The 45,833-nt window shown below is 36.0% G+C and carries 37 protein-coding genes, 5 tRNA genes and 2 pseudogenes; 20 read left to right on the top strand and 24 right to left on the bottom strand.

Annotated features, from left to right (window positions below):
• Positions 1-72: 72 nt before the first annotated feature.
• Together ACFIMU_RS06250 and ACFIMU_RS06245 are read left to right on the top strand one after the other, a co-directional pair.
• Entirely contained in the window at positions 73-291 is a 219-nt protein-coding gene (locus ACFIMU_RS06250; protein WP_375680073.1) for a hypothetical protein, read from the top strand.
• 8 nt (positions 292-299) lie between these two features.
• Positions 300-1,344, top strand: a pseudogene (locus tag ACFIMU_RS06245) (tyrosine-type recombinase/integrase).
• 533 nt (positions 1,345-1,877) lie between these two features.
• On the opposite strand, the gene ACFIMU_RS06240 reads toward ACFIMU_RS06245, so the two are convergent.
• The 4 genes from ACFIMU_RS06240 to folE form a co-directional block, all read right to left on the bottom strand.
• A complete protein-coding gene (locus ACFIMU_RS06240) occupies positions 1,878-2,384 on the bottom strand; it encodes a hypothetical protein (protein WP_015856440.1) in 507 nt (168 codons plus the stop codon).
• A gap of 137 nt (positions 2,385-2,521) precedes the next feature.
• On the bottom strand, positions 2,522-3,694 hold the full coding sequence (locus tag ACFIMU_RS06235; RefSeq protein WP_375607121.1) for an alpha/beta hydrolase: 1,173 nt from the start codon (positions 3,692-3,694) through the stop codon (positions 2,522-2,524).
• 193 nt (positions 3,695-3,887) lie between these two features.
• Positions 3,888-3,972, bottom strand: a tRNA-Leu gene (locus ACFIMU_RS06230).
• 137 nt (positions 3,973-4,109) lie between these two features.
• Positions 4,110-4,721, bottom strand: a complete 612-nt coding sequence (gene folE / locus ACFIMU_RS06225; protein WP_375607120.1) for a GTP cyclohydrolase I FolE — start codon at positions 4,719-4,721, stop codon at positions 4,110-4,112.
• A gap of 125 nt (positions 4,722-4,846) precedes the next feature.
• On the opposite strand from folE, the gene ACFIMU_RS06220 reads away from it, so the two are divergent.
• The 3 genes from ACFIMU_RS06220 to thrS all read left to right on the top strand — a co-directional run bounded on the left by ACFIMU_RS06220 (position 4,847) and on the right by thrS (position 7,711).
• Positions 4,847-5,275: an iron-sulfur cluster assembly scaffold protein gene (locus tag ACFIMU_RS06220; protein ID WP_375607119.1), complete on the top strand. Its 429-nt coding sequence runs from the start codon at positions 4,847-4,849 to the stop codon at positions 5,273-5,275.
• Positions 5,276-5,626 carry a membrane protein insertion efficiency factor YidD gene (yidD, locus tag ACFIMU_RS06215; protein WP_375607118.1) on the top strand — a complete coding sequence of 117 codons (351 nt, stop codon included), beginning with the start codon at positions 5,276-5,278 and terminating at the stop codon, positions 5,624-5,626.
• Between the two features lie 108 nt (positions 5,627-5,734).
• Entirely contained in the window at positions 5,735-7,711 is a 1,977-nt protein-coding gene (gene thrS, locus ACFIMU_RS06210) for a threonine--tRNA ligase (RefSeq protein WP_375687154.1), read from the top strand.
• Positions 7,712-8,755: 1,044 nt separating this feature from the next.
• On the opposite strand, the gene ACFIMU_RS06205 is transcribed toward thrS, so the two are convergent.
• From ACFIMU_RS06205 to ACFIMU_RS06185, 5 genes are all read right to left on the bottom strand, one after another.
• Positions 8,756-9,259 carry a MerR family transcriptional regulator gene (locus ACFIMU_RS06205; protein ID WP_375607116.1) on the bottom strand — a complete coding sequence of 168 codons (504 nt, stop codon included), beginning with the start codon at positions 9,257-9,259 and terminating at the stop codon, positions 8,756-8,758.
• 196 nt (positions 9,260-9,455) lie between these two features.
• Positions 9,456-9,770 carry an integration host factor subunit alpha gene (locus tag ACFIMU_RS06200; RefSeq protein WP_273791377.1) on the bottom strand — a complete coding sequence of 105 codons (315 nt, stop codon included), beginning with the start codon at positions 9,768-9,770 and terminating at the stop codon, positions 9,456-9,458.
• 77 nt (positions 9,771-9,847) lie between these two features.
• Positions 9,848-10,822, bottom strand: a complete 975-nt coding sequence (locus ACFIMU_RS06195; RefSeq protein ID WP_375607115.1) for a beta-ketoacyl-ACP synthase III — start codon at positions 10,820-10,822, stop codon at positions 9,848-9,850.
• A 49-nt stretch (positions 10,823-10,871) separates the two neighbouring features.
• On the bottom strand, positions 10,872-11,942 hold the full coding sequence (plsX, locus tag ACFIMU_RS06190; protein WP_375607114.1) for a phosphate acyltransferase PlsX: 1,071 nt from the start codon (positions 11,940-11,942) through the stop codon (positions 10,872-10,874).
• Between the two features lie 149 nt (positions 11,943-12,091).
• Positions 12,092-12,649 (bottom strand): DUF177 domain-containing protein, encoded by a 558-nt coding sequence (locus ACFIMU_RS06185; RefSeq protein WP_375607113.1) that lies wholly within the window; start codon positions 12,647-12,649, stop codon positions 12,092-12,094.
• A 221-nt stretch (positions 12,650-12,870) separates the two neighbouring features.
• Between ACFIMU_RS06185 and ACFIMU_RS06180 the strand changes: the two genes are divergently transcribed.
• Entirely contained in the window at positions 12,871-13,350 is a 480-nt protein-coding gene (locus ACFIMU_RS06180) for an outer membrane protein assembly factor BamE (protein ID WP_375607172.1), read from the top strand.
• Positions 13,351-13,426: 76 nt separating this feature from the next.
• On the opposite strand, the gene nusB is transcribed toward ACFIMU_RS06180, so the two are convergent.
• From nusB to glyA, 6 genes are all read right to left on the bottom strand, one after another.
• A complete protein-coding gene (gene nusB, locus ACFIMU_RS06175) occupies positions 13,427-13,897 on the bottom strand; it encodes a transcription antitermination factor NusB (protein WP_375607112.1) in 471 nt (156 codons plus the stop codon).
• 2 nt (positions 13,898-13,899) lie between these two features.
• The gene (locus ACFIMU_RS06170; RefSeq protein WP_375607111.1) at positions 13,900-14,355 is read right to left on the bottom strand and encodes a 6,7-dimethyl-8-ribityllumazine synthase; all 456 of its coding nucleotides are present in this window, start codon (positions 14,353-14,355) and stop codon (positions 13,900-13,902) included.
• Positions 14,356-14,436: 81 nt separating this feature from the next.
• Positions 14,437-15,054: a riboflavin synthase gene (locus tag ACFIMU_RS06165; RefSeq protein WP_375696899.1), complete on the bottom strand. Its 618-nt coding sequence runs from the start codon at positions 15,052-15,054 to the stop codon at positions 14,437-14,439.
• Entirely contained in the window at positions 15,036-16,163 is a 1,128-nt protein-coding gene (ribD, locus tag ACFIMU_RS06160) for a bifunctional diaminohydroxyphosphoribosylaminopyrimidine deaminase/5-amino-6-(5-phosphoribosylamino)uracil reductase RibD (RefSeq protein WP_375615269.1), read from the bottom strand. Before ribD ends, ACFIMU_RS06165 begins: the two co-directional genes overlap by 19 nt.
• Positions 16,156-16,638 carry a transcriptional regulator NrdR gene (nrdR, locus tag ACFIMU_RS06155; RefSeq protein ID WP_375607108.1) on the bottom strand — a complete coding sequence of 161 codons (483 nt, stop codon included), beginning with the start codon at positions 16,636-16,638 and terminating at the stop codon, positions 16,156-16,158. The genes ribD and nrdR overlap by 8 nt, the downstream gene beginning before the upstream one ends.
• Before the next feature lie 13 nt (positions 16,639-16,651).
• Positions 16,652-17,965, bottom strand: coding sequence for a serine hydroxymethyltransferase (gene glyA, locus ACFIMU_RS06150; protein ID WP_375615268.1), 1,314 nt, complete (start codon positions 17,963-17,965; stop codon positions 16,652-16,654).
• A gap of 326 nt (positions 17,966-18,291) precedes the next feature.
• On the opposite strand from glyA, the gene argC reads away from it, so the two are divergent.
• Positions 18,292-19,224 carry an N-acetyl-gamma-glutamyl-phosphate reductase gene (gene argC / locus ACFIMU_RS06145; RefSeq protein ID WP_375608301.1) on the top strand — a complete coding sequence of 311 codons (933 nt, stop codon included), beginning with the start codon at positions 18,292-18,294 and terminating at the stop codon, positions 19,222-19,224.
• A 20-nt stretch (positions 19,225-19,244) separates the two neighbouring features.
• On the opposite strand, the gene ACFIMU_RS06140 is transcribed toward argC, so the two are convergent.
• The 4 genes from ACFIMU_RS06140 to hfq all read right to left on the bottom strand — a co-directional run bounded on the left by ACFIMU_RS06140 (position 19,245) and on the right by hfq (position 24,073).
• Positions 19,245-20,336: a COX15/CtaA family protein gene (locus tag ACFIMU_RS06140; protein ID WP_375607105.1), complete on the bottom strand. Its 1,092-nt coding sequence runs from the start codon at positions 20,334-20,336 to the stop codon at positions 19,245-19,247.
• Between the two features lie 131 nt (positions 20,337-20,467).
• The gene (locus ACFIMU_RS06135) at positions 20,468-22,291 is read right to left on the bottom strand and encodes a hypothetical protein (protein WP_375607104.1); all 1,824 of its coding nucleotides are present in this window, start codon (positions 22,289-22,291) and stop codon (positions 20,468-20,470) included.
• A 144-nt stretch (positions 22,292-22,435) separates the two neighbouring features.
• Positions 22,436-23,779: a GTPase HflX gene (gene hflX, locus ACFIMU_RS06130; protein ID WP_375608303.1), complete on the bottom strand. Its 1,344-nt coding sequence runs from the start codon at positions 23,777-23,779 to the stop codon at positions 22,436-22,438.
• 54 nt (positions 23,780-23,833) lie between these two features.
• Entirely contained in the window at positions 23,834-24,073 is a 240-nt protein-coding gene (gene hfq / locus ACFIMU_RS06125) for an RNA chaperone Hfq (protein ID WP_375677158.1), read from the bottom strand.
• A gap of 653 nt (positions 24,074-24,726) precedes the next feature.
• Here hfq and ACFIMU_RS06120 point away from each other — a divergent pair.
• The 8 genes from ACFIMU_RS06120 to mazG all read left to right on the top strand — a co-directional run bounded on the left by ACFIMU_RS06120 (position 24,727) and on the right by mazG (position 38,495).
• Positions 24,727-29,286, top strand: a complete 4,560-nt coding sequence (locus tag ACFIMU_RS06120) for a hypothetical protein (protein ID WP_375615266.1) — start codon at positions 24,727-24,729, stop codon at positions 29,284-29,286.
• Positions 29,287-30,351: 1,065 nt separating this feature from the next.
• A complete protein-coding gene (locus tag ACFIMU_RS06115; RefSeq protein ID WP_375696898.1) occupies positions 30,352-32,670 on the top strand; it encodes an NADP-dependent malic enzyme in 2,319 nt (772 codons plus the stop codon).
• Positions 32,671-32,858: 188 nt separating this feature from the next.
• A complete protein-coding gene (locus ACFIMU_RS06110) occupies positions 32,859-33,143 on the top strand; it encodes an acyl carrier protein (protein WP_005773457.1) in 285 nt (94 codons plus the stop codon).
• Positions 33,144-33,154: 11 nt separating this feature from the next.
• Entirely contained in the window at positions 33,155-34,330 is a 1,176-nt protein-coding gene (locus ACFIMU_RS06105; RefSeq protein WP_375609381.1) for a beta-ketoacyl-ACP synthase, read from the top strand.
• A 15-nt stretch (positions 34,331-34,345) separates the two neighbouring features.
• Positions 34,346-35,620 carry a beta-ketoacyl-ACP synthase gene (locus ACFIMU_RS06100; protein ID WP_375607099.1) on the top strand — a complete coding sequence of 425 codons (1,275 nt, stop codon included), beginning with the start codon at positions 34,346-34,348 and terminating at the stop codon, positions 35,618-35,620.
• 61 nt (positions 35,621-35,681) lie between these two features.
• The gene (locus tag ACFIMU_RS06095) at positions 35,682-36,710 is read left to right on the top strand and encodes a zinc-binding dehydrogenase (RefSeq protein ID WP_375607098.1); all 1,029 of its coding nucleotides are present in this window, start codon (positions 35,682-35,684) and stop codon (positions 36,708-36,710) included.
• Between the two features lie 6 nt (positions 36,711-36,716).
• Positions 36,717-37,646 (top strand): lipid A biosynthesis lauroyl acyltransferase, encoded by a 930-nt coding sequence (locus ACFIMU_RS06090; RefSeq protein WP_375607171.1) that lies wholly within the window; start codon positions 36,717-36,719, stop codon positions 37,644-37,646.
• A gap of 33 nt (positions 37,647-37,679) precedes the next feature.
• Entirely contained in the window at positions 37,680-38,495 is an 816-nt protein-coding gene (gene mazG, locus ACFIMU_RS06085; RefSeq protein ID WP_375607097.1) for a nucleoside triphosphate pyrophosphohydrolase, read from the top strand.
• A gap of 70 nt (positions 38,496-38,565) precedes the next feature.
• On the opposite strand, the gene ACFIMU_RS06080 is transcribed toward mazG, so the two are convergent.
• Complete coding sequence (locus ACFIMU_RS06080; RefSeq protein ID WP_375607096.1) at positions 38,566-38,931, bottom strand: iron-sulfur cluster assembly accessory protein; 366 nt, start codon at positions 38,929-38,931, stop codon at positions 38,566-38,568.
• Between the two features lie 605 nt (positions 38,932-39,536).
• On the opposite strand from ACFIMU_RS06080, the gene ACFIMU_RS06075 reads away from it, so the two are divergent.
• A tRNA-Pro gene (locus ACFIMU_RS06075) sits at positions 39,537-39,613 on the top strand.
• Positions 39,614-39,865: 252 nt separating this feature from the next.
• Here ACFIMU_RS06075 and ACFIMU_RS06070 read toward each other — a convergent pair.
• Positions 39,866-40,333 carry an Hsp20 family protein gene (locus tag ACFIMU_RS06070; protein ID WP_375607095.1) on the bottom strand — a complete coding sequence of 156 codons (468 nt, stop codon included), beginning with the start codon at positions 40,331-40,333 and terminating at the stop codon, positions 39,866-39,868.
• A 258-nt stretch (positions 40,334-40,591) separates the two neighbouring features.
• Here ACFIMU_RS06070 and ACFIMU_RS06065 point away from each other — a divergent pair, with 258 nt between their 5' ends.
• From ACFIMU_RS06065 to ACFIMU_RS06050, 4 genes and pseudogenes are all read left to right on the top strand, one after another.
• The gene (locus ACFIMU_RS06065) at positions 40,592-41,509 is read left to right on the top strand and encodes a serine aminopeptidase domain-containing protein (RefSeq protein WP_375696897.1); all 918 of its coding nucleotides are present in this window, start codon (positions 40,592-40,594) and stop codon (positions 41,507-41,509) included.
• A gap of 839 nt (positions 41,510-42,348) precedes the next feature.
• Positions 42,349-42,711 (top strand): cell cycle two-component system response regulator CpdR, encoded by a 363-nt coding sequence (cpdR, locus tag ACFIMU_RS06060; RefSeq protein ID WP_005773448.1) that lies wholly within the window; start codon positions 42,349-42,351, stop codon positions 42,709-42,711.
• A 97-nt stretch (positions 42,712-42,808) separates the two neighbouring features.
• Positions 42,809-42,883: transfer RNA gene (locus ACFIMU_RS06055), tRNA-Val, on the top strand.
• A 716-nt stretch (positions 42,884-43,599) separates the two neighbouring features.
• A pseudogene (locus tag ACFIMU_RS06050) lies at positions 43,600-43,692 on the top strand (DUF4102 domain-containing protein); the annotation flags it as partial.
• A 1,063-nt stretch (positions 43,693-44,755) separates the two neighbouring features.
• On the opposite strand, the gene ACFIMU_RS06045 reads toward ACFIMU_RS06050, so the two are convergent.
• From ACFIMU_RS06045 to ACFIMU_RS06035, 3 genes are all read right to left on the bottom strand, one after another.
• Positions 44,756-44,832: transfer RNA gene (locus ACFIMU_RS06045), tRNA-Arg, on the bottom strand.
• Positions 44,833-44,871: 39 nt separating this feature from the next.
• The gene (locus ACFIMU_RS06040) at positions 44,872-45,177 is read right to left on the bottom strand and encodes an ETC complex I subunit (RefSeq protein ID WP_375606624.1); all 306 of its coding nucleotides are present in this window, start codon (positions 45,175-45,177) and stop codon (positions 44,872-44,874) included.
• Between the two features lie 89 nt (positions 45,178-45,266).
• Positions 45,267-45,343 (bottom strand) — tRNA-Pro (locus ACFIMU_RS06035).
• Positions 45,344-45,833 lie beyond the last annotated feature (490 nt).

The following is a 45,833-nucleotide window of genomic DNA, read 5'->3' as shown; positions in this document are numbered from 1 at the left end:
CCTTCCTAACACTTTCAAGTAATGCGTGATTCACGAAATGGGTGAATTGCGTCTCAATGTAGGAGAAAAGATATGGCGCCTCGTAAAGCTATCATAACGCAAGCAGACATTGCACGAGCTTTAAGAGAAGCAAAAAAGCAAAAATGCGAACTCATAGAAATCAAACCTACCGGTGAACTGCTTATCTATCTGAAAGCAGATATCCCATTACCAAACTCAACAGCACACCCAGACACACTTTTAGATTTGTCAAAGAATGAATATTACGAAATCGCACTCTCTAAGATGTAAAATTGATCATGCCAAAACCACGCCCCCCTCATCTCGTTAAACAAATTACCCAACATGGCAAAATCGTATGGTATGTACGTATTGGTCATGGAAAACGTATTAGAATACGCGGAACTTATGGAACACAAGAGTTTGTTGACAACTACAAAAGCGCACTTGCCGAATTACAAGGCATAATCCCTCCAAAACCGAAAATCGGCAAACTGATTGAAGGGTCATTTGCATGGCTGCTTAAACAATACTTTAACAGCTCTAATTGGCATAGCTACACTAAAGCTACAAAAAAACAAAAAGAACTCATCCTTATGAAGGTATGTGATACCATAGGAAACATTCCATACAAAGCAATTGAAAAGAAACATATCATAGCCGGCGTTGAACGACGCAAAGAAACACCAGCAATGGCTAGAAACTTTCTGAAAGCCCTTAATGGGCTTTTTAATTGGGCGATTGACCAAGGTCTTTTAGAAAATAATCCAGCCTTAGGTGTTAAAAGACCAGCCCTTCATAACAAAGATGGGTTTGCTGTTTGGACAGAAGAAGATGTTGAGAAATATTATCAAAGATGGTCCCATGGTACCCATGAACGCGTTTGGATTGATGTCCTTTTGTATACGGGTTTGCGTCGTGGTGATGCGGTCCGCATTGGCTGGAAAGATGTAAAGAATAATATCATTCATCTCAAAACAGAGAAAAGTAAATTCCAAACAGATGTCTTTCTACCTATTTTACCGGAATTAGCCAAAACGCTTGAAACTGGTCCTATTGGAGAAGAAACATTCATTTGTGGTAAAGAAGGTAAAAAAACTAGTTAAAGAAAGTTTTGGCAACCTTTTTCGTGAGGCTTGTAACGTAGCGGGAATCAAAAAATCAGCACATGGCTTAAGAAAATTAGCAGCAACACGCGCAGCTAATTCTGGTGCAACAGTATCACAACTCAAAGCAATTTTTGGCTGGACAAATGATGCTATGGCATCTCTTTACACAAAGAGCGCAGACCGTAAAAAACTCTCTCTTGAAGCCATAAAAAAGCTTCAAAAAGATGAGGGATAGAGGCAAAAAAACTCAATAGAATCAAGATTCACCTATTCCCTTATATTAGACATAACTATTTTATTTTACTTGCTTTTTATTTGCCTCTTTTGGGCACCATATGTTTTTTAATTACGTGTAGCTTTTCATTTTCCGAGTGTTTTTAAATTCAAGAGAAGGTAGAGGTGAGCGTGAATTTACAAAATATGTTATTTTTATCAAACTTCTTTTTAATACTTTAAATTCAGCTAATTTCTACCAAGAAAAATATTAAAGTTTAAGTTTCTAATGAATATACTAACAACTTCATAACATTGGTAAAATTATCCGGCGGGCTATTATTAAAAGAATCAGAAAGTTTTTTGTAAAATTCTTTCCACAAACATTTTTTTCAATAAAGCCACCTAATTCATCAGCCTTAACTTTAGCAAAGACATAAGGCATGTGTTTCATTTATTAAAGCAAATTCTTTTCTTTAAAAAGGTTGTAGCCTTCTATCTAACAGCGTTTTTGCTGTAAAATTCAAATTATCTATCTGCTCAACTAAAGAACTTTTATTGTTTAGCTTTTGTGCTTTTTTCAAAGAGATGTGGACTTTCAAGAATAAGCTTTTCTCGTGCTTTTTGTAACTGTTTAATGACTTCATCAATCTTTGACGGAGAACAAAAAGATTCTTGGCTATTCAACAAATGCAGCCTCTCCTTTCCCTCATATAAACATTGCATCTGAGATTGAAGTATTCTAACTTCTTGAAAAAAAAGACGTCCTGTTTCCTTAAAACCATTATTAAGTGCAAAAAGTTGATCAGAAATAGATAGCAGAATTTGTTTTAAAAAACGCTCATTTTCTTGGCGTTTACGATATTCTAAAATAAGAGCATGGCTTATTTCATCTAACTGTTTTTTTGTAGAATCAATTTGACGCAATAAATTTGGTTTTTCCCCCATATCACCTTTTCTCACCTTCACAAGCATAGCATGAATGTCTAATAACTTAATTGCGGAATGAGATAAATAATCAACAACTGTAGGCGTATTAACATAGCGTTTCCGTGCAATCATCACAAACTCACCTAATGACTGTTTTTTACATTCATCCTGCTATTTATTTTTCATTTTACAAGACCATTCTAAAGAAAGTGCTAAAAAATATTACCTCCAATACATTATTCGATGGAGCCCTTTCTCTCTTTTCACGATCAACGTGGAATCCGTGGAGAGAGAAAACGTACAGGTGTATAAAGGATAAGATGTGTTGTTTTTTCCAACACACTACTACCATCAGCAAGAAGGGCTTGACTAGGTGACAATTCTGTACCTTGCATAATTGTGGAAGCCAAAGAACCTTCTCGAGAAAGAGCCATCAACGTTGGCGAAGATGCAAAGACATTGTGTGCTCCCCCATCCACATGAGAAAAATCAAGAACAGCTATTCCATTTTTACGCAACATTTCGATATCTGAGCCATCGCCCACACGATGATGTCCACCCGTAAGACGTCCTGAAACGGCAAGAGCTTTATCCGCTCTGGATACTAAAATAGCGGTTGGCTGCGGGAGTTTTTTTATATCATTAAGTTGGCGCTCAAATACATCAACATCAATATCTGGTGCAGCCATTAATAAACTTGTAATACGACGAATAGGCCTATATTTTCCCTGTAACGCTAACGTTCTAAATGCTTCCATTATAACAAAATTGCCCATAGAATGTGCAATAACCGAAATTTGATCAGCATTGGTTTCACTAATAAGTGTTAAAAGCTCTATCAATCCGTCACGGGCAAAATTAGCACTGTCACGATCATAAATATAAAGAGGAACTGATCCGGCCGAAGGCCAAGAATAATGCACAGCGACAACATTTAAAGAATAATCGTGTGTAAACTGTGCTGTACGAAATGTACCATCTGCAAAATTATTATTATACCCATGGATAAAAAGAAAAATTTCTCTTTTTCCTTTTGGCTTTTTTGCTAAAGCAGCATTTAATTGCTGTTTAAACTGTTCTTTATTATCGTATTTTTGCAATGCTACTGCTGCAAAATACTTATCATGCGTAGGTTTATAGGCATTTATTTCAACAACTCCCTTTACATGTTGCTGAGGAATTCCTACGTCAACGCGATTATAATGAACTTTATTTGATCGCTCTGCACCATAAGGTTGAGCGTAATTATTTTGCATCATACGACTTGTTGCAACATACACTGGAACGATGGCTTTTGGAGAAACTGGTTTCCCTTCAACTTCCCTTTCTACGGCAGTCATAGAAGGTGTTGCATGTACCCCATGCCAAAGTACAGCACGTGAATCACTACAGGCTGATAATAAAGAAATACAAATAAGAAGTGTTAAATATCTCAGAATCATTATACTTCTCACTGCAACTTAACCCCACCTTATAAAAATATAACATTTCAAATGCATAGATAAAGTAATAAAAAACGAAACATTATTGGCAACACACCAACAAATAACATACAAAAAAGATTTTTCTATAATGCCTATAAATCCCCTCTCTCTAACATAACTTCATCTCATTATGGAGAAACTCACTGCTAACTGGTGCGGTCGAGAAGACTCGAACTTCCACGGGTTGCCCCACAGCGACCTCAACGCTGCGCGTCTACCAATTCCGCCACGACCGCACGTGGAAAGAAAAAATCTTGGTTTTTAGCCTTTAACAAATCATAAAGAAAGGTACAAGCCAATTTTCTTTTTCTCATAATTTATTTTATCCGGATGTTTTATAACTTAATAGAGATTACGAGAAATATGGGCTTTACTATGACCTTTGAACCATCATCATAAAATGTTCTTGTGCCGCTTGATCTTTTTCATAATAACCATGAAAGTTTTTTGTAATTGTTGTAGAGCCCTGTTTTTGGATTCCTCTCATAGCCATACACATGTGCTCAGCCTCAATCAATACTGCTATACCATGAGGCTTCAGATACGTTTTTAACGCGTGAGCCACTTGCGCTGTCATAGCTTCTTGAGTTTGTAAACGACGAGAAAAAATATCTACAACACGTACAATTTTTGAAAGACCAACAATTTTTGTATTAGGAAGATATGCTATATGTGCTTTCCCAATAATTGGGATCATGTGATGCTCACAGTGTGAATAAAAAGATATATTCTTTACGATTACGGCTTCATTGTATCCTGAAACCTCTTCAAAAACTGTACCTAAGGTTTCTTTAACCGATTGACTATAACCATTAAAAAGCTCGCGATATGCCTTGGCTATACGTTTTGGAGTATCTAAAAGCCCTTCTCTATTTGGATTTTCCCCTATCCATAAGAGTAATGTACGAATCGCCTCTTCCACCTCTTCAATACTCGGACGCTTTTCTTCAGATAAATTTGTGTCCTCTTTAACAACATTACGCATTCAAAAACTCCAAGCTTATTCTATACAAAGCATTTGCTCCATACCTATCTCATTTTGTATAATCTCTATATAAGCGAATTAAAAGTTTAAACAATCACGACTCTCAAAATTTCAGGCAATAGCGCATGATTGATACTATCTATAATGATAAAATACTTAAATATGCTGCACATATAGGCAAAATTGGGCGTCTTAATAATCCTGATGCAACATCAAGAAAACATGCACACCTTTGTGGTTCGACAATCACTGTAGATTTAAAAGTGGAAAATGGTATTATTACCGATTTTGCTCACGAAATACATGCATGTGTGCTAGGGCAAGCTTCAGCTTCACTTTTAGCATCTCATATCATCGGACAAACAACTCAAGATCTTAAAATATTGCGTGAAGTTATCTACCAAATGCTAACGCAAAATGGTCCTTCTCCTCAAGCTCCATTTGAGGATTTTTCTTGCTTACAGCCCATTAAAGACTATAAAGTGCGCCATGCAGCAACACTACTACCCTTTGATGCAACGATAGACTGCATTCAAAAAATTGAAGAAAAATAAATGTTCAAATCACAATCTAGACAAAAAAAATTGACTCGGAATTACACAGGCACTTGGCAAAAGACACCCGGACGATTATTGGGTATTTTCTTAATACGTTTCTATCAAATAACACTTTCGAGTCTTATAGGCAATCAATGTCGCCATGCCCCGACTTGTTCAGAATATACATATGAAGCGATTGCACGCCATGGGCTTTGGGCTGGTGCATGGATGGGACTCTTTCGTATCATGCGTTGTGGGCCCTTTGGAACAGATGGCTTTGATCCAGTCCCTCCATCACTTGGAAATTCTTGCTGTTTTTATAAACCTTGGCGTTACTGGAAAATTTCTGACAAACACAATAAATAATCCTTTTCTTTTTTTGTATGTACTGATAGAAAGATTAGTCTATAAGTTTTTACTTAGTCACGAAACCATCCGCAATCGTTGGCGGAATTGGACTTAAAGGGTGTTTTTATGTCTTGCTCTATTTCTCTTTCTTTTCCTGACGGCTCAAAACATAATTACCCCCCCGAAATGACAGGCTTGGAATTAGCAGAATCTATTTCTAAATCACTTGCAAAAAAAGCAGTCGCCTATAGTCTTGATGGCATCACGCGAGACTTATCGGATCCATTGGGACAATCTGGTCAAGTAGAGATTATTACCCGAGAAGACTCACGCGCTCTTGAGCTCATAAGGCATGATTGCGCCCATGTCCTTGCTGAAGCAGTGCAAGAGCTCTTTCCTGAAACGCAAGTAACAATAGGTCCTGTCATTGAAAATGGATTCTATTATGATTTTGCACGCCAACAACCTTTCACATTAGATGATCTCACTGTCATTGAAAAGAAAATGCGTGAAATTATCCAACGCAATAAATCTTTTAGAAAAGAAATTTGGTCTCGTGAAAAAGCGAGAAGAGTTTTTTCTGAGAAAAAGGAATTTTATAAAGTTGAACTTATTGATAGCATTCCTGAAAATCAAGATTTAAAAGTTTATTATCAAGGAGAGTGGTTTGATCTTTGTCGCGGACCGCACATGCAATCTACAGGGCAAATTGGGAATGCTTTCAAATTAATGAAAGTTGCAGGCGCTTATTGGCGTGGCGATGCCAATAATCCAATGCTCACGAGAATTTATGGAACAGCATTTGCAAATGAAAATGACTTAAAAGCCTACCTCCATATGCTAGAAGAAGCTGAAAAACGTGATCATCGCCGTTTGGGACGTGAAATGGACTTATTTCACTTTCAAGAAGAAGGGCCAGGAATGATTTTTTGGCACAAAAAAGGCTGGAAAATGTTCCAAAATTTGATCAACTATATGCGTAGGCGCCTTGATGATCATCAATATGCTGAAGTTAATGCGCCACAAGTTCTCGATAGGTCACTTTGGGAAATATCTGGCCATTGGGGCTGGTATAAGGAGAACATGTTCAAAGCAATTCCAGCAGTAGAAAATTCAGATCATAGGAATGTTTATGCTCTTAAACCAATGAATTGCCCTGGTCATGTGCAAATTTTTAAACATGGTTTAAAATCTTATCGTGATTTGCCTATTAGACTTGCTGAATTTGGACTTGTTCATCGTTATGAGCCTTCAGGCTCTTTACATGGTCTTATGCGTGTGCGTGGTTTTACACAAGATGATGCGCATATTTTTTGTACTGATGAACAATTAGCCGATGAATGTCTCAGTATTAATGATCTTATTTTATCAACTTATGCTGATTTTGGTTTTAAAGAAATCAGTCTTAAGCTTTCAACACGTCCAGAAAAACGAGTTGGATCTGATGCATTATGGGATCACGCAGAAAGTATCATGGAATCTGTCCTTAAAACGATTGAAACAAAATTTGCAGGACAAATCAAAACAAGCATCCTTCCAGGTGAAGGAGCATTTTATGGTCCAAAATTTGAATATACATTAAAGGATGCTATCGGTCGTGAATGGCAATGTGGAACAACACAAATAGACTTTAATCTCCCTGAACGTTTTGGTGCATTCTATATTGATAAAGATTCAGAAAAACGTCAACCTGTTATGATCCACCGTGCTATTTTTGGATCAATGGAGCGTTTCCTTGGTATATTAATCGAAAACTTTGCTGGACATATGCCACTTTGGCTTGCTCCTGAACAAATTGTTGTTGCAACAATTACATCCGAAGCAAATGAATATGCCCAAAAAATAACAGCAAAACTTAAAGCTACTGGGCTTTCCGCAACAATAGATCTCCGCAATGAAAAAATTAACTATAAAATACGAGAACATTCTTTACAAAAAGTCCCCGTAATTTTGGTATGTGGCAAACGTGAAGCTGAAACAAATAGCGTAAATATGCGCCGCTTAGGAAGTACAAATCAAACCCTTTTATCTGTAGAAGATGTAATTAAACAACTCTCAAATGAGGCAACACCTCCAGATTTGCAACGCGTAATAAATGCGTAATATCACAGAAAATTGTAATACGTTAATTTTTTACTATAAATCTTCAGTTTTTGTACAAAATGAAATAATTTGATATTGTAGTGTGTTTTTGTTTCATGCACAATGACCTATCATCAGAAAGAATAACGTGCTCTTTCTCTACAAGGTAGATTGGTGAAAAAATTGAATGTAAGCTATGAGCTTGTTTAAATGAAAAAATCATAGCCAATTGAATATTAATAATAACATTAATCTTTTACCTTTATAATGAAAAGATTCTGCTATTATCATGGATAGATCATTACAATAATGATAGCAATATCAAGCAAGAAAACTGGAAACAAGATTATATTTATTAATAAAAAATATGTAAAATTACCTGAACAATGATATGTCTTATTCATAAGATAAGCCCTTATAAAAAAGACAAGATATTGATTTATAATCATAATATATCGTTATTCATATTAAATAAAGCTTTGAATATCATAGGATTCTCTTATTTTAAATATGTTTATGTTGAATCTATCAAAATCATTTGCTTGCACCAAACAAGCGGAATAAATGTGTGGATAAAAATTATTGAGAAAGGACTTTTAAAATGCCTACAATGAACCGCCTAAAGTGCTAAGGATCGTTGCAATCATTGAGGACAGACTATAACTATAATGATGATGCCGACTTGCTCCTTCATAAATGTAAAAATAGCGACATTCAGCAGAGTTTACCATTATATCATTCACGAGGAATCATGGCAAAATAAGCTTAAGAAACATCTCTTTAAAACAAGCACATGAACCGGTAAGCCAACGGCATTCTACATCCCGCAATCTACACTGATGAGATATTGCCTTAATTTTTATAAAGCTAAATCAAAGAAAAATGGCAAAACTCAGCGTTTATTCTTTTTCCTCTTCATATTTTACCAAATTAAAAACTCTTATAAAAAACTCGTTAAATATACACATACGATACATGACCTCTCGTTGAACGTATTAAACTCTGAGCACATCCATAAAACGTCTAAATATCTACGAAACACATATAAAATAAAAAATATTATTATTATCGTGCTCTATCAAGAACACGCTTACATTCAATGAGTTCAAACAAAATTTCTTGTAACAATGCTTTATCAGTTTTGTCTTTGTAAAGATTCACAGAACCGACAGATGTTTCTCCCTCATTCCTCATGAAGCTCAAAAGCCCAAAAGAAGATTTTTTAGGCTTATTGCTTGCATTTTCAGAAGTTTGTCCTGCATGTTTCTTCTCTATGACCACATTCATAGCATCAAGATCACCATTACCCAATGCAGTCACAAAAGCAACACCATTTTCTTTCAAAAGGCGTTGCACACCTTTTATCGTATAACCCTGATCATATAGTAACTGCTTAATACCATTGAGCAAATCAACATCGACCGGACGATAATAGCGCCTTCCTCCCCCACGTTTCATTGGTTTAATCTGCCTAAAACGTGTTTCCCAAAATCTTAAGACATGCTGCGGAAGCTCCAATAACTCCGCTACTTCGCTAATTGTGCGAAAAGCATCAGAGCTTTTATCCATTTTGTAACACCTTATTTAAAACAAAATAAATTACTTTACAATGACTCATTCTGTTTCAATTTCTCAACAAAATTAGTCAAAAATAAGACCATCATTGACACCTTACTCACCAGTCTTTTTCTAAAAAACAAAGACTTTTATTTTATACATTTCTTTAACAAATACCAAACATACCATGGCATTTATTTATGAGATATCATTTTTTCTGTTTTGCACGATGCGAATCTAAAATTCTCTGTTTAAGAACATTGGCAGCCTTAAACGTCACAACACGTCGCGGCGGAATAGGTGCTTCAACACCTGTTTTTGGATTGCGTCCAACACGTTCATTTTTACTGCGAACCTGAAAAGTTGCAAAAGAAGATAATTTAACCGCTTCACCTCTTACAAGTGAGTTGCAAATCTCATCCAAAACCAATTCGACTAAAGCTGCTGATTCAGTATGTGACAAGCCCACTCTTTTACAAACTACGCTCGCTAAATCTGCACGCGTTACTGTCTTACTTGTCATTATAACCACCTATTAAAATATTAAAAATTACAAAATGACTTATACGTTTTCTTAAAATATGGTCAAGTAGCCATAATTTACCAACGAATAAGAATTGCTCCCCATGTAAATCCACCTCCCATGGCTTCTAACATGATAAGATCTCCTTCTTTTATTTTTCCATCGCAAACAGCTGTTGTTAAAGCCAACGGAACTGATGCAGCAGACGTATTACCATGTTGATCAACGGTAATCACAACTTTATCTAGTGAAATTCCCAGCTTTTTAGCAGATGCTTCAATAATGCGCTTATTAGCCTGATGAGGTACAAACCAATCTAGTTGTGAAGAATCCATACCTGCAGCTGCAAAACAATCATCAACCACATCCGTTATCATACCAACAGCATATTTAAAGACTTCTCGTCCTTCCATACGCAAATAGCCTGTCGTTTGTGTTGTTGAAGGTCCACCATCAACATATAGCTTATCTATATAAGCACCATTAGAGCGCAATTTCGCAGACAATATACCACGCTCAAAAGCAATATCCCCCTCAGTTTCTTGTGCTTCCAAAATAACAGCACCAGCACCATCACCAAACAAAACACATGTCGTACGATCTTCCCAATCTAAAATTCGAGAAAATGTATCGGATCCAATAACTAAAATTCTTTTAGCTCCCCCACACCGTAAATAAGAATCTCCTGTTGTTAAAGCAAAAATAAAACCAGAGCAAACAGCTTGAATATCAAAAGCAAATCCATGACTCATTCCCAAAGCATGCTGAATTTCAACAGCAGAAGCAGGAAAAGTACGATTCGGGGTGGACGTTGCTAAAATAATACAATCGATGTCTTTTATTGTTAAACCAGCATTTGTAAGTGCTGCTTGCGCAGCCTCAACTCCTAAAGAAACAGTTGTTTCATTTTCACTGGCAATATAACGTTGGCGTATTCCTGTACGCTGAACAATCCATGAATCTGACGTTTCAACAAACTTTGCAATCTCATCATTTGATAAACTTCTTTTCGGCAAAGCACTTCCTACACCCCGTATAATTGACCGAATCATTCAGCTCTTACCTTTTCTTCAAATTTTTTATTTCTATTATAAGAGCTTATCATAAGGACTCTCCATTCATCACTGCTTCATCTTCTTGGTCAAAAAGTGTTTCTTTATTTTCATGAAATCGCCGTAAATCAGCCGTTATTTTTTGTAAAAGTCCGTTATTAACCATCTCATAACCAACGCGGATAGCAGAAGCAAAGCCATTAGCATTAGCACTGCCATGACTTTTTATAACAACACCATTCAAACCTAAAAGCACTCCTCCATTCACCCTATCAGGATCCATTTTATGTTTCAGTATACGAAAAGCACCCCGCGATAAAAAATAACCAAGAGATGTTAAAAAAGAACTGCGCATTGCAGAGTTTAAAATCTCTCCTATCTGTCGCGCGGTTCCTTCTGCGGTTTTTAAAGCAATATTACCAGAAAACCCCTCTGTTACAACAACATCGACTGTTCCTTTTCCAATGTCATTGCCCTCAACAAATCCTTTATATTCCAATCCTTCTAATTGCACTTCACGCAATATCATTCCTGCTTTTTTTATTTCATAAAGTCCTTTAACCTCTTCCACCCCCACATTTAAAAGCCCAACACTTGGTCTTTCAGTGTGATATAAAGCGCGAAACATACCTGCTCCCATAACCGCCAAATCAACCAACTGACTAGCAGAGGCACCAATTGTTGCTCCAATATCTAAAACAATACTCTCACTGCGCAGTGTTGGCCAGATACCCGCAATACCAGGACGTTCAGCCTCTGCAAGCATTTTCAAACAAAAATAAGACATGGCCATGAGTGCACCCGTATTACCAGCAGAAATGCAAGCATCAGCTTCACCATTTTTTACCGCTTCAATGGCGTACCACATTGATGATTTACCACGTCCGTTACGAAGTGCTTGGCTTGGCTTTTCATCCATGCGTGTATAACTTTCTGTCGGGCAAAAGCGCGATACAGAATCCAAACAGGGATATTTTTTTAAAACCGGACAAACAGTCTCCTCTACCCCATAAAATAGAAAATAAATATTTGATAAATATTTTTGTACAATTGCTGCTCCTGCAATAGCTGCTTCTGGACCGTAATCACCGCCCATGACATCCACAGAAATTCTAATCACGCTTGCATATCCCACATCTTTTCATTTACATCTTTAAATACATATTATGATTTTTGGCTCCTGAATACTCACACAGAATATCTTGCGAAAATCGCTCCGCAGAAAATACCGTTTAGCATACAATAGATATTTTTTATATTTTTTTACAATCACTTCCAATTTTTCAAAACAGAAAATGGAGAGAATTTTCGCTCTGCTTCTTCTAAATTTTCAACCATATTCATCTTTATCCCTTCTTTACGTGGATAATGATTAATAGACAACTCAAAAAACTCTTCCATGATTGCGCCAATATCAATTTTATCATCATAAAACACTTCAGGAGTATCAAGCCCCTCTACATCTAAAAACAATTCCCCTGTATCCTCTGATATTTTGGGCTTCATCAAATTTGAATCTTCAGGAACAAAAACAACCTCAATATTTTCACAAAGGATATTTTCTAATGGTTCTAATGTAACAACACATAACTGTAGTATACGCGCTTGCAACAGACCTTTTATACGCACTCCACGTTTTTTCCACGGGAAAATATGAAATTTTCCCTCACAAGATTTTACTTCAATTAAATCATGGTTCTGGGCTAAATGTGTACATTCTTTTTTGTTTGCACAAAAATGAACCCTTATACCTTTAGCAGGGAGAGAACGTACAGATATTGGATAAGCCAAAGCAAATGTCATTTGAGGAACATTTTGAACATTCATAGACAACTCCCAAACATAAAAACGCGTAAAGCACCATGTTTTTATTTATCTCAAGTATTTATGCATTTTTTTCTTTTCTAAAGAAATTCTATATGGCATAATTTGCTTTATAACAGGGAAACTCAGTGTAAGCTACGGTAGATTAAGTTAAAATTAGAAAAAACTTGAGGTTGCCTTCTTGTCCTACATCTCAGTATAAAAAGGAGATATCATTGTTTCAAATGCCTCACATAATAGCCTTAATCAAACGTAAATTATTGATTGGTCTATCAATAGCAAGCATAGGAATGCTTGCTGGGTGTAGTCTTCTTGATTCTTCAGGTTCGAGCCAAATTTATAGAGAAGGCTATGTTCTTGATAAAAATGCTCTAAGTTCTATCTCTATTGGCTCAAGTCAAGAGCAAGTTCTTTTAACTTTAGGGACCCCTTCATTAAAAACAAAATATGATAATGAAGTTTTTTATTACATCTCACAGACACGTTATCGTGGGATGCAGTTTATGAAAACAAAGATTATTGATCGCAAAGTTTTAGCTATTTACTTCAATAAAAATAATCAGGTTGCAAAAGTTGCAAATTACGGGTTACAAGACGGTCAAGTGTTTGACTTTATTACACAAACAACGCCAACTGTAACGAAAGAACATCCTTTCTTAATTCAAATTATAAAAGGCCCTGCGAATTTGCCACCCCATAACTAAATCATATAGTCTGCGTACCGTTTCAATATTATAGGTCTGATAATATCAGATCTATAATGGAGGGGGGTTGTAACTCTTAGAGTCGGACTTTTTTTGCCATACTGTCGAGAACTGCATTAACAAGTTTTGGCTCTTCACCTTCAAAAAACGCCTTTGCTATATCAACATATTCATTCATAACAACTGCAATAGGGACATCTTTACGGTTGATCAACTCCCATAAACCTGCTCGTAAAATTGCGCGTAAGATAGAATCAAGACGTGAAAGAGACCACTCTGCAGAAAGCTGTTGATGAAGCAGCGGATCAAGCTGCTTTTGATCTTTTACAACACCCGTTATAATAGCCAAAAACCATTGAAAATCAGCTTCAAGATATTGGTCTCCATCAATATCTTTTCCCAAACGATAAGCCTCATACTCAGCTGCAGTTTCCATCACCCCCGAACCCACGATATCCATTTGATAGAGTGCTTGAACTGCAGCAAGTCTTGCTGCTCCACGTTTATTGGCTGAACGCGGAAAATGTCTGCTTTTTATATCAGCCATATTTAACGATTATCTCCAAATCTCTTTTTTAGAGCGATCATACATAAAGCAGCTTCAGCCGCAAAACCACCTTTATTTTTGTCATCTAGTTTTGCACGCACCCATGCTTGTTCTTCGTTTTCAACAGTCAAAATACCATTTCCAATAGCCAAGTGTTGATGAACAGTTAAATCCATCAATGCACGACAAGAACCATTAGCAACAATTTCAAAGTGATATGTTTCACCCCGAATAACACAACCAAGAGCAACATAACCATCATACGATATCTTGTTTTGTTCAGAAAAAGCTATTGCACTTGGTATTTCTAATGCTCCAGGAACCGTTACAACATCATAACTTGCTTCAGCTTTTTGCAAAGTATTCACTGCACCTCTCAAAAGCGCATCAGAAATCCCCTCATAAAAACGTGCCTCAACAATCAATACGTGAGGCTTTTTACCTATCTCTTTCATCATAATGAAATTCCACAAAAAACGAATCAAAAAAATCAAAGTTATAAAGCATAAAATTCTGAAAACGATCAATAGAGTGTTGGCTTATTCATCTTCTCTTTTTAAAGTAAAAAGTTTTGCAGCATAACGAGCAAATTGATCAATTTCCAAATTTACCCGATCTCCAATTTTAGCTTGTCCCCACGTTGTCATTTCGAGTGTATGGCGAATAATAAGAACATCAAAAACACAATCCTCAACACCATTAACAGTCAAAGATGTCCCATTAAGTGCAATAGATCCCTTATTAACAATAAAAGGCATAAATTGTCTTGAAACTTTTAAATAAAAGCGAATTGCATCCCCTTCCTTTTTTTGATCAATGATTTCAGCCAAACCATCAATATGACCAGAAACCAAATGTCCCCCCATTTCATCACCCAATCGAAGCGAACGTTCCAAATTAACAAAAGTTCCTTTTATCCATTGTGCAAGATTCGTTAAACGTAATGTTTCTTCCCACGCTTCAACAACAAACCAATTGGAATCTTCTTGCTTTAATCCTCGCTCTACAATTGTCAGACAAATTCCCGAACAAGCAATTGATGCGCCAATTGCTAAACTTTCTATAGCATAGCGTGTGGAAATCTTTAAACGCATCCCCTGCTTTAAAGGTTGAACATCTTCAACACAACCAATATCCGTTATAATTCCTGTGAACATAATGTCTTACGTCTCCACTTATAAAAACGGTCATTTCCAAACATTCTTGTCTCAATTTTATGAAATTGCGAGAGATAATTTCCAAAATGAGGGGCTTCAATACGATTTTTGCCTAAAACAATGGGGGTATGAAAACATATCAAATGATCAACACAACCAGCATTCAAAAATTTTTCCCCTGTCTTGACGCCCCCTTCCAATAAAACACTATTAATCCCATGTTTATAAAGCATCTGTAAAAGAGCAAAGGGTTCTACACAACCATTGTTCATCTCTACCGAATAAACAGACACACCATATTGCTCCAATGCATTTTTTTTGCTTTTCTTTGAAAGATCCCCATCACAAATAACCCATGTAGGGATTTTTATAGCTGTTTGGACAACTTTTGCATAAAGAGGGATAGATAAATCTGCATCCAAAATAATACGAATTGGTGAGCGCATCTCCATCCCTGGCAAGCGGCAATTGAGTTGTGGATCATCTGCGAGTATAGTTCCAATACCAACGAGGATAGCATTATTTTGAGCACGTAAAATATGCGTATGGGCATGAGAAAGTGTTCCACTAATTTTTACGCTGCCTTTCTCTTTTTTTCCAACACCATTATCTGCAGAAATTGCCATTTTAAAAGTGACCGCACAGCGTTGTATCTTTCTTATGCACCAATGCGTCCATAAGGATTCAAAAGCCTCTTCAGCTAAAATACCCTCAACCACTTCAATACCAGCCGCTCGCAAAAGAGCAATACCATGACCATCAACACGCTTGTCACAATCAGTCAGCGCAACAACAACTCGAGAAACACCTGAACCAATAAGTGCATTCACACACGGCGAAGTTTTTCCATAATGCGCACAAGGTTCTAATGTAACATAAGCAGTAGCTCCTTGAGCCAAAGAACCTGCCATGTGTAAAGCTTGCACTTCCGCATGAGGACGCCCATGAATAGCTGTTACGCCATAGCCAACAATAAAAGCCCCTCCACCATTATCGTTTCGCACAATTAATGTACCAACCGAAGGATTCTCACCTGTAAGACCGACATGACGTTCTGCTAAACGAATAGCTGCAGCCATAAACCGTTCATCTTGCACTTTTTTATTCATCAAAACGAGATTCTGTATCCGCGATACCCTTTGATAATTCATCTATAACATCGTGAAAATCGCTTGCATTACGGAAATCTCGATACACAGAAGCAAAACGAATATAAGCAATATCATCAATTCTTTTCAATGCTTCCATCACAAGATGCCCAATTTTTTCTGAAGAAATCTCTGGTTCTCCCAAACTTTCAAGCTGGCGTACAATGCCAGAAATTGCTCGTTCAATATGATCAGGATCAATATTGCGCTTACGTACAGCCACATCAACTGATCGCATTAACTTATCACGATCGAAAGGTTCACATCGTCCACTTTTTTTAGCGACTAAAAGCTCACGCAACTGAACACGTTCAAAAGTTGTAAAGCGACCAGCACAAACAGAACAAACACGGCGGCGTCGAATCACTGCCCCCTCTTCTGCAGGACGCGAGTCTCTAACCTGTGTATCCTCATATTGACAATAAGGACAGCGCATCTCTTTTATATCCTTAACAAGCGCTGAGATAAGAGTAAAGAGGAAATTGATTCGTTATATCTTCCACCTTTTTCTTAACAGCCATTTCAACAGCATGATTATCTTCATCACTTTTTGCGTTCCGAAGACCATCAAGAACTTCTGAAATCAAATGACCAACTTGAATAAATTCTTTTTCTAAAAAACCACGCGTTGTAGCAGCAGGTGAGCCCAAACGAATTCCCGATGTTATAGATGGCGTTTCAGGGTCAAAAGGAATACCATTTTTATTGCAGGTAATATGAGCGCGTCCTAAAGCCAATTCAGCACGTTTACCTGTTAGATTTTTGGAACGTAAATCAACCAACAATAAATGATTATCTGTACCGCCAGAAACAATATTAAAACCATTATTCTGTAATGTTTTTGCTAAAGTTTTCGCATGTGTGACCACCTTGGCACTATAATTCTTGAAAGAAGGATGCAAAGCCTCCCCAAATGCAACAGCCTTTGCCGCAATCACATGCATTAAAGGCCCCCCTTGAAGACCAGGAAAAATAGCAGAATTAATTTTTTTGGATAAAGCCTCATCATTTGTCAATATCAAACCACCTCGGGGACCTCGAAGCGATTTATGTGTTGTTGTCGTTACAATATGCGCATGTGGAACAGGTGAAGGATGTACGCCACCAGCAACAAGACCAGCAATATGAGACATATCAACGAGTAAATGAGCACCGATTTCATCTGCAATTTCACGGAATCTTTCCCAGTTCCAGAATCGAGAATAAGATGAGCCCCCTGCTATAATAAGTTTTGGCTTATGTTCTTTTGCAAGTCGCTCAACCTCATCCATATCAATAATCTGATCTTCTTGACGTACACCATAGGAAACAACATTAAACCATTTTCCTGACATATTAACAGGTGAACCATGCGTAAGGTGACCACCAGCATTTAAATCCAACCCCATAAATGTGTCACCAGGCTGAAGTAAAGCTAAAAAGACAGCTTGATTCATTTGGCTACCAGAATTAGGCTGTACATTTGCAAACGCAGCACCAAAAAGCTGTTTTGCCCTTTCAATGGCTAAATCTTCAACGACATCAACAAATTGACATCCACCATAATAGCGCTTTCTTGGATAACCTTCTGCATATTTATTGGTTAAAACAGACCCCTGTGCTTCAAGAACCGCTCTTGAAACAATATTCTCAGAAGCAATCAACTCAATTTCATGTTGTTGACGCTCAAATTCTTCCATAATTGCATCAAAGATTGCATCATCAACAGTTTGTAAATTATCATTAAAAAAGCGCTCTTGTGCGTCATTTTTTTGCTGAGTCATAAAATACGTTCCTAACATTAAAAAATAAAGTCATTAAACGATAACACAGCAAACCATGCAAACCAAACATTTTAAACTACTTACACTCAAAAATAATGATACAAATAATTATCCTGTTCCTTGTCATAGAGACAGCAAAAAACGTCTCTCATAAAAATGGTGAAAAATGAGGTTAAATTTCTTCTTTTACGCTCTTATTTGTTTACACCTTTTACAAAAAAATATTTATAATCTAAATAAATTCAATAATTTAATAATTATTATTTAAGTTGGTAATGATTTAAAATAATTTATAATATGAAAAGCTGAATATAGTAGAGAAAAGAATGGCAACCAAAGTTTTTATTGATGGTGAACATGGCACAACCGGACTACAAATACAAAAACGCTTAGAAAGGCGTACAGATTTAAAACTACTCTCTCTTTCTCATAAAGATCGCCATAATGTTCATCTACGACAAGACTATCTTAATCAAGCCGATATTGCTATTTTGTGTCTTCCAGATGATGCTGCACGCGAAACCGTTCATTGGCTTAAAAAAAATAAAAACATTAGGATTATTGATAGCTCGACAGCACACCGTGTTACACCAGACTGGGTTTACGGTTTTCCTGAAATGACAGCAGGACAAAGAAAGCGCATTCAAGCAGCACATTATGTAACCAATCCCGGATGCTATCCTACTGGTGCCATTAGTTTGATTCGCCCACTCCGTGAAGCAGGACTGCTAGACGCCGATTATCCCATCTCGATTAATGCAATCTCCGGCTATACCGGTGGTGGAAAACAGTTGATTTTACAAATGGAAAATCAATCTCAACAGAATATTAAGGAAAATTATTTTATTTATGGTCTTAATCTTGCACACAAACATGTGCCAGAAATTAAAATCTATGGACAAATCAATCAAACCCCAGTTTTTATACCAAGTGTTGGTCGTTTTCCCCAAGGAATGATTGTGAATCTTCCTCTGCATCGCCATTTATTCACAAAATCAGCAAACTGTTCTGATTTGCGCGAAATTCTCGCAAACCATTACGATGGACAAAATACCATTTTAGTTGCATCACAAGAAGAAACTGTTTCACTTGAAAGACTTAATCCAGAGTGTTTAGCCAATAAAGATGGTATGAAACTGTTCGTATTTGGCAATGATCGCGAAGGCATTTTTAATCTCAGCGCCATATTCGATAATTTAGGAAAAGGCGCATCAGCTGCAGCTATCCAGAACCTCGATTTAATGCTTTCAAGCGACTAAACCTCCCTACCCACAAACTTTTATTCAACAACGCGATATGCCCCTTTCGTTGCTCGCCAGTGCGCAACCGCAAAACATAACACAGCTAGTGCCATACTTTGATGAATGAGCCCTAAACTTATCGGAACCTCATGTAACAGTGTTAAGATACCCAAGACTGCTTGGATAATAATCATAACACAGATAAGAAATGCACGACGAGAATGGGTTGAATGTGGAGCATTTTTTTGTACATAGAAAGCATGAACAACTGAGACAATAAATAAAAAATAAGCAAAAAACCGATGAATAAATTGAACCATTAAGGAATTTTCGAATAAATTGAGCCAAACAGGACGATGCTGCAACAATCCATCAGGAATAATCTGCCCATCCATAAGCGGCCATGTATTATAGACTTTTCCTGCATGAAGCCCTGCAACCAAAGCTCCGAAATAAATCTCTATCAAAACGAGAATAACAAGCCAAGACGCAAAATATTGCACCTTTTGATTTGCTGGCTTTTCTGAGTATTCTGCAAGTCCTCGAGATAAATAAGTAACAAAAACAATAACAAAACATGCCGTTATAAGATGAAATGCCAAACGATATTGGCTCACACTTGTTAAATTACTCTGCCCAATCCCTGAAGCGACCATCCACCAACCAATAAAACCCTGAAAGGCGATAAGAATAGGTACGACAATAAGCGGAAGTAAGATATTTTTTTCAATACGTTTAGTTGCCCAAAACCAAATGAGCCCTAATAAAGCAACAAGACCAACAAGACGCCCAAGAACACGATGCGCCCATTCCCACCAAAAAATGACCTTAAAAGCACTTAAGGTCATATCACGATTAAGAAGCTTATATTGTGCTATTTGTTGATATTTTAAAAATTCCTCTTGCCATTGATCCTCACCAATCGGTGGAATAACACCGTGTATTGGCTTCCATTCCGTTATAGATAATCCTGATCCCGTCAAACGAGTAGCACCACCCACTAAGACAATTGCCAAACAAAGCAGTAAAATAGAGTAAAGCCACACCTGTATATGTTTTCTATTTTCCTTTTGCACAGGTGTTAAAAAGTTATCGTTTAATCTCTTTACTGCCATCTCTGATTGCCCCACGCTTCTCTCCAACTAAAATGCATTTTAAAATTAACATTAAATCTTTAATTTTAGTATGTACTATAACTTCAGCAAAAAACAAGCGTACCACTATAGCATATGATACATATTTCTTTTCTCTTTTGCGAAGTTTATGATGCAACAACACGATAAACAGTCTTTGGAAAGCTGCTTACCATCCACATCATCCAATCTTGTTCATTAAGAACAGTATTACAAATATAATAGTCTGTTAGCTCTGCAAATTGTTCAAAACCATATTTTGGTTTGCTTGCCATCTCTAAAATGATAAAATCATATTCTTTTTTAAATTCTTGTAATATATGAGAAATATTATTTGAAAAATCTTGTGCAGAAACAGCACTTGTTAATCCCTGAGGAAGAATATCAACGCCCGTATCGTAATCGCGGTAAATAACATCATGCATCTGAGCATGGCCGGTTAAAACATCACTCAGTCCGCGATGTGGGCCAATGACTTTCTCTATTTGTTGACCAGAGATATCGACCAATAAAATTGTTTTGTTCTCTTTTGTGAGATGAAGTGAAAGCTTTGCCGCTGTCCGTGCAGCCTCTGGTCCAATAATTGAAATAACTGTTGAAGCATGCCATTTCAAAACATCAGATAATCCCTCTATCGTAATAAAAGCTTCAAGATTTTTTATTTCTTGAGAGACTAAAAGACTCTCATTCTTCTTGAGAGCATTTTCTTTTAATCTCACATCCTCTTCTGAAAGTTGGTCTTTTTTGCTTTTAAAGAACGGATAAAATAACATTATTCCTAGCAAAAGAGTAAGGAAGCTGGCCAATGCACCCACAAAAACATTTTTTCCATAAAGAGCCATAAAAGAAATGGGGGCTAATGTTGTTGGCATTACCACATTGATCTTTGTATTTTGTAAGAGAAGAGGGTTATCACTCAATCCCCAATATGAACCAATAACTTTTTCTCTTTGAGCAGATTTGCTCATCACTTTATTTTGTGCATCGACCGCTGCTTTTATTTTATTTTCAAACTCGTTAAATATTTCATTCAAAGATTGGGATTGATCTTTTACAAAAAAACTCACCCTTTTTTGGAGCTGTTTTTCCAACTCCGTTGCAATAATTATATCTGAATGAACTTGATAAACGATCTGTAAAATTTTATTGTTTAATTGATGAGAAACCGCTTCTAACTCCGCAGTCATTGCCTTAATTTGAGGATGTGTCCACCCCAATTGCGCCGCCATATGTGCTCTTTGCGTTTCCAAGAGATCACGTTTAGATTCCAGAGAAACAATTGCTGAATTATCTGCAATAAACGATAAAGACAGTAAAGACTGTCCATTTTCACGTATCATGTTAATCGTTGAATTCAAACTTGTTAAATGAATACGCTTTAAAGTTGCTTGCATTAATTGCATCGAAAGATCATGAAGCTCTGTTTGTTTGACACCATGCTGAATAAAAGAATCAACAGAGGACCGAAATTCCTGCACGATATTAATAATCGCAGTGTTATCATATTGTTTGTCTTCAGATTTATCATTTAACAAGAATTGTTTTTGTTTTATGATTGCTTGTGAAAATACGGAAAACCAAGTTTCCAACCCACGTTGTGCTGCTTCCTGTGTCTCAGCTTCAAAAGTAAGGTTGATAAGTTCACCATGACGCGATAAACGGATATTTTCCTGATTTTTTTTCTTATAAGAAACCCTTAAAGAAAAAGGAGAATCATTTGAAATTATAGGCTGTAAAAACAAAAAGGCGATAACATTGTCTTGCTTTTTAATTGGTAATGGCTTTCCAACAGAATCAGATAATGAAAATATTAAAGTTGCTTGGTAACCACGGGGCTGGACAAAATAATACAACCAAATCAAAGATACACATAGCATTTGTAATAGCAAAACAATCAAAATGCTTCGCCATACGGTACGTACGAATAGTCTTTTATTACATGTAAGACTCATCTTTATTTTAACCAGCAAAATACTTCTTCATATTGTTTTATTAAGAGAAAGTAGTAACTATCCTCTTAACTTGCTGTCATATTATTTTGAGATAATAAAAATATAAAATTTAAGCAAAAATGTTCAACAATAGCTTTAAAGAACTTAATTCATATTTTTTTTGAGGCTCTCTAGTTGTTTTTTTGCTTCAGAAGTAACAACCGCTCTAATGGTAATAGACCCATCATCATGCCCTTCTTGCACTATTTCCGCAGAGTTTTCATAAAACCAATCAATAAGCGACATTTCATGAGGTTGTAAAAGATATTCAATGCTTTGCACGTCTCCAAAAATTCGCTTTTCAATGGCTCTTAATAATTGATCGAGTCCATCCCCCTTAAGTGCTGATACCATGAGAGCAGGATTTAATCGCGTCTTTGCGCTTGTTTGTAAAACATTCAATGCTTGCTCATCTAACATATCAATCTTATTCCAAACTTCTATGATGTGCTCCATATCATCAATATCGATATCAAGACTTGAAAGCACTTCTAAAACATCTTGGGCATGTGCTCGATGATCAAGATCTGACATATCTCTTACATGAAGAATGAGATCCGCTTCAACCACTTCTTCAAGGGTTGCTCTAAAAGCTGCAATCAAATTCGTTGGCAAGTTAGAAATAAACCCTACAGTATCAGACAAAAGAACAGTTTTTCCATGGGGAAGAACAACTTTGCGCAAAGTCGGATCAAGCGTTGCAAATAACATATTCTTTGCTAAAACATCTGCACCGCTTAAACGGTTAAAGAGAGTTGACTTTCCTGTATTCGTATATCCTACCATTGCTACAACAGGATAAGATGTTTTTTTCCTTTTTGCTCTATGAAGTGCACGTGTTTTAATAACCGTTTGCAATTCGCGGCGAATACGAATAATTTTTTCTTGTAAAAGACGCCTATCTGCTTCAATTTGCGTCTCACCAGGTCCCCCTAGGAAGCCACGCCCCCCCCGTTGCCTTTCCAAGTGCGTCCAACTCCGCACAAGCCTCCCTTTTTGATAGGACAAACGCGCTAACTCTACTTGCAAAACTCCTTCTTTTGTTCGTGCACGATCCCCAAAAATTTCAAGAATCAAAGCTGTTCTATCGATAACTTTGCAATTCCATAATTTTTCTAAATTACGCTGCTGTACTGGCGTTAAAAAGTGATCTACAATCGCAAGCTCAATAGAATATTCATCTATATAACAGGTTAACGCATCTACTTTACCTTTTCCAAAGAGTGTCGCAGAGCGAAGCGTTGCAATATTAATCGTTTCATAATTAACAACTTCTAACCTTATAGCACGCGCTAACCCCAATGATTCTTTAACACGAGAAGATATAGAACACTCTCTCAAAGAGCTTTCACTTCTATTTTCTTGAAAAATCGGTATCAAAACAAGTGCACGCACCTGTTCTGTATTCTGCGAAAACACCCCTCCTAATCTCTCATTTTCATTTATCATAGCAATCTAAGTACTTTTAAAATGGGATAAGAGGTCTATCTTAAAATGACGTGCTTACTCAGGACTTTCACTCTCAAACATCTGTACAGGCTGTCCAGGCATAATCGTAGAAATAGCATGCTTATAAACCAATTGCGCGTGTCCATCTCGGCGCAAAAGAACACAAAAATTATCAAATGAAGTTACAATACCCGTGAGTTTAACGCCATTGACAAGAAAAATTGTAAGGGAAATTTTTTGCTTACGCACCGTATTTAAAAACACATCTTGCAGGTGTTGTGATCGCTCTGCCATTATTCTTACACCTTTATCTAGATTGCATAAAATATTCGTGCATGCATATCGACTGAAAAATATCCAATTGTCAACGTAGAAGCTTCAAAATTCAGAAACAAACAACTGAAATCAGAGAAAAAACAGCTCTTTAAGGCAATAATAAAGTACAACTTACGAAAATCTATATTAAATTAGAAATTTTTCCACGTTTACTTTTTTATGAGCTTACAATTCAAAGGCATACTTTATACATCCTAAGCTATTACAGACTATATGTGATGATGAATCTGCTTCGTTTAGAATCAATAAAAGCAAGCGGACAACAACATTTATTAACGATTATCGATATTAAAGAGAGGCATTCGCACCTTACTGTATATATAACCGCTATTAAATTATCCTTATTTCAAAGATTGCCGGCTTATAAAGCTTTTTATAAACACAAGTTGTAAACAGTGTTTTTGTTTTAGTTAGATTTAAATAATAAATTGTTTTTACTATATTTTATAATATTTTAAAACAGGATACAAGAAACTGCGTTAACTTTATCTTGATAAGTTTTTAAAATTTTTCCCTAAGCATATTCCTTTCTAAATAATTAACAGCTAGTATATAGAAATTATGTGGAAGAGGACGTATCCCTTTTCCGGCTGTAAGAGTACGAGGCGAGTATGGCACGCAGAACAAAATTGCAAACATTTGAAGTTGAAGTTGAAGAAGCCCTCACAAAAGCTATGAACTTTGATTTCGATAACACAGGATTTGAAACGATATCATCCAATAATTCTGAAAATGTTGTTAATGTCGATGATCTGATTCAAAAAATTGCAATGGCAGAAGAAGAATTTTTTGCTGAAAACGGTACATCAACTTTTGTTTCTAATATTCATGATGAAGCTGTTATTGATAAATCCGTTGTTGAACAGCTTTTTGCTCCAAAACCTTCACCTGATATTTCAGGTGGAACTGTTCATAATACATTGTTGTCTACAAAACTTCTTCCTGCAAATGATGATATAACAACCCCTGTAAATTTTGGACCATTAAAGCAGCGTTCTTCCTCTCGAGTCTACTGGTATACAACAGCGCTTAGTGCTTTATGGGCAACGGGAGGAGCTTTTATTGCGCATAAGCTCGCACCTACCGGACTCAGCTCCTTATCCAATATCAGCACTTTTGTTACATCCCCAACAGGACTCGCTGTAGCAGCCGGAACAGCAATTCCTATCCTTATATCTTGGGGCGTTGCCCAATTAACAAAACGCTCAAACGACTTGCATAATATTGCTCTTCTTATGACCAATGCTGCACAGCGCCTTAGTGAACCACAACATCTATCCGAAAAACAAGCTATTGCTATAGGGCAAACCATTCGTGAAGAAGTAGCGGCAATGAACGAAGGTATTGAGCGTACCCTCGGACGTGCTGTTGAACTTGAAGCAATCATACAAGGTGAAGTTCACAATCTAGAACAAGCCTATGCTGAGAATGAATCACGCATTCACACATTAATCAAAGAATTGAGTAATGAACGCATAGCCATTTTGAATCATGCAGATCGCGTACAATCAACAATTAAAGGAACCCAAGAACAACTGAGTGATGAATTTGGGTTGGTTACCTCTAACATTGTCACCAATGTTGAAAAGCTTGCACAAACCCTTTCTCAAACTTTACAAAAACAAGGTGAAGACCTTGTTGAAAAACTTTCCTGTGCCGGTGATGGCGTAACAAATCAACTTGTTGAAAAATTTAACAAAACAACAACACAAATTCAGCAAAAAAACACGGAATTTTTTCATGAATTAGGAAAAAACTTCGATGGCTTTGCAAAACGATTTGATCATAATGAAAAACAAATAGAAAAAACTTTTAATGAAACAGCTGAAAAAGCGGAAGTACATGTTGCTAAAATTGCAACACATATACAAACAGTAACAGATCAAACTTTGCACGCTGTCGATGAAAAGTTTAAAGCCTTAGATAAAGCTCTTATTGATCGTAATAATCAATCTATACAGAATTTTGATGAGAAGATCTTAAAACTCGACGACCAAGCACATAAACTCTCTTCTAAATTTGATAACGTAACCTCGCAAGCGATTGGAGCCTTTGAACAACGTTTAGCAACTGTTGATCATTCTCTTAAAAAACATAGTGATTCCATTATTGATTCCTTTATAGAACGAAGTCAGGCTTTAGAGGATAATGCTGAAAAACTTGGTAACTTCTTGGAAGCTCATGTCTTGAAAATAAATGAGAACCTCCAAGAAAAAACAGCAGACATTACCCATGCATTTACAAATGGACGTGAAGCTATTCTTTCTGCAATTGATAAAAGTAAAGAAAGTCTGAGAGAAGAAATTCAATATGTCGACAATGCCATTGTTGATATCATACAAGAACGTTCACAAGATTTTAAAGTACAACTTTCTGATCAACGAGCTCTTATGGCAGATATGCTCGATAACGAGAAGAATAAAATTGCGGATACATTAAGAAATCAAATTGATGTTTTATCCCAAAATACTTCTCATATTGAAAAAGTTTTGGCTGATAATGTTCAAGTCGTTGATAAACAAGCTGAAAATCATATTACGAACATCATTCAATGCACTGAAAAGTTACAAGATGTCATTGTACAAAGTTGTAATACAACCCAAGATGCTTTAGAAGCACAAGCGAGAAATATTGATATCCGTGCTGATGCTCTACGTGACTCTTTAGCGATTAATAGTTTTTCTCTCAATGAAGTTCTTGCCGATCAAGCACGCACACTCGAGCAACGCATGGAAACAATCCATAATCTCATTGCAAAAAGTGATATACGTGTTGATGTTGCATTGAAACAACAGATAGATTTAGTTGAGAGCGCAATTGTTGCCAACAATAAAAATATTACTGAAACGGTTCAAGATCATATCAAAAATCTTGAAAGTCAGGCCGAAACTTTAAAGAATACTCTCTCTCAATCGAGTGGTGTTTTCTTTGAAACTCTTGAGACGCGTATGGAATCATTTGATACAAATCTAGAAGTTCGTGCACACAAAATTTTTGAACGTACAACAACGCTAGAAGAAACATTATCTGAAAAAATTAGCCAAGTATGTGAAGCTATTGATGCACAAACATCTGTTATTGAGGAACGTTCTGACACTTTAAAAACATCTCTCATGCTTAATAATGAACAAAGTCAGATAATTCAACAAGCGCTGGAAAGCAGTGTTGACAATATGCGTGTCACCTTAGAAGATTCTGTTAATACAGTGACAGATAACCTGCACAATCAGATTATAAAGGCCTCTGACATTCTTTCTTCTACAAGTGAACAAATTCTTTCTTCTGTTACAAATGTTACTGCACAAGCAGAAAATATTCTTTCAGAATCAGGAAATCGCATTGTATCAAACGTTAAAAAAACAGTTTATGATACCAGTGAAAAAGTTCTGTCCGTTTTGTCTGAACAAACAGCACATACTGTCGAAGCTTTCACAACAGCCAGTCATAATGCACAAGCATTATTGAATGAAACTATTCACACATCAACAACAGCAATAGAACAAGTCCTTAATGAACGCTGTGATGTTCTTCATCACTCTATGCAAAATCTTAAAAATAATTTAGGACATCAGCTCTCTGATGTAACGAGCCGTCTGGAAGATGCAAGAAATCAAACAGCCACACAAATTTCAGAACATGTTGGAAAAATAACAGAGCTAACAAATCACTTAAATCAAGCAGCGCAAAGTACGACAGAATCAATTGATTCTTTAACACAGCATATCGGTGAACAACTCTCTCTCTCCACACAAGATGCTGAACAAAGAATTTATGCACATAATGAATCTCTAGTGAATAGCTTAACCAAAGCTAACTCTGAAACACTTCAAACAATAACGATTATGAAGGAAGAGCTTGTTAATAATGTCTCATCCATCTTAACACAGTTGAATCAATCAATTTACAATTTTCACGAAAATAGTAATGTTTTATTATCGGCTGTTCAAAATATTGATGGGCAGTTTAATGAGAGTACGAATAATTTTTTCCGCAACACGGACCAAGTAGCAGAGCGTTTGTCAGCCTCAAATCAAGCGCTCAATACTAATGTTGAAATTCTGCAAGGACTTTCAAAGAATACCTTTGAACAAATTAATCATATAACGAGCAGTTTTGGTGAACATGCAAAGACACTTTCCCAAACTATTCATGTTCTTGAACAGTCTGAAAATTCACTTAGTGCAACACTTGAAGAAAAACATAATACGCTTTCTGTATTAAGCGATGCTCTTGTTTCAAAGTCTCATGAAATTAATCAAATGATTGGGCATTATGAAAAAATCTTCAACTTAGCACTTGAACGCTCTGATAAGAATGCGCGTAACTCCACAAATTCATTCCAACAATCACTTAATAAGCTTGTTAGTGAAGCATCAACGCGTTTTTCAGAAGCAGCAGAAGATATACGTCGCTCCGCTGATGAAGTTCGTTTAGAGCTTTCAAAGATTAATAATGATATCAATGAAAATGTAAAAAAACTTCCAGAAAAAACAAAAGAAACAACGCAAACAATTCGCACAGCTTTGAATGAACAGATTACAGCGTTACAAGATTTAGTCAGTGTTATACAAAATGATCAAAAGAGCGCACAAAAACAGCTAATATCAGCATTTCCTACATCATCAATGTTTAATCAAAAAAGTGACAGTTCCACTGAGTCTGTTAAAAAGATTGTGCCACCTAAGCCTATTTTGCAACAAGATCAAAGCAAAAAAAGACCAAATAAATGGGTATCAAATCTCTTAGAAAGAGCTTCACGTGAAGAAACATTTTATGATGCTCCCCCTAGTGAGGCTGTTTTAACATCAGTGCAAACAAAACCATCTCCTGCAAACTGCTCTCTTAATTCATTAGCTGCTGGTATAGTGCAAGCGATTAATCACAATGCCATTGTTGAGCTATGGGATCATTATCAACGTGGACAAAAAAACATCGTAACAGAACGCCTTTATACCTTAAGTGGACAAAAAATATTTGAAATGATTAAGAAAAAATATATGAGCGATTTTGGGTTTAAACGTTCAGTGAATCAATATGTTACAGATTTCGAAAAGCTCTTACGTGATATATCGCGCAGTTCTGGCTCTTCCAACTCAGTTCGCAAGTACTTGATATCAGATACCGGAAAAGTTTATACTATGCTTGCTCATGCAAGTGGTCGAATCCAATAACAAATAAGAAAGTGGAAAAAGATATTTTTTCCACTTTCTCTCTCTAGTCGTTTTAATGGCTCATCATAGAATGCTTTTCTTTCAACTGTAGCTTTGTACTTCAAAGGTTGGGATAATTGGCATGCGGTTTTCTTTGATATCCTAAGCAATAATCCTAAAGAAGCGTAATGGCTTATCAAACAACATATCATTCTAAGAATGATAAAGCATGTTTTCTATTTCCTTATCTTTTTCTTAACTCCTTTATTTTTCATATTTTCATAAAAACACAAAGATTTAATAAAATTATTTTATTTGCTAGCCTTTAATATTTTTTCATGCGTTATTATTAAAATGGCTCATAAGAGAGATTTCTATTCCTTTCTTACATGTTTTTATCCACATATTAAGCGCACTTGAAATATCTAAGTAAATATTTTTATTACATTAGGTGAATTTGAAATGAATGTATCTTATTGTACTCAACTTTCCCATTCAATATACGAGATGATTCATTATAAATTATAAAGCAAAGCGTTAATGGAATGGACTTTATGTATAGAGTGCGCAATTACAGCTGTTTTAGTGACATATTCATTGCTTAAAACAACATATTTGTCATTCTCAATGTTCCAAACTCCTTTAAAATAGCTGAATAAACAATTTATAACTGTCAAATTGTTGTTTAATTTTTTTCTACCTCCGTATAAAACTTTAAATAAAATATATATTTTATAAAAAACGAATGAAATGAATAAGAAAATTTCTTCTGTTCTTTCCTTATTTTCTAAGCATTGCAAAAAAAATAATGACTTGGTAATATAGTCGTTAGAAAATATTTTATTCTTTTGTAAACTAATCAATTTTTATGCATTTTATTAAGGAAAGAAAAACAAACGTGCGACTAACCATGAAATTATTCATGCGCACAAACCAAAAGAATTACCAAATTGGTTTTATGATCCAGAAGAATTTGCTCATGCTCACGCATTTTGATATTCAGAGAAATGAGGATCTATTAGTGGACAAAACCTTATCGTAGATAGAACACTCATATAAATACACACTAACTTGGATATCATAAAAATGTCTAGAGAACGAAATAGTGATTTAAGGTCACCAAAAGCTGAACTTGACAGTGCCGCGCTTTTTTATCACCAATACCCTAAACCTGGAAAATTGGAAATACAAGCAATAAAACCTCTTGATAATCAACGTGATTTAGCTCTTGCTTATTCTCCAGGTGTTGCAGCACCATGTCTTGCAATTCATGAAGATCCTAATCTTGCTGCTCTATATACCTCCCGTTCTAATTTAGTTGCCGTTATATCAAATGGAACTGCTGTTCTTGGTTTAGGAAATATTGGCCCACTTGCTTCAAAACCAGTTATGGAAGGCAAAGCTGTTTTATTCAAAAAATTTGCGAATATTGATGTTTTTGATATTGAAATTGATGCATCCAATGTAGAACAAATGGTACAAACGGTATCGACCTTAGAACCTACATTTGGTGGTATTAACCTTGAAGACATTAAGGCCCCTGAATGTTTTGAAATCGAAGAAAAGCTGCGTGCTAAGATGAATATTCCAGTTTTTCATGATGACCAACATGGAACTGCCATTATTGTTTCTGCTGCTGTATTAAATGCCTTAAATCTTTCAGGAAAAAAAATTGAAAATGCAAAAATAGTTACCTCAGGTGCAGGTGCTGCTGCCCTCGCTTGCCTTAATCTTTTGGTTCGTCTTGGGGCAAAAGTTGAAAATATTTGGCTTAGTGACTTGGAAGGCGTTGTTTATGAAAGTCGCAAGACCCTTATGGATCGTTGGAAAGTTAATTACGCACAAAAAACTGACGCACGAACTCTATCTGATATTATTGATAATGCAGATATTTTTCTAGGTTTATCTGCGGGTGGTGTTTTAAAGCCTGAACATCTTAAAAGAATGGCTCCAAACCCATTAATTTTAGCGCTGGCTAATCCAGTACCAGAAATTATGCCTGAAGAAGCACAGTCTATACGACCAGATGCAATGATCTGCACAGGACGCTCTGATTATCCCAATCAAGTTAATAATGTACTTTGTTTTCCCTATATCTTCCGTGGTGCATTAGACGTAGGTGCTACGGCAATTAATGAAGAAATGAAAATGGCCGCTGTTCATGCGATTGCTGCTCTTGCACGTGAAGAAACTTCAGATGTTGTAGCACGTGCATACTCAAAAGAACCTCCCAGTTTTGGTCCAGACTATTTGATTCCCTCTCCTTTTGATCCACGTTTAATACTGCGTATTGCTCCCGCTGTTGCTAAAGCAGCAATGGCAACAGGTGTCGCTATTCGTCCCATTGAAGATATGGAAGCCTACTATGATATCCTCAATCGATTTGTCTTTCTTTCTGGTTTAACGATGAAACCTGTTTTTGCAGCAGCAAAAACAGCAAAACGTAAACGCGTCATTTATGCGAATGGTGAAGATGAACGCGTCCTTCGAGCAGCACAAGTTGTCATTGAAGAACAAACAGCAACACCGCTCCTTATCGGCCGTCCACATGTCGTAGAAGCTAGATTAAAACGCTTTGGTTTAAGAATTCGTCCTGGTATAGATTTTGAATTAACAAACCCTGAAGATGACCCACGTTTTCGTGATTATGTTAATTTATTTTTTCATTATACAGGAAGACGTGGCGTTACGCCTGAAATGGCAAAAACAATAGTAAGAACATCAACAACGGCTATTGCTGCCCTCGCCGTTATGCGAGAAGAAGCAGATGCAATGATTTGTGGCTTAGAGGGACGTTTTGAACGTCAACTTGAATTGATTGAACAAATTATCGGACTTGATCCTAATGTTCACCGTTTTTCTGCTATGAGTTTACTTATCTCTCAACAGCGTACTCTTTTTCTCACAGATACTTACGTCAATGAAAATCCTTCTGCAGAAGAAATCGCTGAAATGACTGTATTGGCCGCTAAAGAAGTTGAAGCATTTGGAATAACACCAAAAGCAGCCTTATTATCACACTCAAACTTTGGTTCTAAAAACACAGAAAGTGCGCGTAAAATGCGACGTGCAACAGAAATTCTTGCCCAATTACACCCTGATTTAGAAGCAGATGGTGAAATGCACGGTGATGCTGCCCTTTCTAAAGTTTTTCGTGATCGTGTTTTTCCTGATTCTCGTCTTAAAAGTGAAGCCAATCTGCTTATTTTTCCAACACTTGATTCAGCCAATATCACGCTCAACACTGTTAGAAGCCTTACAAATGCACTTCATGTTGGTCCTATCTTGATCGGGGCAGCACGTCCCGCGCATATCTTAACACCTTCGGTAACTTCACGGGGAGTTGTTAATATAACAGCCCTTGCCGTCCTTGCGGCAAATAGAAAAAATAGTCTCGTAAAATAAATGTGCAATAAAATTTCAAAGTTTTTTAAATATTGAGGTATAGTACTTCATATACTGTAAACCTCTTTTCTCTATAGAAAAGACAGCTATATTCTGGATTAATTCTTTTTTTTAAAGAGAAAAAAGGCTAGAAGAATAGTATTAAATATATTTTGAATTTACTAACTCTATAATAAGGAATCCGTACATTGCCTTCCACGTTTGATAAAGTTGCTGATATTATTGCAGAAATCAGTGAAATTGATCGCAATACAATTACGCCTGAAAGTCATACAATTGACGATTTGGGAATCGATAGTCTTGATTTTCTTGATATTGTTTTCGCTATTGATAAAGCTTTCGGAATAAAGGTTCCACTAGAACAATGGACGCAAGAAGTCAATGAAGGCACAGTTGCAACGGAAGAGTACTTTGTTCTTAAAAATCTTTGTGCAAAAATTGATGATCTCGTTGCCTTAAAACAGGCGGAGTAATTTTTTTCACCATGCATGATCAATCTGTATTCATCACTGGTATCGGCCTCATAAGCTCTCTGGGAGAAGGAACTGATCAACATTGGAATCTCTTAAATGCTCAAGCCCGTACACCAAATCTAGATTGTACAACTTTTTCGCCCTACACGGTTCATAAAGCGCCCGAAATTGATTGGAGTTCACAGATTCCTAAAAAAAGCGATCAACGACAAATGGGAACATGGCAGCGTCTTGGTACCTATGCGGCTGGTCTTGCTCTTGATGATGCCGGCATGAAAAATAATGAACAACTCACTTCAACAATGGATATGATCGTAGCGGCAAGTGGAGGAGAGCGTGATATTACTGTTGATACACAAATTCTTTCTAAAGCGCGCACAATCGCCGATCATGCTTCTATGTTAAATGTTGCTCTTTCAACCGAACTTCGTCCAACATTATTTTTAGCACAACTTTCAAACCTTCTGGCAGGAAACATTTCAATCGTTCATAAAGTCACTGGATCTTCTCGTACATTTATGGGAGAAGAAGGCAGTGGGCTTTCTGCACTTCAAATTGCTGTAGCCCGTATTAAATCAGGACAAAGCACCCATGCTCTTGTAGGAAGTTCTTATAATGCACAAAGTTATGATATGTTGTTGGCGCATGAACTTGGTGGTCTTTTAACCCATAATGGATGGAGCCCAGTGTGGAATCGTGAAATTCACCCCGGCGGCGGTATTATAACCGGTTCTGGTGGTATCTTTCTAGTTCTTGAAAGTGGAGAGCATGCGAAAAAACGTAACGCGCGTGCTTATGCTGAAATTAGTCAAATTGTTACAGACCAAACAGATAGAACCAAAACTTCACTGAGAGAGTCAATTGCAACAATGTTGAAAACTGTGGGCGCTAAATCTGCCTTAGTCATTTCAGCAGCCTCAGGTGCTCACGAAGCAACAAAAGCAGAACAATATGCTCTTGACGATGCTGATCTATCTTATCGCGGTATTACAACATTATTTGGTTATATGCGGGAAGCACAATTTCCTCTAGCGCTTGCTCTGGCAGCACTTGCAATTGAAAAAAAACACTGTTTTCCAGCATTAAGTCCTCATGAAAAACCTTTTCCTAAAGAAGTGCGTGAAATATTTATTACAACTATTGGTATAAAAAGAGCTGAAGGTATCGTGCGTCTTACAGCTGTTTGAAGGGGAATTTCTATCGTGAAATATCATGATCATTTTGGACGTCCACTTGTAGCAATAACTGGTGTAGGCGTTGTCACATCACTAGGACGAGGAAAACATGAAAATTGGCAAAAATTAACAAGCGGTGTAAGCGGAATCCACAAAATAACACGTTTTCCCATTGAGGGATTAAACACATATATTGCTGGAACGATTGATTTCCTCAAAGAAAGTACGTTTGGTGCTTCAGCTCTTTCTGAAAAGCTTGCACATCTTGCTGCTGAAGAAGCGTTAGAACAAGCAGCTGTTGATAAAACAAATTTTAATGGACCACTTTTTCTAGCTGCTCCTCCTGTTGAACTTGAATGGAAAGCACGTTTTAGTCTTGATCAAGAGGAAAAATTCAATAATGAGCCTTCTTATGCGGATCTTCTTAAAGTCTGTAAGCATAAACTCCATGAGGCACTTTTTGAAACCACACAATTTGGTGCAATTGCAGAAAAACTTCAAAAAACATTTGGCACAAAAGGACTTCCCGTTACACTTTCCACTGCCTGTGCATCTGGTGCAACAGCAATTCAATTAGGTGTTGAGTCTATTAGACGGAGAGAGACAAATAGAGCGCTCATAATTGCGACAGATGGATCAGTTTCAGCAGAATCTCTTATTCGTTTTTCGTTACTATCTGCTCTTTCAACTCAAAATGAGCCTCCAGAAAAAGCAGCAAAGCCCTTTAGCCGTGATAGAGATGGTTTTGTTATGGCAGAAGGATCAGGCGCTCTTGTTCTTGAATCTCTTCAAAGCGCATTAAACCGTAATGCTACAGTTTTAGGAATTTTAGCTGGCTGTGGAGAAACCGCCGATGACTTTCACCGTACACGTTCAAAACCCGATGCATCACCAGCAATTGAATCCGTTCGTAAAGCCTTAGACGATGCACAAATAACCATCAATGAAATTGACTATATTAATGCCCACGGAACTTCAACACCTGAAAATGAAAAAATGGAATATCTTGCATTATCAACTGTCTTTAGTGATCTGTTAGAGCATATTCCAGTCTCTTCTAATAAATCAATGATTGGGCATACATTAACTGCTGCTGGTGCAATAGAAGCCGTTTTTTCTCTTTTAACCATTCAATCAGGGGTACTTCCACCGACAATAAATTACGATAATCCTGACCCTTCCATCCCTTTAGATGTTGTTCCTCATCATAGCCGTAAAGCCTGTGTTAATGCGGTTTTGTCAAACTCTTTTGGATTTGGTGGTCAAAATATGAGTCTTGTTATCACAGCCTATAAAGGATAATCCTTTATATAATAAAAATTTTGTAACGCTAACCTAATAACGTCTTTTAAGGGGGCTGATAATGCGTGCACTGCAACTCTTTAATGAACGTCGACTTGAAATCACCAATATTCCCTCGCCATCTTCACCTAGTCTAGGTGAAGTAACTGTGCGGATAAAAGCCGTTGCCCTTAATCATATTGATGTATGGGGATGGCGTGGCATGGCCTTTGCGAAAAGAAAAATGCCTCTCATCATTGGTGCAGAAGCCTCTGGTGAGGTTGTACAAATAGGAGATGGCGTTGAACATCTCCAACTTGGACAGATTGTCTCAATTTATGGTGCACAAACCTGCGGAGTATGCAAAGCTTGTCATGAAGGACGGGATAATCTTTGCAGTAATGTAAAGGGAGTCTACGGTTTTCATCTTGATGGATTTGCGTGTGAGTTTGTTAATCTGCCAGCACGTTTATTGGTTCCAGCACCACCCCAATGTAATGAATTGCAAGCAGCTGTTGCTCCAATTACTTTTGGTACTGTAGAACATATGCTTTTCGATAACGCAAAACTACAAGAAGGAGAAACAATCCTGATACAAGCAGGTGGTTCCGGTATTGGCTCTGCAGCTATTCAACTTGCAAAACACATGGGCTGTACAGTTATCACCACCGTAGGTTCAGATGAAAAAATTGCAAAAGCACACGCTCTTGGAGCAGATCATGTGATTAATTATCGTAAAGATCGTTTTGAAGGTGTGGTGCGGAAATTAACCCAAAAAAAAGGTGTTGACGTTGTTTTTGAACATGTTGGTGTCGATACATGGAACGGTTCTCTGTTATGTATGAAAAAAGGAGCACGCTTAGTGACTTGCGGTTCTACCTCTGGTGTTTCAGCACCAATAAATCTCATGCAATTATTCCAGCAACAGCTTAAGATATTCGGTTCATTTGGCTGCCGTATGGAAAATATGAAAAATGCCATGCAAAAAATGGCACAAAAAGCCGTACATCCTGTCATTGATACAATTGTTGGACTGGATGAAATTGATACAGCTTTAAAACGAATGGAAAGTCGTGATGTTTTTGGTAAAATTATCCTTAAAATCGATTAAATCATGATGAAACTTTCTCTTAAAAATCTCATATATCGTATTAAAATTATAGCTAAAAAAATATCCTATTTGTTATGGGCATATCTACTCTTTGGTTCTTTATTTATTCTAAAGTGTTTTCCAGCCAAAATGGGAATTTCTTTTTTTGCTTGGTTAGCAAAAAAAATTGGTCCCCTTATCCATCGTCATCAAATCACACTTGCAAACCTTAGGAGTGCATATCCAGAAAAAACAGAGCAAGAACTCCGTGCGATTGCAATAGAAATGTGGGAAAATATAGGACGTTTCCTCGCTGAATATATTTTTCTTGATAAAATTTTTGATTTTGATCCTCATGCAGACAAGCCAGGTTTCATTGAGGTTAAAGGCATTGAAATATTTGAGCGATTAAAAAATGAAAAAAAACCACATATTTTTTTCACCGCACATACTGGCAATTTTGAACTTCTGCCTATTTGTGCACAAAGTTTTGATCTTAATGTTACGGTATTATTTAGACCACCCAATAATCCCTATGTTGCCAAACGAATCCTTAAAGCACGACAAACTTCTATGGGACATCTTGTTCCCTCCAAGGCCGGTGCCGCATGGGCATTAGCAGCCAAATTAGAAGAAGGTGAAAATGTTGGTATGCTCGTTGATCAAAAATTTCGCCGCGGTATCATGGGAACATTTTTTAACAGACCTCTTAAAACAAACCCCTTAATTATAAAACTTGCTCGACAATATGACTGTGATATTTATCCAGCACGTTGTATTCGTCTACCTGGAGGACGTCATCGTTTAGAGTTATATGAACATGTAGAACTTCCACGTGATGAAAAAAATGATATCGATATAGCGGCTTCTACGCAAAAATTAAATGATATTGTTGAAACTTGGGTCCGTGAATATCCTGGACAATGGATGTGGTTACATAGACGTTGGGACATCTAACATAAGCTCTATTGCTTACAAAGGAAGTGCAAAATGTTAGCCTCAAAAGATATCAAAGATCTCACCGCAATTATCACTGCATTACGCAATCCTGATAGTGGTTGTATATGGCATAAAAAACAAACTTTTGAATCTCTCATACCCTATATGCTTGAAGAAGTTTACGAAGTCATCAATGCCATTGAACAAAAAAACCGAAGGAATCTCTGTGAAGAACTTGGTGATCTTCTTTTACAAGTTGTCTATCATGCTACTATTGCACAGGAAGAAGGCAGTTTTACTTTTGAAGATGTTGTTTATGCAATTACGGAAAAAATGATTCGGCGCCATCCTCATGTTTTTGGAAATGCTGTGCAAAAAGAACGGGGGATTATAAAAGAGGAGTGGGAATATATAAAAATCAGAGAACAGGCTGAACAAAAAAGAATGTGCGAAGAAAAAAACAACAATTCCTCCACAAGCATACTCGCAACAGTAAAACAAATCCAGCCAGCAAACCAAGAGGCACTTGCTTTACAAGAAGCAGCAGCTAAAGTAGGTTTTGATTGGCAAAAAAGTGATAAAGTTTTTGAAAAAATAGAAGAAGAACTGGAAGAGCTCAAAGAAGCCATCAAAAATAAACAAAACTCAGAGATAGAAGCAGAGTTTGGAGATCTCTACTTTATACTCCTTAATCTCGCGCGCCACTTAGCGATTGATTCACAAAAAGCATTAAAAAAAACGAATATAAAATTTCGAAATCGTTTCGCCTATATTGAAGAAAAGCTATCCACTCAATCTAAAACACTTACTGACGCATCCTTGAATGAAATGGAAGCACTTTGGAAGCAAGCTAAAAATGAACGATAAAAAATAGTAGATTTCTTCTACCTAAAAGAACAAGCGCCTCTAAAATTACTAAATTATAATTTAGCTTAGTTCAATTTGTTTTATATTGATCCTGCGTAGCAGGACGAAGTTCCACCGATTCTCCACACCCGCATGCTGAAACTTGATTAGGATTTTTAAAGACAAAACCAGACCGCAGCGTTGTCACTTCATAATCCATCTGCGTCCCTAATAAAAATAATACCGCATCATGTGCTACAAAAACACGGGCACCATTCACTTCAACAACATCCGCATCTATCCCCTTTTCTTTGACAAGAGTAATTGTATACTCCATCCCTGCACAACCACCTTTTTTGATACCAACAAGAATACCCTGTGCATCTTTTTCATCCATAATCGCTTTAACACGATCCACTGCTGCTTGCGTCAAATTTATTACCGAAAAACGGCTCATCCTTTACTCTTTTCTTAGTCCAATAGACACTTTGAAAGTTTTTCCTCTATAATATTTTATCTGATATTTTAGAAAAAAAACGAAACATAAATTAAAGCATTCTGATCTTGTTTATTTGGATAAAAATACATACCCGTAAAATGAGATTTGTGATTATACAATCCAGAACTTACAATTTTTTATCCACATAAAATGAAAATACCTCGTCTATAAAACTCTAAAAAAACGAAAACTTTTCAAAACCATACATTCACTCCTCTTCTTTTGAAAATCTTTATCTTTTTAGAAAAGTAACGATTAGGTAAGAAAAAATATACCTTCCGCACTCATTTGCTCCAATTCATACCCCTAAAGTCACCAATCTTACCCCCTCCTCACAATCTCAAAAGTAATTAAATGCATACATCTATTAACTATAGAGCTAAAAATTTAATGATCACAAAGAATTTTACAAATTCGTTATTTATCTTGAATTAACAACAAAATATTGATGTCCAAAATTTTTACTTTCAAAAGCTCTAAGTGCAAGAGCATTTTAGATTTTATTCTGTTTATTTTTTCTCTTGCCTTTAAAGAAACAGTCATTTAATCGTTTTACACGAACTCGGAGCGTAGCGCAGCTTGGTAGCGCACTTGACTGGGGGTCAAGGGGTCGTGGGTTCAAATCCCGCCGCTCCGACCATTTTTAAAATGCTATAAAATAAGCTTACTTAAAAAGTGGATTATTACGCATTTTAATTGCACACACATGAACTTTTTCTTCAACGTAAAATAATGTGCAGTGATATTTTATCATAAATTTGAGATAAGCTGTTTTATTAAAATGCGCTTCGTTCTTAGGAAAACACATACGAAACGCGAGACTTTTTGCCTCGCGTTTTTTATTCTTCAGAAAAATTTATAATTATCCGATCTCATATTTTCTAAATTTTCTTTACACGATAACGTCGCTGTTATCATTTTTTGTAATGGATGGTGACATCTGTACGGTTATCTTTTTTGGTTTTAATTCAGCTGGCATTTCCCTTTTAAGCTGAATATGAAGAAGCCCATCTCCAAGTTCTGCCCCAATAACCTTAACATGATCAGCCAAATGAAAACGCCGTTCAAAAGCACGCGAAGCAATACCTCGATAAAGAAACTCTCGTTCTTCAGCATCATTTTCAGGCTTTCTGTCTCCTTTAACGATCAGCTGGTTACAATGTGTTTCAATATCAATTTCATCTTGAGAAAAACCAGCAACAGCCATAGAAATTCTATAAGAATCTTCAGTTAAACGTTCAATATTATAAGGGGGATAAGAAGAAACTTCATCTGGTTGGGTTCTAGAATCAAACCAATTAAAAAGATGATCAAAACCTACTGTGGAACGATAAAATGGTGAAAAGTCTACTTGACGCATAATATTGCCCTCCTCTAGAGCGACTATAATTTATAATTGATTCACAAAGTTCCCAAATGGCAAACTTGCTTGTGAACCTGCGGCCCCATCATGGCAACCACACTATATTATCTAGTAATCGTTTTTCTTTATTTCAACTCTTTGGGACCTAAATTGATAAAAACTATCTAAAAAGCAATATACCCCTTTTTAAATCCTCTTTCTTCATTACATAAATGTCAAAGCACTAAGCGACAAATACAATGTAAAGGATTTCAATTGGAAACACCTCTTTATCCCATAGACTGGGGTTCCACTTCTCTTAATATCCATCATGATACTCTTAAAATAGCAATAGATCATGAAATTCGTTTTGCTATAACATATCCTGAGGTGGAAAAATCTAAGGGAACAATTGTTATTCTCAAAAGCTACGCAAATACTTTAGAAAAATATTTTTTATTAATAAATGAAATTTCTAAACGTGGTTTTCATACAGCAATATTTGACTGCTTTGATCAAGAAAAAACATCCTTCAAGATAAGAAAACAAAGCCGACATCATTGTTTTGATATAAATAATGATATTAATGACTTATATAAATTTCTTAAAAATATTGTTTATCCTAATTGTCCGCCGCCTTACTCTATGCTCACCTATGGCATAGGTGGATTGATAGCACTTAGCGGATTAGATCTCATTAATCATCAGTTTAATAGATTGCTCTGTGTTTCTCCCCTTTTTGCTCCATTCGGCAATAAAACGAATAGTTTTCAACATAAATTAACACAATTTCTTTCTGATATAGGTCTTGGCTTTATACCAGTGAAAAATAGGAAAAAATTAAACAAGACAAAACAAAAAAATATACAATTGGGACACACACATAAAGTGCCGCTCCCTTCCATTAAGCCCCCAACATCCCAATGGATGGCTTCAGTATTTAATGCGATTGATTCTATGAAGAGAAATGTACTTCATGGAAATTTACGAATCCCAACACTCTTTATTCTTGCCAATCAAAACAATATTGCAAACAACATTGAAGTGCGGCAATTATGCCAACACACACGTCTAACAGAAAGTATTACTATTACAGGCGCTGAACTGGATACAATTATGGTTAACGAAGATTATAAAAAACAATTTTTTGCTGCATTTGATGCCTTTATTCCCGATAATGTATCTGTAAAATAACTAAACCTTAATTTCCACTTCGCCCCATCAAAAAAGAAAATTTCTACGAGCATTGGATCTACAAACACTTTTAAATATAATAGATTTTTCTTTCCAACCACTCATATGATTTGTTTTCTAGCCTTTACAGGCAAACCATGACCTAAATATTCACCACGCATTCTAATAAAAAACTAATATACAAAGTATATCATTACATTAAAAAATATTATTTTACATCATAAAAAATAACTTAATAAAAAAACTATTTATATAAATAAAAATAATAAATCTATCTTAATATAACATGATACATATTTACAAATAAAGCATCAAAATACTATTTTTTATTTGTTATAAAATACTCATTTAATATTATATCTAGAAAATAATACTTTTCATCCATTTAAGGAAAAAACTGGAAATAAAGCGCATTTATAATATTTATTACAAATCTCTATAAAAACAAATAAATATAAAATTTCTATTTCTTAGGAGAAATTTTTAAAAACAATAAATTAACATAATATTCTTTTAATTTCTCGATATAGGAAGTCCCTACAATAATGGTTTTCATAATTTTTTTAATGGAATTCTGATAATAATCAGCAAATTTAAAAGAAAAGATAGCAATGAATCATCCTAGAAGTTTTAGAGCCCCCCTTCTTTTTTCAAAATCACATATATTTCGAATTTAACCAACTCACAACGAATATGCTGTATTGTAAATCAGAATGTAAGAATTAACCATTTTGCCATTCATTTCAATTATGAGCATTTTACCATCTTTTTTCTAAATACTCTATATTGTATAATTGATGCGGCAAAACTCTGACAAATGGAGCCATTGGAACATAATCATGAAACGAATCCTGCTCGCAGAAGATGATAACGATATGCGTCGCTTTCTCGTAAAAGCCTTAGAACGTGCAGGCTACGAAGTCGCCGATTTCGATAATGGTATTAGCGCATATGAACGTTTACAAGAAGAGCCATTTTCCCTTCTCCTGACTGATATTGTGATGCCAGAGATGGACGGAATCGAACTTGCACGACGTGCTACTGAAATTGACCCTGATTTACGAGTAATGTTCATTACAGGTTTTGCAGCGGTAGCACTCAATTCAAATAGTGATGCCCCTCCTGATGCAAAGGTTCTCTCTAAGCCATTTCACTTACGTGAACTCGTCAATGAAGTTGAAAAGATCCTTATCGCTGCTTAAAAAGTATTTTTTAAAGTTATTTGCATCTGTTGAAAGAGAAAATAAAATTAGGCATTGACGTTTGGCATTCTATATGGTGTATGCAACATCAATGAATGGGCGTGTAGCTCAGCGGGAGAGCACTACGTTGACATCGTAGGGGTCACAGGTTCAATCCCTGTCACGCCCACCATTCAATTTTATAGTATAAATAAATTATTGAATTATCGTATTCTTCCAAGGTACGGGATGCGTAAATAAAGATTCGGAAATAAGATTTTGCAACATGCCTCTACAAAGGACATACTTTACAGAGTGTTTCTAATATTTTTTTACGTTCTGATAGCGCCTCTTTGGGGAAGCCATCTAAAAAATATCAAAAACGTAATAACAGCCTCATTTTGCAACAGATTAAAAGTTTGATTTTAAAACTCTTTCCACAAGCATAGACTTCTGTTCAAAAAAACATTGTTTATTTCCTGATCTATCCCCTGTTTTTCTTAATTCTTTCATGTCTATTGGTATACACTTGTTGTTCAAACAGTTAGATATAACAACAGTCACTTCGATAGATATAAAACACTTAGCCTTAGAGCTGTATTTTGAATTTACCAATTACAGATTATAATAAAATATTAAAAAGAGTAAAAAAATACGATAAAAGCAAATTTTTTCATTCTAAAAATATATTGATTCATAATCATGTTTTATTGTTTGCCATGTTAAATGAGAAATCCAGATATCGTAATGTTTTCTCATTTCAAACCTATTTATATTGAATTAATCAAAACCGTCTCTTTTACACGTCATAAGAGGAATTAATATTAAGTAAAAATTGTATAAAAAAGCACAAAAATGCCGATAACTACCTCAAATGCTAAGATTTATCGCAACATCGGGGGCTAAAAAATAGGCAAAGTGTATGATAGTGCCGGCTTGTTACTTCATAAGCGTAAAGATGGAGGCGCTCAATGGATTTATCATTGTACTATTCACGAGCGCTAGCGTGAAGTGAGCTTTAAGAGATATCTCTTAAAACAAGCGCATAAAATGGCATTCTCCTCACACTGTATTTCTATTGAAATAATGATCACCTTGAATCGTGTGAATTTAGATCTTCAGATCTCATCTGCATAACATTTTAATGTGATTGTTATCCAATATTAAAATACCTCTAATATGATGTACAAACTATAAAGAAATAAGAAAAAACATTTGAAAATTTAAATATGAAATCTAAAAACTTAATTCTGAGATACAATCTATCTCCATTCATATAAATACACAGCATATATTCTTAAACCGATAAGACTAAGAAAACCTAAATATTGATGAATATCTATAACCACACCTGAGAAACAGTGATAATCACGTTAAATCAAATTGTCCGCAAATGCCTCTCATTGAAAAAAACAATATCTTATCTGGGCGGCACATATAACACCTTCTTATACGAAAAAACTATAAAAAAGCAATTCGTTATGAATCCACTGCTTCCAAGACAAGAAGATATTCTCCACCTCTTGTGCCGCCTGTAAATTCTCATCATAAACAGATATCGTTTTTATTCTTCAATGTTTCATAAACTGTTCTAAATCACATCCATCATGCCTTGTATATAATCAAAGTCGATCTTACTAAAGGTCATGCTGAAAAATATAATAATATTATTCATAAAAAATAAAAAAATTACAATAGATGTTTTTTTTGCAATTTCACCAGCATTAGCAGCAATGCTTAAATCTAATCTAAGAAATAAAATATTCATTTTCAGAAAAATGAAAAGAAGCTCTTAAAAAAGAATTTTTACAATCTGTTTCCTAAAGCATGTAATGTAGTAGCAACACGCGGCACGAAAATGCAATGCTATAAGTTTCAGTAATCAAAAACAATTTTTACTGAAAAAAGGTAAAACAGCATTATTTTATACTAAAACAGTCAATAGAAAAACGTTTAGCAACAAAATCAACCAAAAAACATCAAAAAGGTTCGGGATTATACAGAAAAATAAGCTAATACAATAAGAGGAAAACTCTCTTTATAGCCTATTGATATTATTTAAACATGGTGATCCCGACAGGATTCGAACCTGTGACCCACGGCTTAGAAGGCCGTTGCTCTATCCAGCTGAGCTACGGGACCCAACTGATTATTTTCTCAATTCAAAATAGCATTTTTAATTCAATGTGTCCAAGGTTGCTGCCGATCACTGCGAAAATTATCAGAATAAGAAATAGCACGTCGAATCGATGTATGTTTCTTTTCTACACGGTAAGAGATAGCATTCTTACGTGCAAAAGCAATCGCTTCTTCTTTCCTATTAAATCGGATCCTTACCTGATTATTCATATCAGACGTTGCCGTGTATCCCATAAGAGGTTCAAGCATTTTTTCTTTCATCGGCTCATACTCTAGAACCCAAAAACTTGTATTCCCCTTACCTGACTGCATAGCTGTCTTAGCAGGACTATAAATACGTGCGATCATGTCTTTTTCCTTCAGATTAAACAACGCTTGAATGATAGTTTCTCATCACACGTACCCAATTTGGTCATTTTCACACACTCAATCAAATATGGTCGGAGCGATAGGATTCGAACCTACGACCCCCTGATCCCAAATCAGGTGCGCTACCAGGCTGCGCTACGCTCCGCCATTTACATTTACTTGATGCACATTTCCTAAAATTTTCACAACAGAAGTGCAAGAGAAAAACACACTTTTTTTAAATTTTGTTGCATTTCTTTACAAAAAAGAACATTTTTTAATTTTTTCCCCTACTCAATAACAAATTTATTGACAAATAGTAGAAAATAACCTCCGTAAAAAATCCAATCTATATTAAAAAAGAATGAATTTCTCTATAAAGACTTCATAATTTTTATCCTGTTTTAAGCAAGCTCTCACTGTATCAAAACGCATTTCACAGATACAGTTTTAGAAAAAAACAACTTAAATATCATAGAAAAATTTTCCCAAAGAGAACATAAGCCAAAGAATTCAGCTGTATTAAGCTTTTTTCTCCTCTTTTTCTATCTTCCCAAGGACTCTTTTATTAAAAACTCTAGAATCTACGACAATTCATATTCATAAACAACAAACATTTTTTCAAAGCACAAAGGTTTCATTATAAATAAAGTGCT

This window comes from Bartonella sp. AC70YNML (genome assembly GCF_042196545.1).
Taxonomy (GTDB): Bacteria; Pseudomonadota; Alphaproteobacteria; order Rhizobiales; family Rhizobiaceae; genus Bartonella.
This window is presented reverse-complemented; position numbering and strand designations above follow the sequence as displayed.

Excerpts from the sequence above, each read along its gene's own strand:
- ACFIMU_RS06250 (WP_375680073.1), top strand. The coding sequence starts at position 73 with ATGGCGCCTCGTAAAGCTATCATAACGCAAGCAGACATTGCACGAGCT.
- ACFIMU_RS06240 (WP_015856440.1), bottom strand. The coding sequence starts at position 2,384 with ATGATTGCACGGAAACGCTATGTTAATACGCCTACAGTTGTTGATTAT.
- ACFIMU_RS06235 (WP_375607121.1), bottom strand. The coding sequence starts at position 3,694 with ATGATTCTGAGATATTTAACACTTCTTATTTGTATTTCTTTATTATCA.
- folE (WP_375607120.1), bottom strand. The coding sequence starts at position 4,721 with ATGCGTAATGTTGTTAAAGAGGACACAAATTTATCTGAAGAAAAGCGT.
- ACFIMU_RS06220 (WP_375607119.1), top strand. The coding sequence starts at position 4,847 with ATGATTGATACTATCTATAATGATAAAATACTTAAATATGCTGCACAT.
- yidD (WP_375607118.1), top strand. The coding sequence starts at position 5,276 with ATGTTCAAATCACAATCTAGACAAAAAAAATTGACTCGGAATTACACA.
- thrS (WP_375687154.1), top strand. The coding sequence starts at position 5,735 with ATGTCTTGCTCTATTTCTCTTTCTTTTCCTGACGGCTCAAAACATAAT.
- ACFIMU_RS06205 (WP_375607116.1), bottom strand. The coding sequence starts at position 9,259 with ATGGATAAAAGCTCTGATGCTTTTCGCACAATTAGCGAAGTAGCGGAG.
- ACFIMU_RS06200 (WP_273791377.1), bottom strand. The coding sequence starts at position 9,770 with ATGACAAGTAAGACAGTAACGCGTGCAGATTTAGCGAGCGTAGTTTGT.
- ACFIMU_RS06195 (WP_375607115.1), bottom strand. The coding sequence starts at position 10,822 with ATGATTCGGTCAATTATACGGGGTGTAGGAAGTGCTTTGCCGAAAAGA.
- ACFIMU_RS06185 (WP_375607113.1), bottom strand. The coding sequence starts at position 12,649 with ATGAATGTTCAAAATGTTCCTCAAATGACATTTGCTTTGGCTTATCCA.
- ACFIMU_RS06180 (WP_375607172.1), top strand. The coding sequence starts at position 12,871 with ATGCCTCACATAATAGCCTTAATCAAACGTAAATTATTGATTGGTCTA.
- nusB (WP_375607112.1), bottom strand. The coding sequence starts at position 13,897 with ATGGCTGATATAAAAAGCAGACATTTTCCGCGTTCAGCCAATAAACGT.
- ACFIMU_RS06170 (WP_375607111.1), bottom strand. The coding sequence starts at position 14,355 with ATGATGAAAGAGATAGGTAAAAAGCCTCACGTATTGATTGTTGAGGCA.
- ACFIMU_RS06165 (WP_375696899.1), bottom strand. The coding sequence starts at position 15,054 with ATGTTCACAGGAATTATAACGGATATTGGTTGTGTTGAAGATGTTCAA.
- ribD (WP_375615269.1), bottom strand. The coding sequence starts at position 16,163 with ATGAATAAAAAAGTGCAAGATGAACGGTTTATGGCTGCAGCTATTCGT.
- nrdR (WP_375607108.1), bottom strand. The coding sequence starts at position 16,638 with ATGCGCTGTCCTTATTGTCAATATGAGGATACACAGGTTAGAGACTCG.
- glyA (WP_375615268.1), bottom strand. The coding sequence starts at position 17,965 with ATGACTCAGCAAAAAAATGACGCACAAGAGCGCTTTTTTAATGATAAT.
- argC (WP_375608301.1), top strand. The coding sequence starts at position 18,292 with ATGGCAACCAAAGTTTTTATTGATGGTGAACATGGCACAACCGGACTA.
- ACFIMU_RS06135 (WP_375607104.1), bottom strand. The coding sequence starts at position 22,291 with ATGAGTCTTACATGTAATAAAAGACTATTCGTACGTACCGTATGGCGA.
- hflX (WP_375608303.1), bottom strand. The coding sequence starts at position 23,779 with ATGATAAATGAAAATGAGAGATTAGGAGGGGTGTTTTCGCAGAATACA.
- hfq (WP_375677158.1), bottom strand. The coding sequence starts at position 24,073 with ATGGCAGAGCGATCACAACACCTGCAAGATGTGTTTTTAAATACGGTG.
- ACFIMU_RS06120 (WP_375615266.1), top strand. The coding sequence starts at position 24,727 with ATGGCACGCAGAACAAAATTGCAAACATTTGAAGTTGAAGTTGAAGAA.
- ACFIMU_RS06115 (WP_375696898.1), top strand. The coding sequence starts at position 30,352 with ATGTCTAGAGAACGAAATAGTGATTTAAGGTCACCAAAAGCTGAACTT.
- ACFIMU_RS06105 (WP_375609381.1), top strand. The coding sequence starts at position 33,155 with ATGCATGATCAATCTGTATTCATCACTGGTATCGGCCTCATAAGCTCT.
- ACFIMU_RS06095 (WP_375607098.1), top strand. The coding sequence starts at position 35,682 with ATGCGTGCACTGCAACTCTTTAATGAACGTCGACTTGAAATCACCAAT.
- ACFIMU_RS06090 (WP_375607171.1), top strand. The coding sequence starts at position 36,717 with ATGAAACTTTCTCTTAAAAATCTCATATATCGTATTAAAATTATAGCT.
- mazG (WP_375607097.1), top strand. The coding sequence starts at position 37,680 with ATGTTAGCCTCAAAAGATATCAAAGATCTCACCGCAATTATCACTGCA.
- ACFIMU_RS06080 (WP_375607096.1), bottom strand. The coding sequence starts at position 38,931 with ATGAGCCGTTTTTCGGTAATAAATTTGACGCAAGCAGCAGTGGATCGT.
- ACFIMU_RS06070 (WP_375607095.1), bottom strand. The coding sequence starts at position 40,333 with ATGCGTCAAGTAGACTTTTCACCATTTTATCGTTCCACAGTAGGTTTT.
- cpdR (WP_005773448.1), top strand. The coding sequence starts at position 42,349 with ATGAAACGAATCCTGCTCGCAGAAGATGATAACGATATGCGTCGCTTT.
- ACFIMU_RS06040 (WP_375606624.1), bottom strand. The coding sequence starts at position 45,177 with ATGATCGCACGTATTTATAGTCCTGCTAAGACAGCTATGCAGTCAGGT.